General features: G+C 68.9%; 50 protein-coding genes and 4 pseudogenes (2 of these 54 running past the window's edge). 24 read left to right on the top strand and 30 right to left on the bottom strand.

What is annotated here, in order from left to right; translation table 11 throughout:
• Positions 1–555, bottom strand: the 5' portion of a protein-coding gene (locus ABGB10_RS22315; RefSeq protein ID WP_347662835.1) for a maleylpyruvate isomerase family mycothiol-dependent enzyme. It extends 135 nt beyond the left edge of the window; only the first 555 of its 690 coding nucleotides appear in the window; it begins with the start codon at positions 553–555; its stop codon lies beyond the left edge, outside the window.
• 81 nt (positions 556–636) lie between these two features.
• On the opposite strand from ABGB10_RS22315, the gene ABGB10_RS22310 reads away from it, so the two are divergent.
• The 3 genes from ABGB10_RS22310 to ABGB10_RS22300 all read left to right on the top strand — a co-directional run bounded on the left by ABGB10_RS22310 (position 637) and on the right by ABGB10_RS22300 (position 2,535).
• Complete coding sequence (locus tag ABGB10_RS22310) at positions 637–1,296, top strand: TetR/AcrR family transcriptional regulator C-terminal domain-containing protein (RefSeq protein WP_347662834.1); 660 nt, start codon at positions 637–639, stop codon at positions 1,294–1,296.
• A gap of 25 nt (positions 1,297–1,321) precedes the next feature.
• Positions 1,322–1,510, top strand: coding sequence for a hypothetical protein (locus ABGB10_RS22305; RefSeq protein WP_347662833.1), 189 nt, complete (start codon positions 1,322–1,324; stop codon positions 1,508–1,510).
• 71 nt (positions 1,511–1,581) lie between these two features.
• On the top strand, positions 1,582–2,535 hold the full coding sequence (locus tag ABGB10_RS22300; protein WP_347662832.1) for an aminoglycoside phosphotransferase family protein: 954 nt from the start codon (positions 1,582–1,584) through the stop codon (positions 2,533–2,535).
• A 137-nt stretch (positions 2,536–2,672) separates the two neighbouring features.
• Here the strand turns inward: ABGB10_RS22300 and ABGB10_RS22295 are convergent, their stop codons facing one another.
• Positions 2,673–3,986 (bottom strand): aspartate aminotransferase family protein, encoded by a 1,314-nt coding sequence (locus tag ABGB10_RS22295; protein WP_347662831.1) that lies wholly within the window; start codon positions 3,984–3,986, stop codon positions 2,673–2,675.
• Between the two features lie 84 nt (positions 3,987–4,070).
• Here ABGB10_RS22295 and ABGB10_RS22290 point away from each other — a divergent pair, with 84 nt between their 5' ends.
• The 9 genes from ABGB10_RS22290 (at position 4,071) to ptsP (ending at position 12,035) form a co-directional block, all read left to right on the top strand.
• Positions 4,071–4,958 (top strand): LysR family transcriptional regulator, encoded by an 888-nt coding sequence (locus ABGB10_RS22290; RefSeq protein ID WP_347662830.1) that lies wholly within the window; start codon positions 4,071–4,073, stop codon positions 4,956–4,958.
• Positions 4,959–5,415: 457 nt separating this feature from the next.
• The gene (locus ABGB10_RS22285) at positions 5,416–6,177 is read left to right on the top strand and encodes a DeoR/GlpR family DNA-binding transcription regulator (protein ID WP_347662829.1); all 762 of its coding nucleotides are present in this window, start codon (positions 5,416–5,418) and stop codon (positions 6,175–6,177) included.
• Positions 6,174–7,082, top strand: coding sequence for a 1-phosphofructokinase (pfkB, locus tag ABGB10_RS22280; protein WP_347662828.1), 909 nt, complete (start codon positions 6,174–6,176; stop codon positions 7,080–7,082). Before ABGB10_RS22285 ends, pfkB begins: the two co-directional genes overlap by 4 nt.
• 60 nt (positions 7,083–7,142) lie before the next feature.
• Positions 7,143–8,303, top strand: coding sequence for a PTS mannitol transporter subunit IICB (locus ABGB10_RS22275; RefSeq protein WP_347662827.1), 1,161 nt, complete (start codon positions 7,143–7,145; stop codon positions 8,301–8,303).
• Positions 8,304–8,308: 5 nt separating this feature from the next.
• A complete protein-coding gene (locus tag ABGB10_RS22270; protein ID WP_347662826.1) occupies positions 8,309–8,617 on the top strand; it encodes a PTS lactose transporter subunit IIB in 309 nt (102 codons plus the stop codon).
• Positions 8,610–9,044 (top strand): PTS sugar transporter subunit IIA, encoded by a 435-nt coding sequence (locus tag ABGB10_RS22265; protein WP_347662825.1) that lies wholly within the window; start codon positions 8,610–8,612, stop codon positions 9,042–9,044. Before ABGB10_RS22270 ends, ABGB10_RS22265 begins: the two co-directional genes overlap by 8 nt.
• On the top strand, positions 9,041–10,081 hold the full coding sequence (locus tag ABGB10_RS22260) for a zinc-dependent dehydrogenase (RefSeq protein WP_347662824.1): 1,041 nt from the start codon (positions 9,041–9,043) through the stop codon (positions 10,079–10,081). The genes ABGB10_RS22265 and ABGB10_RS22260 overlap by 4 nt, the downstream gene beginning before the upstream one ends.
• 9 nt (positions 10,082–10,090) lie before the next feature.
• Positions 10,091–10,366, top strand: a complete 276-nt coding sequence (locus tag ABGB10_RS22255) for an HPr family phosphocarrier protein (RefSeq protein WP_347662823.1) — start codon at positions 10,091–10,093, stop codon at positions 10,364–10,366.
• Positions 10,359–12,035, top strand: coding sequence for a phosphoenolpyruvate--protein phosphotransferase (gene ptsP, locus ABGB10_RS22250; protein WP_347662822.1), 1,677 nt, complete (start codon positions 10,359–10,361; stop codon positions 12,033–12,035). The genes ABGB10_RS22255 and ptsP overlap by 8 nt, the downstream gene beginning before the upstream one ends.
• A gap of 451 nt (positions 12,036–12,486) precedes the next feature.
• Here ptsP and ABGB10_RS22245 read toward each other — a convergent pair.
• The 3 genes and pseudogenes from ABGB10_RS22245 to ABGB10_RS22235 form a co-directional block, all read right to left on the bottom strand.
• Positions 12,487–12,600, bottom strand: a pseudogene (locus ABGB10_RS22245) (IS5/IS1182 family transposase); the annotation flags it as partial.
• A gap of 95 nt (positions 12,601–12,695) precedes the next feature.
• On the bottom strand, positions 12,696–13,019 hold the full coding sequence (locus tag ABGB10_RS22240; protein ID WP_347662821.1) for a nuclear transport factor 2 family protein: 324 nt from the start codon (positions 13,017–13,019) through the stop codon (positions 12,696–12,698).
• Between the two features lie 237 nt (positions 13,020–13,256).
• A complete protein-coding gene (locus ABGB10_RS22235; protein WP_347662820.1) occupies positions 13,257–14,087 on the bottom strand; it encodes an SDR family NAD(P)-dependent oxidoreductase in 831 nt (276 codons plus the stop codon).
• 58 nt (positions 14,088–14,145) lie between these two features.
• On the opposite strand from ABGB10_RS22235, the gene ABGB10_RS22230 reads away from it, so the two are divergent.
• Together ABGB10_RS22230 and ABGB10_RS22225 are read left to right on the top strand one after the other, a co-directional pair.
• Complete coding sequence (locus tag ABGB10_RS22230; protein ID WP_347662819.1) at positions 14,146–14,802, top strand: TetR/AcrR family transcriptional regulator; 657 nt, start codon at positions 14,146–14,148, stop codon at positions 14,800–14,802.
• Positions 14,803–14,810: 8 nt separating this feature from the next.
• Positions 14,811–15,002 (top strand): annotated as a pseudogene (locus ABGB10_RS22225) (GNAT family N-acetyltransferase); the annotation flags it as partial.
• A 157-nt stretch (positions 15,003–15,159) separates the two neighbouring features.
• On the opposite strand, the gene ABGB10_RS22220 reads toward ABGB10_RS22225, so the two are convergent.
• From ABGB10_RS22220 to ABGB10_RS22210, 3 genes are all read right to left on the bottom strand, one after another.
• On the bottom strand, positions 15,160–18,129 hold the full coding sequence (locus ABGB10_RS22220) for an immunoglobulin-like domain-containing protein (RefSeq protein WP_347662818.1): 2,970 nt from the start codon (positions 18,127–18,129) through the stop codon (positions 15,160–15,162).
• Between the two features lie 606 nt (positions 18,130–18,735).
• Positions 18,736–21,414 (bottom strand): formate dehydrogenase subunit alpha, encoded by a 2,679-nt coding sequence (gene fdhF / locus ABGB10_RS22215; protein WP_347662817.1) that lies wholly within the window; start codon positions 21,412–21,414, stop codon positions 18,736–18,738.
• Complete coding sequence (locus ABGB10_RS22210) at positions 21,415–23,151, bottom strand: NAD(P)H-dependent oxidoreductase subunit E (protein ID WP_347662816.1); 1,737 nt, start codon at positions 23,149–23,151, stop codon at positions 21,415–21,417.
• Positions 23,152–23,695: 544 nt separating this feature from the next.
• On the opposite strand from ABGB10_RS22210, the gene ABGB10_RS22205 reads away from it, so the two are divergent.
• The 4 genes and pseudogenes from ABGB10_RS22205 to ABGB10_RS22190 all read left to right on the top strand — a co-directional run.
• On the top strand, positions 23,696–24,844 hold the full coding sequence (locus ABGB10_RS22205) for a hypothetical protein (protein ID WP_347662815.1): 1,149 nt from the start codon (positions 23,696–23,698) through the stop codon (positions 24,842–24,844).
• A gap of 242 nt (positions 24,845–25,086) precedes the next feature.
• Positions 25,087–25,956, top strand: coding sequence for an NAD(P)H-binding protein (locus tag ABGB10_RS22200; protein WP_347662814.1), 870 nt, complete (start codon positions 25,087–25,089; stop codon positions 25,954–25,956).
• Between the two features lie 539 nt (positions 25,957–26,495).
• Positions 26,496–27,167: a nucleotidyltransferase domain-containing protein gene (locus ABGB10_RS22195; RefSeq protein WP_347662813.1), complete on the top strand. Its 672-nt coding sequence runs from the start codon at positions 26,496–26,498 to the stop codon at positions 27,165–27,167.
• Positions 27,167–27,907, top strand: a pseudogene (locus ABGB10_RS22190) (nucleotidyltransferase domain-containing protein); the annotation flags it as partial. The gene ABGB10_RS22195 and the pseudogene ABGB10_RS22190, both read left to right, overlap by 1 nt.
• Positions 27,908–28,111: 204 nt before the next feature.
• Here ABGB10_RS22190 and ABGB10_RS22185 read toward each other — a convergent pair.
• From ABGB10_RS22185 to ABGB10_RS22155, 7 genes are all read right to left on the bottom strand, one after another.
• Positions 28,112–30,388, bottom strand: coding sequence for a glycoside hydrolase family 44 protein (locus ABGB10_RS22185; RefSeq protein WP_347662812.1), 2,277 nt, complete (start codon positions 30,386–30,388; stop codon positions 28,112–28,114).
• Between the two features lie 161 nt (positions 30,389–30,549).
• Positions 30,550–31,494 carry an NADP-dependent oxidoreductase gene (locus tag ABGB10_RS22180; RefSeq protein WP_347662811.1) on the bottom strand — a complete coding sequence of 315 codons (945 nt, stop codon included), beginning with the start codon at positions 31,492–31,494 and terminating at the stop codon, positions 30,550–30,552.
• Between the two features lie 243 nt (positions 31,495–31,737).
• On the bottom strand, positions 31,738–32,205 hold the full coding sequence (locus ABGB10_RS22175; RefSeq protein WP_347662810.1) for a GNAT family N-acetyltransferase: 468 nt from the start codon (positions 32,203–32,205) through the stop codon (positions 31,738–31,740).
• Positions 32,206–32,240: 35 nt separating this feature from the next.
• A complete protein-coding gene (locus tag ABGB10_RS22170) occupies positions 32,241–32,684 on the bottom strand; it encodes a GNAT family N-acetyltransferase (protein ID WP_347662809.1) in 444 nt (147 codons plus the stop codon).
• A gap of 49 nt (positions 32,685–32,733) precedes the next feature.
• On the bottom strand, positions 32,734–33,606 hold the full coding sequence (locus tag ABGB10_RS22165) for an NADP-dependent oxidoreductase (protein ID WP_347662808.1): 873 nt from the start codon (positions 33,604–33,606) through the stop codon (positions 32,734–32,736).
• A gap of 250 nt (positions 33,607–33,856) precedes the next feature.
• Positions 33,857–35,749 (bottom strand): Na+/H+ antiporter NhaA, encoded by a 1,893-nt coding sequence (locus ABGB10_RS22160; protein WP_347662807.1) that lies wholly within the window; start codon positions 35,747–35,749, stop codon positions 33,857–33,859.
• A gap of 421 nt (positions 35,750–36,170) precedes the next feature.
• Positions 36,171–36,599, bottom strand: a complete 429-nt coding sequence (locus ABGB10_RS22155) for an OsmC family protein (protein ID WP_347662806.1) — start codon at positions 36,597–36,599, stop codon at positions 36,171–36,173.
• Between the two features lie 395 nt (positions 36,600–36,994).
• Here ABGB10_RS22155 and ABGB10_RS22150 point away from each other — a divergent pair, with 395 nt between their 5' ends.
• Positions 36,995–37,273 carry an Ada metal-binding domain-containing protein gene (locus ABGB10_RS22150; RefSeq protein WP_347662805.1) on the top strand — a complete coding sequence of 93 codons (279 nt, stop codon included), beginning with the start codon at positions 36,995–36,997 and terminating at the stop codon, positions 37,271–37,273.
• Here the strand turns inward: ABGB10_RS22150 and ABGB10_RS22145 are convergent.
• The 7 genes from ABGB10_RS22145 to ABGB10_RS22115 all read right to left on the bottom strand — a co-directional run bounded on the left by ABGB10_RS22145 (position 37,230) and on the right by ABGB10_RS22115 (position 42,823).
• Positions 37,230–37,886, bottom strand: a complete 657-nt coding sequence (locus ABGB10_RS22145; RefSeq protein ID WP_347662804.1) for a TetR/AcrR family transcriptional regulator — start codon at positions 37,884–37,886, stop codon at positions 37,230–37,232. The two genes, ABGB10_RS22150 and ABGB10_RS22145, sit on opposite strands and share 44 nt — an antisense overlap.
• Before the next feature lie 371 nt (positions 37,887–38,257).
• Positions 38,258–38,764, bottom strand: a complete 507-nt coding sequence (gene msrA / locus ABGB10_RS22140) for a peptide-methionine (S)-S-oxide reductase MsrA (protein ID WP_347662803.1) — start codon at positions 38,762–38,764, stop codon at positions 38,258–38,260.
• On the bottom strand, positions 38,761–39,255 hold the full coding sequence (gene msrB, locus ABGB10_RS22135; RefSeq protein WP_347662849.1) for a peptide-methionine (R)-S-oxide reductase MsrB: 495 nt from the start codon (positions 39,253–39,255) through the stop codon (positions 38,761–38,763). The genes msrA and msrB overlap by 4 nt, the downstream gene beginning before the upstream one ends.
• Before the next feature lie 605 nt (positions 39,256–39,860).
• Positions 39,861–40,160, bottom strand: coding sequence for a DUF6510 family protein (locus ABGB10_RS22130; RefSeq protein WP_347662802.1), 300 nt, complete (start codon positions 40,158–40,160; stop codon positions 39,861–39,863).
• The gene (locus tag ABGB10_RS22125) at positions 40,157–40,897 is read right to left on the bottom strand and encodes an FAD-binding oxidoreductase (protein ID WP_347662801.1); all 741 of its coding nucleotides are present in this window, start codon (positions 40,895–40,897) and stop codon (positions 40,157–40,159) included. Before ABGB10_RS22125 ends, ABGB10_RS22130 begins: the two co-directional genes overlap by 4 nt.
• On the bottom strand, positions 40,867–41,463 hold the full coding sequence (locus ABGB10_RS22120; RefSeq protein ID WP_347662800.1) for a sulfite oxidase-like oxidoreductase: 597 nt from the start codon (positions 41,461–41,463) through the stop codon (positions 40,867–40,869). The genes ABGB10_RS22125 and ABGB10_RS22120 overlap by 31 nt, the downstream gene beginning before the upstream one ends.
• Before the next feature lie 1,036 nt (positions 41,464–42,499).
• On the bottom strand, positions 42,500–42,823 hold the full coding sequence (locus ABGB10_RS22115; protein WP_347662799.1) for a hypothetical protein: 324 nt from the start codon (positions 42,821–42,823) through the stop codon (positions 42,500–42,502).
• 35 nt (positions 42,824–42,858) lie between these two features.
• Between ABGB10_RS22115 and ABGB10_RS22110 the strand changes: the two are divergent.
• A pseudogene (locus ABGB10_RS22110) lies at positions 42,859–43,078 on the top strand (IS5/IS1182 family transposase); the annotation flags it as partial.
• A 232-nt stretch (positions 43,079–43,310) separates the two neighbouring features.
• Here ABGB10_RS22110 and zwf read toward each other — a convergent pair.
• The 6 genes from zwf to ABGB10_RS22080 form a co-directional block, all read right to left on the bottom strand.
• Complete coding sequence (zwf, locus tag ABGB10_RS22105; protein WP_347662798.1) at positions 43,311–44,804, bottom strand: glucose-6-phosphate dehydrogenase; 1,494 nt, start codon at positions 44,802–44,804, stop codon at positions 43,311–43,313.
• 333 nt (positions 44,805–45,137) lie between these two features.
• Positions 45,138–45,872, bottom strand: a complete 735-nt coding sequence (locus ABGB10_RS22100) for a hypothetical protein (protein WP_347662797.1) — start codon at positions 45,870–45,872, stop codon at positions 45,138–45,140.
• Positions 45,873–46,334: 462 nt separating this feature from the next.
• Positions 46,335–48,806 carry an FtsX-like permease family protein gene (locus ABGB10_RS22095; protein ID WP_347662796.1) on the bottom strand — a complete coding sequence of 824 codons (2,472 nt, stop codon included), beginning with the start codon at positions 48,804–48,806 and terminating at the stop codon, positions 46,335–46,337.
• On the bottom strand, positions 48,803–49,564 hold the full coding sequence (locus ABGB10_RS22090) for an ABC transporter ATP-binding protein (protein WP_347662848.1): 762 nt from the start codon (positions 49,562–49,564) through the stop codon (positions 48,803–48,805). Before ABGB10_RS22090 ends, ABGB10_RS22095 begins: the two co-directional genes overlap by 4 nt.
• Before the next feature lie 110 nt (positions 49,565–49,674).
• Entirely contained in the window at positions 49,675–50,331 is a 657-nt protein-coding gene (locus ABGB10_RS22085; protein ID WP_347662795.1) for a response regulator transcription factor, read from the bottom strand.
• Positions 50,319–51,545, bottom strand: coding sequence for a sensor domain-containing protein (locus ABGB10_RS22080; protein WP_347662794.1), 1,227 nt, complete (start codon positions 51,543–51,545; stop codon positions 50,319–50,321). Before ABGB10_RS22080 ends, ABGB10_RS22085 begins: the two co-directional genes overlap by 13 nt.
• Before the next feature lie 170 nt (positions 51,546–51,715).
• Here ABGB10_RS22080 and ABGB10_RS22075 point away from each other — a divergent pair, with 170 nt between their 5' ends.
• Positions 51,716–51,946 (top strand): hypothetical protein, encoded by a 231-nt coding sequence (locus tag ABGB10_RS22075; protein WP_347662793.1) that lies wholly within the window; start codon positions 51,716–51,718, stop codon positions 51,944–51,946.
• A 251-nt stretch (positions 51,947–52,197) separates the two neighbouring features.
• Entirely contained in the window at positions 52,198–52,707 is a 510-nt protein-coding gene (locus tag ABGB10_RS22070) for a GNAT family N-acetyltransferase (protein WP_347662792.1), read from the top strand.
• Positions 52,708–52,922: 215 nt separating this feature from the next.
• Here ABGB10_RS22070 and ABGB10_RS22065 read toward each other — a convergent pair whose 3' ends face one another.
• Both ABGB10_RS22065 and ABGB10_RS22060 read right to left on the bottom strand, forming a co-directional pair.
• A complete protein-coding gene (locus ABGB10_RS22065; protein WP_347662791.1) occupies positions 52,923–54,056 on the bottom strand; it encodes a substrate-binding domain-containing protein in 1,134 nt (377 codons plus the stop codon).
• Positions 54,053–54,469: a hypothetical protein gene (locus tag ABGB10_RS22060; RefSeq protein ID WP_347662790.1), complete on the bottom strand. Its 417-nt coding sequence runs from the start codon at positions 54,467–54,469 to the stop codon at positions 54,053–54,055. The genes ABGB10_RS22065 and ABGB10_RS22060 overlap by 4 nt, the downstream gene beginning before the upstream one ends.
• Before the next feature lie 241 nt (positions 54,470–54,710).
• On the opposite strand from ABGB10_RS22060, the gene ABGB10_RS22055 reads away from it, so the two are divergent.
• A complete protein-coding gene (locus ABGB10_RS22055) occupies positions 54,711–56,714 on the top strand; it encodes a DUF2264 domain-containing protein (protein ID WP_347662789.1) in 2,004 nt (667 codons plus the stop codon).
• 42 nt (positions 56,715–56,756) lie between these two features.
• Positions 56,757–56,763: the start of an extracellular solute-binding protein gene (locus ABGB10_RS22050; protein WP_347662788.1), read on the top strand. It continues 1,298 nt past the right edge of the window; only the first 7 of its 1,305 coding nucleotides appear in the window; it begins with the start codon at positions 56,757–56,759; its stop codon lies beyond the right edge, outside the window.

Genomic DNA, 56,763 nt, shown 5'->3' with positions numbered 1-56,763 from the left:
GTTCGTATCGGTGGTGCGGAACGCGATGCCCCGGGCTCGCGCCGCCGCCGGGATGAACGGGTTGGGCACGCGCGTCTCGACGGCGAGGACCGCGTCGGTCACCTGCGGCGACAGGACGCCGGACCGGCCGAGCGCGAGCGCGATATCGAGGTGGTGGACGGCGTGGTCACCGAGCATCAGCGGCGCCGGCAGTAGGCGTCCGATACCTCTCGGGCGCGCCCGGGCGCGGTCGAACGCGTCAATCAACTTCCGGGCGCTGATCCCGCTGGCGTACTCGCGGCTGAGGATGTCGTTGGCGGCGTCGAACGACCAGCGCCGTTGCGCCATCGCCAGCACCAGCCGGGACGGCGGTAGGCGCAGGCCGAGCACGAGGTGGGCGAGCACATCCTTGTTGGTCCAGCCCGCACAGAGGCTGGGTCGATCCCACTCTTCGTCGGTCAGGGTCCGAGCGAAAGCGACGAACGCGTCGTCCTGGTGTCGAACAAGGTCGCGGAAGTCGGTTCCGCCCCTGCGGCCGGATGGGGGCGGCAGGCCCCTCGCTTTCGTGATGGTCACCGAACTCCTCCTCGTCTTACGTACGTTGTACGTATAGTAGCCTGAGATACGTACGTCGTACCTAAGCCGGGAGTCGCCAGCATGAGAGCCCGTTTCACCCTCGTGGACATCCAGCAACACGCGCTGGCGATCGTTGACCGGGACGGTCTGGCCGGGCTCACCATGCGCTCTCTCGCGGCGTCCCTGCAGACGGGCGCAATGACCCTGTACAACTACGTAGACAGTCGTGAAGCCCTCGAGGAACTCGTGGTCGACGCCGTCTCCGCCCTCGTCGAGATACCAGAGCCGACGGACGACTGGGTGGCCGACACACGGGCGGTGGCCACGGCCCTGTGGCGAACGTTCCGCGCGCATCCCGCGGTGATCCCGCTCGTACTCACCCGCCGCACCTCATCCCGCGCCAGCCTCGCCCCAGCCGAGGCACTCGCGGCAGCGTTGGCACGCGGAGGCATGGACGGCGTCGACCTGTTCGTCGCATTCCGCACCGTCTCGGCCTTCGTCATGGGTATCGCGCAGAACGAGCTAGCCGGCCGGCTGTCGCGCGAGAAGGATGCCGGCTCCGCCGCCCAACGTGTCGCAGCGCTCGCACCCGACGCACTCCCGACCCTCTCGAAACTGGCCCCGGTCGGCGCTGCGTTCACCGGCCAGGAATTCGAGCGAGGATTGACGGTTGTGCTCAACGGCCTCGTGCACACACCCCGTCCGTTCGATTCCAGCGACCAGACGTCTGGTCTTTCGTGATTGGGACCTGCGCCACCGTCAGCAAGTGCCGGGCGAGCAGGAACGGCTCGACCCGGCGGCGGCGGCGGCGGTGGTGGCCAGGCCGGCGACGATCCGGGTACGGGTAGAACTGGTTCTCCTCCGCAACGGGTTGAACGGGTGCGCCGGGTGGCGCCTGCCGACCCTGCTCCGCGCGGCGCTCCATCATCCGAACCGGAAGGAGCGACCCGGTTAATTGATCATGATGGGGTTGCCGGTGCGCTAAATCGGTTGGCCGTCCGCGGCCCGTGTCGTGCAATGGGCGGCGTGACTCACCAAGATCTGGACGATCGGCCGGCGGCGGACGACGTACCCTCGGCGCCGATGCACGAGGACCAGCTCCGCATCGACGCCGCGACGGTGCGCAAGCTGGTGGACGAGCAGTTCCCGACGTGGCGGGACTTGCCGCTGCAGCGCGTCGGCGCATACAGCACGGTCTGCGCCGTCTTCCGGATCGGTGACCGGTTCGCCGCGCGGTTCCCGTTGCAGGGGCAGGACGTGGCGGCGGTGCGGCGCTGGCTGGAGGCGGAGGCGGACGCCGCCCGGAAGCTGCTGGGCCGGACCCGGTTCCCCACCCCGGAGCCGGTCGCCGTCGGGGAGCCCGGCGCGGGCTACCCCCTGCCGTGGTCCGTGCAGACGTGGATCACCGGTGCCGTCGCCACCGAGGAGGACCCGGGGGACTCCGTCCCCTTCGCGCACGATCTGGCCGAGTTCATCGACGGCGTCCGCGCGATCGACACCGAGGGACGCACCTTCGCGGGCCAGGGCCGCGGGGGTGAGCTGCCCGCACACGACGAGTGGATGCACACCTGCTTCCGGGAGAGCGAGGGGCTGCTGGACGTCCCGCTCCTACGCGGGTTCTGGGCGCGGATGAGGGAGCTGCCCCGAGGTGGGACACCGGACCGCATGACCCACGGTGACCTCATCCCGGGAAACGTCCTCGTCCGGGACGGGCGGCTGGCGGGAGTACTCGACGTGGGTGGGGCGGGGCCCGCCGACCCGGCCCTGGACCTCCTCAGCGCCTGGCAACTGCTCGAGGGGGGACCCCGCCAGGTCTTGCGGCAGCGGCTCGGCTGCGACGACCTGGAGTGGGCACGCGGCCGGGCGTGGGCCTTCGCGCAGGCGATGGGCCTGGTCTGGTACTACCGGCGAACCAACCCGGTCATGTGTGCGGTGGGCCGACGCACGATCGCGCGGATCGTCGCCGACCCACCGGCATGAGCCGTGGACCGGGCCGGGTCAGAAGCCGGCGAGCAGGTCGCGGGTCCCCTCCGCCGGCCATCACCGATGAGGTCCTGCTCGACGGCGGCGCGAAGTGGTCGTTCATCCAACCGGGATCGCGATCCCCGGCTGGTGTATCAGGGTATGAACTGCGGCACCACGTCGGCGAGTGCTTGGTCGAGGATTTCCAGGCCCAGGTCCAGCTCGGCGTGGGTGGAGGTGAGTGCCGGCGCGATGCGGAAGACGCCGCCCATGCCGGGCAGCTGCACCACGTTCATGTGCAGCCCCAGCTCCAGGCACCGCCCGGTCACGGCGGTGCCCAGCGCGTCGGCCGGTCGTTTCGACTTCCGGTCGCTGACCAGCTCAAGCCCGACCAGTAGCCCGCGGCCGCGCACGTCGCCGACCACCGGGTGCCGTTGACTGATCTCCTGAAGACCCTTGCGGAGGTACGCGCCCAGGTGTGCCGCCTGTTCGTCGAGCCGGTCGGCCTCCAGCACGTCCAGGACCGTGTTGCCGACTGCGGCCACCAGCGGGTCCGAGACGTGCGTGGTGAAGAAGAGGAAGCCGCGCTCGTGTGCCGTCTGTTCGATCTCCGGGCTGGTCACCACAGCGGCCAGCGGCAGGCCGGCGCCGAGCGTCTTGGACAGGGTCAGGATGTCGGGTACGACGCCGTCACGCTGGAACGCGTACCACTCTCCGGTGCGGCACAGCCCGGTCTGCGCTTCGTCGAGGATCAACAGCCCGCCCCGCTCGTGCACCTTGTCGCGCAGCGCCACGAGGTATCCCGGCGGCAGGTCGATCACCCCGCCGGAGCTGAGGATCGGCTCGACGATGCACGCCGCCAGGCTGCCCACCGACTGGGCGTCGAACAGCTCGAACGCGAACTCCAGCTGATGCCGCCAGTCCAGGTCGCCGCTGGGAAAGGTGAAGTCGGGCCGGTACGCGTTCGGCGTGGGGATCGCGAAGTTGCCGGGCGCCGCGGGCCCGTACCCCTTGCGCCCCGAGCTGTAGGTGGCGCTCGCCGCAGCCTGCGTCATCCCGTGCCAGGACCGGGCGAACGAGATGATTTCATGCCCGCCGGTGACCAGCTTCGCCATCCGGATCGCCGCCTCGTTGGACTCCGCGCCGGTGGTGAGCAGCAGGACCTTGTCCAGCGGCGCGGGCAGCGAGCCGGCGAGGCGGCGTGCCAGCTCGACCACGGGCCGGCTCAGCATGCCACTGAACAGGTGGTCGAGAGTGGACGCCTGCCGTTGGATCGTGGCGACGACGGCCGGGTGGGAGTGGCCGAGGATCGCGCTCATCTGCCCTGACGTGAAGTCGAGCAGGCGGCGGCCGTCGGCGGTGAAGACGAAACTGCCCTCGGCGCGGTCGATGATCTCGCGTACGAAGCTGCCCGCGCCGATGTAGCGGACCAGGTGACGATCGGCGTCGTGCCAGAACGAATCAGCCATGGACCGACGCTAGGCAGCCCGGACAGGCACGTCCATCGCACATTTCCGCTGTCGCTGTTAAGTAAAGCCGTACAGTCGGCGGTCATGACGCTGAATCCGTGGCGGCTGCGCCTGCTCGCCGACCTGGCGACCTACGGCACTGTCCGGGCCGTTGCGCAGCGCGGCAACCTGAGCCCGTCGGCGGTGTCGCAGCAGCTGACCACGCTGGAACGGGAGACCCGGACCGCGCTGCTGGAACGCACCGGGCGGCGGGTGCGGCTCACTGCGGCCGGAATGTTGCTCGCCGGCCGGGCTCGGGAGATCCTCGCAGCCATGGACGCGGCCGAGGCGGAGCTGCGCCGCCTCGCCGACGAGCCGGCCGGCACGGTCACGGTGGCCGCGTTCCAGAGTGCGGTGCAAGCCCTCGCCGAACCGGCGCTTGTCCGTCTCGCGGCCCGACACCCGGACGTGAACGTGGTGTTGCTGGAGCTGGAGCCGCACGAGAGCATGCCGGCGCTACGTCGCGGCGACGTCGACCTGATCATCACGACGGCCGACTTCGCCGGCGCCGAACTCTCCCCGGAGATCCACCTGGTGCCGCTCGCCACCGACCCGATCGTGCTCGTGCTGCCCCCGGAGCATCCGCTGACCAGCGCCGAGTCGGTCGCCCTGGAGGCGTGCGCGCAGCAGCGCTGGACGTTCGACGTCGCCGGCTCGTACATGTCCGAGCTGTCCACCCGGCTGTGCCGGGAGGCCGGCTTCGAGCCCGTGGTGATCTGTCGGTTCAACAACTACATGCTGGCGCTCCAGCACGTGGAGAACGGCCGCTCGATCACCATGCTGCCGAAGCTGGCGGTGGACCCGCGATACCGGGTGGTGACCCGACCGCTGAGCCCGCCGCTGACCCGGCGCATCACCGCCGGGGCCCGGCGAGCGGCCGCGTCACGCCCCGAGGTGACGGCCGTGCTCAATGCCCTGAGAGCAGGTGACTGACCTTGGCCGGACCGTCGGTCGGGCCAGCGTCTGCTCCTCGGCCTCGCGCCTGCGGCGTGCCCGATATATCAGCTTGGCCGACGCCCGGCCCGGTCGCGGCGGTACCGCCCGGCGAACGGGGACACGCCGGGCACCTGCCGACACTGAGTTAGCCAGAGCAGGCCGAAAGACAGCCGAAGAGATTGGCCACGACCCGATACTGCCGGCCCTCTGAACGAGATCGGGGCGTTTGGGTGGCAGTGTGCGCGGCGGTGCCGACCGACAGGGCGTCCGCCCGGTCGGGTTTGCGGCCGTCTACCGCACCCGATCACGGACCGAGACCCCTTGCTCCGCCTGCATCGCACACCTCCTGCTCCGGTACCGGCCGGTGTGGCTTTCTGTGGTTCATCTCTTGACTTTCCCTAAAGCCGGGCGTAAACAAAGCACAAGCAAAAGGAAACGGCGGTGAAACAACAAGATGTACGCCGAAGAACGACAGCAGGAGATCCTTCGCATCGCCCGGGATGTGGGACGGGTCGAGGTCGCTGGCCTGGCCGATGGGCTCAACGTGACGTCGGAGACCATCCGCCGTGATCTCACCATCCTGGAGCGGGCCGGGGTGCTGCGTCGGGTCCACGGTGGAGCGATTCCGGTCGAACGGCTCGGGTTCGAGCCCGCGCTGGCGGCGCGGGACGCGGTGCTCATCGAGGAGAAGGAGCGCATCGCCAAGCTCGCCCTGAGCGAGGTGCCGGAGGAGGGTGCGATCATCCTCGACGCCGGCACCACGACCGCCCGGCTGGCCCAGCTGCTGCCGGTGGACCGGGAGCTGACCGTCGTGGTCAACTCGCCGGTCATCGCCACGACCCTCGGCACCTATGCCAACCTCAACGTCCTGCTGTTGGGCGGACGGGTCCGAGGAAAGACCTTGGCGACAGTCGACGACTGGGCGTTGAGGCCGTTGGCGGACCTCTACGTCGACGTCGCGTTCGTCGGGACCAACGGCATCTCGGTCGAGCGTGGATTGACCACCCCGGACCCGTCCGAGGCGGCGGTGAAGCGGGCGATGGTCGGTGCGGCCCGCCGTACCGTGGTGGTCGCCGATCACACCAAGCTCGGCAACGACTATCTGGCCCGGTTCGCTGAGCTGGCCGACGTCGATCTGCTCATCACCGACAGCCGTGCCGACGTCGACCTGGTCGGTGACCTGGAGTCCGCAGGTGTCCGGGTGGTACGCGCATGATCGTCACCGTCACCCTCAACCCCAGCCTCGACCGGGCCGTGGAGGTCGACTCCCTCACCCGGGGCGAGGTCATCCGGGCTGCCACCGCTCACCTTGACCCCGGCGGCAAGGGCGTCAACGTCTCCCGTGCCCTGCTGGCCAACGGGGTGCCTTCGGTAGCGGTGTTGCCGTCCGGCGGTGACGAGGGCAACCAGCTCATCCGCCTACTCGAGGCCGAGGGTGTGGAGGTCCTCGCCGTGTCGATCTCCGGACGGACCCGTTCCAACATCACCCTGGCCGAGCCCGACGGCACGGTCACCAAGATCAATGAACCTGGCCCGGCCCTGTGCCGCGCCGAGTTCGACGAGGTGATCGACCGTGTGCTGGCCCGCGCCACCGGTGCCGACTGGGTCGTGCTGTGCGGCAGCGTCCCACCCGGCCTGCCCGCCGACGCGTACGCCCAGTTGTGCCGGAAGCTGCGCGCTGCCGGCGTCAGAGTCGCCGTCGACACCAGCGGTCCTGCGCTGCGCGAGGCCGCCCTGGCCGGGGCGACCCTGCTCAAACCCAACCGCGACGAACTGGCCGACGTGGTCGGCACCCCGCTGAAGGACCTCGACGATGTGGTCGATGCCGCCCACACCCTGCGGGCCTGGGGAGCCGGCACCGTCGTGGCCAGCCTCGGCGCTGACGGCGCTGTCCTGGTCGACGCCGAAGGGGTCCGCACCGGCACCTGTCCGGTCGCCCGACCCCGGAGCACCGTCGGTGCCGGCGACGCGCTGCTCGCCGGGTTCCTCGCTGCGGGGGCGCAGGGTGCCGCCGCCCTCGCCGAGGGCCTGGCCTGGGGCGCCGCCGCGGTGAGCCTGCCCGGCAGCCGGATGCCCGGGCCGGCGGATCTGTTCCGCCACGACGTCACCATCCACACCTAGCCGGACGACCTTCTTCCCCCTGCGGCTGTCTGGACCGCCCCTCATGAAGGAGATACCCCCGTGACCTCCTCTTCCTACACACCAGAAGTGAAGGGCCAGGGCCCCAAAGCCACCGTGCAACGCCTCGGCGGCTACCTGGCCGCGATGGTCATGCCCAACATCGGCGCGTTCATCGCCTGGGGCCTGATCACCGCACTGTTCATTCCGACCGGCTGGCTGCCCAACAAGACCCTGGCGGAACTGGTCGGCCCGATCATCAGCATCCTGCTACCGGTGCTCATCGGCTACACCGGCGGCCGGCTGGTCCACGGCCAGCGCGGTGCCGTCGTGGGCGCGGTGGCGACCATGGGCCTCGTCGTCGGTGCGGACGTGCCGATGATCCTCGGCGCGATGATCATCGGGCCGCTCACGGCCTATCTCCTCAAGCTGTTCGACAGCCTGATGGAGAACAAGATCCGTCCCGGCTTCGAGATGCTTGTCGACAACTTCAGCGCCGGCATCATCGGCGCCGCGATGGCCATCGGCGGCGTCTACGGCATCGGCCCGGTGGTCGAATGGCTCACCAAACAGGCCGGCGCGGGCGTCGACTGGCTCGTCGGCAAGGACCTGCTGCCGCTGACCTCGGTGCTCGTCGAACCCGCCAAGGTGCTCTTCCTCAACAACGCCATCAACCACGGCGTATTCGGCCCGCTGGGCATCGCCGAGGCCGCCGACAAGGGCAAGTCGATCCTGTTCATGATCGAGTCGAACCCCGGCCCCGGCCTCGGTCTGCTGCTCGCCTTCATGGTCTTCGGCCCCCGCGCGCTGCGCCCCAGTGCCCCGGCCGCGATCATCGTGCAGTTCCTCGGCGGCATCCACGAGATCTACTTCCCGTACGTGCTGATGAAGCCGAAACTGATCCTCGCCATGATCGCCGGGGGTGCGGCCGGCGTCGGCACCTTCGTCATCACCGGTGCGGGTCTGGTCGCCACCCCCTCGCCGGGCAGCATCTTCGCCTACCTCGCGGTCACTCCCAAGGGTGGCCACTTCGGGGTCATTCTCGGCGTCGTGATCGCCGCCGCCGTCACCTTCGCGGTCGCCTCGGCCCTGCTCGGCTTCGGTCGCGGCGAGCCCGCAGCGGACACTGTCGGCCCGGACGAGGAGACGGCTGTCGGCCCAGCTGAGGAAAGGGTCGTCGACCCCGATGGGACCCTCGACAAGTCGGCGAAGCAGGAGGTCTGAGCCAGATGCCCACCATCAACGGCACCGAGATCAAGAAGGTGGTCGTCGCCTGCGACGCCGGCATGGGCAGCAGCGTGATGCTGGCCAGCCAACTTCGACGGCAACTGGCGAAGAGCGCGGTGACAGTCGAGCACACCCCGGTCAACTCGATCCCGGCGGACGCCGACGTGGTCATCTGCCACCAGGGGCTCGCCTCGCGAGCCAGGGTCAGCGCGCCCGACAAGGTGATCGTGCCGATCCAGGTGTTCATCGGCGACCCGGCCGTCACCAGGGTCGTGAACGCGGTGCAGCGTGGCGGTGAGCTGAGTGGCTGAACTGCTGGCCCGTGACGCGATCCGGCTCGGCGAGCGGGCCGGATCGCGGGACGAGGCGATCAGCCGCTGCGGCGCGGTACTCGTCGAGGTCGGCGCGGTCGCCCCGGCGTACGTGGACGCGATGCTCGCCCGCGAGCGGAGCGTCTCCACGTACATCGGGGAGGGCGTCGCCATCCCGCACGGCACGCTGAACAGCAAGGAGTCGGTCCAGCGCGACGCCCTCGCCGTGCTGCGCTTCCCGGACGGCGTCGACTGGGACGGCTTCGACGTGCGGGTCTGCGTCGCCATCGCCGCGGCCGGCGACGGGCACGTGGACATCCTGGCCCAACTCGCCTCGGTGCTGATGGACCCGGCGCAGGCGCAGCGGCTACGAGAGTCGACGAGCGCCGATGACGTGATCGCTATCCTCGAAGGGAACCCCTCGTGAAGGTTGTCCGATTCCACGCACCCGGTGACGTCCGCATCGAGGACGCGCCCGAGCCCACGCCGGGCCCCGCCGACGTGAAGATCCGCGTCCGCGCATGCTCCACCTGCGGCACCGACGTGAAGATCTTCCGCTTCGGCCACCACCACATCGCCCCGCCGCGCGTCATGGGCCACGAGATCGCCGGCGAGATCACCGAAGTCGGTGACGACGTCACGGGCTGGCGGCCGGGGGACCGGGTCCAGGTCATCGCCGCCATTCCCTGCGGTCGGTGTGCCGAGTGCCGGCGCGGCCGGATGACCGTCTGCCCCAACCAGGTGTCGATGGGATACCACTTCGACGGTGGGTTCGCCGAGTACCTGGTCGTGCCGCACAACGTCCTCGCCGTTGACGGGCTCAACCGGATCCCCGAGGGACTCAGCTTCGCCGAGGCGTCCGTCGCCGAACCCCTCGCCTGCGTTCTCAACGGCCAGAACCTCGCCGGTGTGGGGGAGGGCGACGACGTGGTCGTCGCGGGTGCCGGGCCGATCGGCTGCCTGCATGTCCGCCTGGCCCGCTCGCGCGGCGCGGCCCGGGTGTTCCTCGTCGACCTCAACCGCGAACGCCTCGATCTGGCCGCCGACCTGGTCCAGCCGGACGCGGCGATCTGCGGCGCCGAGACCGACGTCGTCGACGCGGTGCTCAAGCTCACCGAGGGGCGCGGTGCCGACGTCGTCATCACCGCCACGGCTGCCGGCGCCGCCCAGGAGCAGGCGGTGCAGATGTCCGCGCGGCAGGGCCGGATCAGCTTCTTCGGCGGCCTGCCGAAGGACAAGCCGGTCATCTCCCTGGACTCCAACCTCGTGCACTACCGCGAACTGACCATCGTCGGTGCCAACGGCTCCAGCCCCGAGCACAACAAGGAAGCGCTGCGACTCATCGCCGACGGCTCCGTCCCGGTCGCCGATCTCATCACCCACCGCCTGCCGCTCGACCGCGCCCTCGACGCCTTCGGCATCGTGGCGCGCGGCGAAGCGATCAAGGTGACGATCGAACCGTAGGAGGATCCGTTGCCCACCCGAACAGTCCTCGTCGGCTCCGCCAGCGGGCTGCACGCCCGCCCGGCGGCGCTGTTCGTCGCCGAAGCGGCGAAGCAGCCGATGCTGGTCACCATCCGGACCGGCGACAAGAAACCCGTGCCGGCCCGCAGCATGCTCGCCGTACTGTCGCTCGGCGCCAAGAAAGGCACCGAGGTCACCCTGGAGGCCGACGGCGACGGCGCGCAGGACGCCATCGACACCCTGGCTGACCTCCTCGAACGTGATCTGGACGCCGCCGATGCGTGAACTTCGGGGGATCGGGGCCAGCCCCGGTGGTGCGGCGGGGCCGGTATACCGGCTGGCCCCGCCTCCGGCCCTGCCGCCGTTGGCGCAGACCCTTGATCCCGAGGCCGAGAAGGCGGCCGTGCGGGCCGCCGTCCTCGCCGTCGCCGCCGACCTGGCCCGTCGCGCCGACACCGCCCTGGACGCGACCGCCGCCGAGGTCCTGCGCGCTCAGGTCATGATGGCGCAGGACGAGACGCTCATCGACGCGGCCGACATTGCCATCGACGGCGGTGCGGACGCGCCGCACGCGATCACCGACGTGCTCGCCGTGCATCGGGCCGCCTTCGAAGCCGCGGGCGGGTACCTCGCCGAGCGGGTCACCGACCTCGACGACCTGCGGGACCGCCTTGTCGCCGCGTGCCTGGGGCTGTCGATGCCGGGCGTGCCGAACCCTGGCCACCCGTACCTGCTCATCGCCCGTGACCTGGCGCCCGCCGACACCGCCGGCCTCGAACCGGCCCTGGTGCTGGGTCTGGTCACGGCCGAGGGCGGCCCGACCAGCCACACCGCGATCCTGGCCCGGACGCTCGGCATCCCGGCCGTGGTCCGCTGCGCGGGCATCCTGGATGTGACCGACGGCGCGCTGGCCACTCTCGACGGCGCGAGCGGCGTCGTGGTGGCCGGCGTCTCCGCCGAGACGGTGACCACTGTCAACGCGGACCGACTCGCGGAGATCGAACGCCGCGCCCGCTCCCAAGGCCCGGGGCGGACCGCAGACGGCCATCCCATCGCGCTCCTGGCCAACATCGGCTCCGCCCGCGACCTCACCGGCGAGGTGGAAGGCGTCGGCCTGTTCCGCACCGAGCTGCTCTACCTCGACCGCAGCGACCCGCCGTCGCACGAAGAGCAGGTTGCCGCGTATCGCGACGTCTTCACCGCGCTGCCCGGCCGCAAGATCGTCGTGCGCACCCTCGACGCCGGCGCCGACAAGCCGCTGCCGTTCCTGCGTCTGGCCGATGAACCCAACCCTGCGCTGGGCATCCGCGGTCTGCGGGTCGCGCGGCAGACACCTTCCGTACTCACCACGCAGCTGGCCGCGATCGCGACGGCGGCTGCGGCGACGGACGCCGACGTGTGGGTGATGGCGCCGATGGTCGCCACGGCGGCGGAGGCGGCCGCGTTCACCGAATCCTGCCGCGAGCACGGCCTGCCAACCGCCGGCGTGATGATCGAGGTGCCGGCCGCGGCCCTGCGTGCCAGCCAGGTGCTGCGCCACGCGGACTTCCTCAGCATCGGCACCAACGACCTCAGCCAGTACACGTTCGCCGCTGACCGCATGTGCGGCGACCTCGCCGACCTCCTCGACCCGTGGCAGCCCGCGCTGATCGCGCTCCTCGCCTCATGCGCGGCAGCCGGCGTCGAGGCGGGCAAGCCAGTTGGTGTGTGTGGAGAGTCCGCCGCGGATCCCGATTTCGCCCTGGTATTGGCAGGCCTGGGCATCACCAGCCTGTCCATGGCACCCCGCAGCATCCCGGCGGTGCGCGAGTCCCTGGCCCAGCACACCCTGGAGGAGTGCCGCCAGATCGCCGAGGCCGCCCTCGCTGCCCCCAGCCCGGAGGCAGCCCGGGCGGCGGCAACCGGTGCTTCGCGCCAACTCCCGCTGGTCGGCGGCACCGGATCGCCTTGGTGATTGGGCTTGCCGACGCGAGACCGGCGTGACGCGTCCGTTTCGGAGCGCCGGCCATCGGCCATCTGCAGTGCAGGGCCGACGCGTGTCGTCGTAGGAAGATCTTCCCGCTCAGCGGATCGACCGGGGGTGGAATTCACGTCGCTCACCGCGGCCGGGCTCGTTCCCGGCCGCGTGGCGCGGGTCGATCTGGGCCGCAGTCGACCTCGGCGACACGGGCATGGCCGCGCTTGCCGCGCTTTGCTGCCGCACAGCACCGCGGTCGCGCGGACAGCGCCGGGGCGGGCTCGGACAGGCAGGCGCTCGCCGTCACGTCGACGCCGTACTGATCGTTGCCTCGCTCGCCGCGAAACCGGATCTCGGCGGCATCGAGCGTTTCCTGGCCCTGGCCTGGGCGAGCGTGCGGGGTAGCCATCATTTCGACCACCAGCCCAGAACACCTGTGTCGAAGTCGTAGCCATTCGTTGATCACGGCGATGGTGACGGTTGCTTCGTAGCGAACGGCGAGTTTGTCGAACCTGGTCGCGACTGCACGGTGGCGTTTGAGCCGGTTCATGCCGTGCTCCACTGTCGCGTCGATCAGTTCGTTGATGGTGCCCATGGCTGCCGCGTTGCCTGTTCTCCGGCCGGAGCAGCCCTCGGGCAGCCCCGGCCGGTGACGAATCAGACGGGCTCGATCGCGAGGCTGGTGACCTGGTCGTCCTTGATGCCGAACACGAATGCGAAGGACAGAGGCCCGCCGGGGAAATCACCGTCCCCGGAGGCCACCAGCCGGTCGTCTGCGAACGAGGTCGGCGTAAGCACGACCTTGGGGTCGATCAGGTGCCCCTGGATCCACTCGCGGATCTCGGCCTCGCCGGCCCAGGTTTTCCCGTCATCGCTCACGGTGGCCCCGTCGCCGAAGACCGCGGCCAGCGCGTTCGCGTCGTGCGCGTTGGTGGCCGCGATGAAGTGGTCGACGGCCTTGGGTAGAGTGATGTCGTTCATTTCTGCTCTCCGGTTTTCTCGGGTGCCAGGACGCGGGCGCGTGCTGGTATATCTCTCTGACACCTCAGGTGCACCATGACGATGCGTCGGCGACCCGTCACGGGCCATGCGGCGCGGTGGTTAGTTCGAGGTGCTGACCAGGGTCAAGTCGGCATAGACATGCGCTGGGCGCATCCTGATGAAGGCTTCGCGGCAAGGTCGACTTCCGCGTTACCGACAAAACTTCTGGAATCAGGCTCAGAAGTCCGCACTGCGTGAAAGCTTCTCGTTCGCGCGCAGTTCCGCGAGTGCGTTCTCGTGCATCGCAACAACGACGTCGTAGCCGGAGTTGCCGAGCACGATTCGTTTCGGTGGAACGGGTGCGTTCATCGCGCTGATCACGGCCTGCACTCCACGAACAGGGTCACCTGCTTGCTTGCCGTTATGGTCCACGAACGCCGCCTTGACGGCTTCGACCATCGGCACGTAGGCGTCGACGGTCTCGTTCACGGGCTCGTTCTGGAAGTAGGAGAAGGCACTGGTGCGGAACGCTCCCGGCTCAACGACGAGCACCCGCACACCGAACGGCTCGACTTCCTGGCGCAGTGTCTCCGACAGTCCTTCGATCGCGAACTTCGCCGCCGCGTAGTAGCCGAACCCCTGTGCGCCGACGAGGCCTGCCACCGATGACATGTTCACGATCCAGCCATCGCCGCGTGCCCGCATACCCGGCAGGACCGCGCGCACCACCTCGACGACGGCGAACAGGTTGAGGTCGAACGTGCGGCGGATCGTCTCGTCCGGGGCTCCCTCGATCGAGCCGTACCAGCCACGGCCCGCGTTGTTGACGAGCACATCGATCCCGCCGAACCGCTCCTCGGCCGTCTTGACCGCCGCACGCACCTGGTCGGCATCGGTGACGTCGAGCTGCAAAACCAGGACACGGTCGCCGTGCGGTTCAGCCCATTTCTGCAGTTCAGAGGGCCGACGCGCGGTCACCACCACCTGATCGCCCTGCTCCAAGGCGGCCTCGGCATAGAACAGGCCGAACCCCCCGGGAGTCCCACCCGTGATGAACCAAGTCCTCATGGACTTCTCCCCTCGCTATAGGGCGCAATGTAGCGCTACATGAGCTACTATAGCAACCATGCAGAACGCACGGGATCGACTCCTGCTCGCCGCGGCAGAGTTGCTGCAGGTCGGCGGCACGGTGTCCACGAGGGCGGTGTGCGACCGCGCCGGGGTGCAGGCCCCGACGCTGTACCACCACTTCGGCAGCAAGCAGGGCCTGATCGACGCCGTGGCGAACCACGGCTTCACCCAGTACACGGCGGTCGAGAGCTCTGGCGACCCGCTGGACGACCTGCGCAAGGGCTGGGACAGGCACGTGCAGTTCGGGCTGGAGCACCCGTCGTTCTACGGGCTGCTTTATGGCCGGGCCGAGCCGGGAAAGCCCTGCGCCGTCACCGCTCCCGCGCACGCCGCGCTGCGTGAGCGGTTCACCGCCGCAGCGACCCGGGGCCTGCTCAAGGTGCCGGCGGCCGACGCTGCCGAACAGGTGTTTGCCGCCAACGTCGGCATTACGCTCACCTTGATCAGCCAGCCGAAGCCGGATTTCGGGCTGTCCGGACGCGTCCGCGAGGCCGCACTGGCCGGAGTCCTGCGCACGCCCTCCGCCGACGCCCCCGCGACCCGTGCGAGCGCCGCACTGACGCTGCGTGCCCTGGTCGACAAGGATCAGGGCGACCTCACCCCTGGCGAACACGCGCTGCTCGGCGAGCTGCTGGACCGCCTGGCCCGCTAGGCAGCAGTGTGCTGTGGGGGATCAACGCGTTCAACCAGTACGCCCACCTCGGCATCTCACTGTTGCCCGAGGCGCGCGGCCAGGGGTACGGGATCGAGGTGATCCGGTTGCTCTGCCGGTACGGCTTCCGCAACCGCAACCTGCGCCGTCTGGAGTTGGAGACGCTGGTCAGTAACACGGCCATGCGGCGGACCGCGGAGGCGTGCGGCTTCACGCACGAGGGCACCCAGGACTGGTCGTCGCGATGGGCAGGATCACTCCATGGTCAGGTTCCTGGGCCCTGCAGTAGCGAGCGGGCGAGATCATTAGATCTCGCCCGCTCCTTCTTGCGGCGCATCTCAGCACGCCTCGGGGTGCCTATGCTGCCTTCCGTACCGTCAGCTTCTGGTAGTTGGCGGCGTGGGGCTGGTAGGTCGGGTTGCCGGAGTAGGCAACGTGGACCTGGTAGGCCCCGGGCTGCAGGTCGGCGGTCTGCAGTTCGACGACGGCCTTACCGTGCGCCAGTGGCACGACGTGCACGGTGCCGCCGAAGGTGACGGTGACCTCGCCGGTCGGGGTCGGAGCGTGCGGTTTCGGCCCGCCCGCCGGCCCAACCGTCACGTTCAATCTGAAGGTGTCCCCGCGGACAACCGACGCCGGCTTGGCCTTCGCCTGGACCTTGACGGCGGCCAGGCCCGAGGGCACCTCGAACGACGCCGTACCTTCCGACGCCTTCAGGTAGTCGAAGCCAAGGTACTCGGCCTTCACCGTCCGGGCACCCGCGGGCAGACCCTTCGGCAACGTGACGGTGGCCCTGCCGTCGCTCAGCTGGGCGAGCTTCGACCACGAGCCGATGCTGAACCGCACCTGACCGCCGGTCTCGAAACCGTCGGCCGCCGTGACTGTCACGGTGGCCCTGGTCGTCTGGGCCCCGCTCGCGTACGGCTCGACAGCCACCTCGGTGGTGGTCGTGACGTCGCTGTTCGGGATCCCGCGGATGTCGTTCCACTCGCGGACGGTCAGCGGGATCACGGTGCCGTGACGCGGACGGACGACACCCGCATTGGTCATCGTGATCGCCTTGGCGTTCCAAGTCGGAGCCTCGATGTTCTCGTGGCACGCGGCCTGGTATCCCCCACCGTTCGTGTACCGGTCGCCCCAGAGGTAGAACTGGCCGGGGCAGGAGGTGTCACCGGGGTTGGCCTTGAAGATGACCGGTCCCTCGTACCCCTGGTTGGCGACCCAAGTCGTGCGCCCCAGAGCCGGCGCGACCATCGTCCAGTTGCTGATGTTGCTGTCCAGGAAGTCGGTGTGCTTCTCCGAGAAGATGTCCGAGCCCTGGTTGCCGGCCTCGTTCTTGGTCACCCGGTAGTAGTAGTCACCGACCCGGATCGCGGTCGTGTCGATCCGCGACAGCGGGGCCGGGTTCTGCCAGACCTGGGGAGCGGAGAACGTCTGGAAGTCTCGAGTTGTGGCGTACCACATCTGCGCGTTCCCCTGACCGGTGCGGTTCACGGGGTCGTTCCACAGCGACTGGGCCCAGAACACGACGTAGGCGCCGAGCTCCTCGTCCCACAGCGACTCTGGCGCGAAGGCGTTGCCCGCGTTGTCGGGCGCGACCTTCACGTGCCGCTGAGGGGTCCAGTTCACAAGATCGTGTGATTCGAACACCTCGATGTACTGGGTGTCGTTGATGGCGTATCCACCCTGGTCGTACCAGTTCAGGTCGGTGGCGATCATGTAGAACGTGTCGCCGTTGGGTGAGCGGACGATGTGCGGGTCACGAAGCCCCTGGTCGCCCAGTTGGGAGATGAGCGACGGTCGACCTCCGGTCAGACCGGTCCAGTCCAGAGCGGTGTTTCCGTTGGATGTGGCGAACATGATCTGCTCGCCGTCGGCAATCCCCTCGCCCTTGAAGTACCCCATGAAGTACCGCTCGTACTCCTCGGAACGTGGCATGGCGGTGATGGTCACCGGGAACGACTTCTTCCGCGAAGCCGTACCCTTCGTGATGGTCGCCGTCAGGGTGGCGGCAACATCCTTGTGGCCGAAGGCCGGGCGGGTTACCTCACCCGTCGGGGTGACGAGGCCGGTGGTCGACCTCCAGGTGATCGTGGATCCGAACTCGCCCTTGGCGGCGAGGTCGAGGTTCCCGCGTACGTCGTCGGTAGCGTTCAGGGTCAGGTCGAAGGCGTCACGGTCGGCCGCCTGCGCATCGTCGAACTCCGCCTTCACCACGACGGGGATCTCGCGTGTGGTGACCTCCTCGGCACCCTTGCGGACAGTCGCCGTGAGCATGACTGTCGCGTCGGGCTGCCCCTGGGCGGGCCGGGTTATCCTGCCGGTCACCGCAACCTTGCGTGCGCTGGGGAGGGCTGGCGGGGTGTAGACCTCGACCACCGACGGGTCCGAACTACTCCAGGTGATGGCCGAGCCCGCCACGGAACCCACCTTGGGCAGAGCGACATCCCGTACGACCGCACTGGTCAGGCCGAGGTCGATGGCCGCGGCGTCGGCGCGGACGCCATCGGAGACGGTTTTCGCTGCCAGGACAGCTGTCTCGTCGAGACTCACTGCCCGGTTGTACACGCGGAAGTCCCGGATTGTTCCGCGGAACGAGTAGTGGCCCGACGTCTGCGAGCGACCGAGGAAGTTGCAGTTGGTCCCCGCAGCGTTCACCGACGGCGCCGTGGTCAGGTTCGGCGAGGTCGCGTGCAGCACGCCGTCGAGGTAGAGGCTGCCGGTCCAGCTCGTTCCGTTTGAGTTCAGTGACTGGGTGTAGGTGACATGAGTCCACGCTCCCTCGAGCATGCGGACGCGGTTCTGTTGGAGGTTCGCCGGACCCACCGCGACGCGGAACCGTTGGGTGTTCGACGCGAAGATGGAGCCCTCGGCGCCGGTGTCGACGTCGCACGAGCCGGACTTGCGGCCAAGACTCCACATCTGGTGCTCGCCGACGTTCGCCGGGTCGACCCACACGTCATAGTCAACGGTGAGGTTGGACATGCCGGCGGTGATGTCGTTCGGCAGCGCCACGTATGCGCCGTCGAGGGCGCCCTCGTAGGAGTCGGGGTTGAACCTGACCCCTTCGCCGGTCAAGGCCGCCTTCTCGGGATTCACGAGCGTGGCGTTCGCCGCCGCGCCCGCGCTACCCGAGTTGACCAACGTCGTCCCACTGGTCTCGTCGAGGGCGAAGTGGTGCACCAGACCATCGTTGAGCTGATCCTCGTCAGCGTGCGCGGGCGTCGCCGCGAAGGAGACCGAAAGAAGAGCACCCAGTGCCAGGACCGCGACACCTCTAACCTGCCGAGTCAACCCGAGACGTGGCCTTCGCTGTCGCAGTCTCAATTGATCCTCCTTGACATGGCGGGGATGTTTCTAAAGTGGACCGGACTTGTTAACGCTAACTACAGGGTGCTGCCGGGTCAACGCAGCGCGTTGCAACCGGAGGCCACTGAGCGCGTGGTTGATTGCCTCACGCGAAACAGGACGCCGCACCGACCTTGACCTGCGGCCATGTGGAGCTGCAGGCAGGCTGGGTGCAGTTGAGCGCCGATCGGCACCGCCAGCAGTACAACCGCTGCTGTCCCCGTCCCCACACCGCGCTGATTCGGCAATGGCAAGCCAACGGACTGCCCGAGGTGGTCCGTCGGCTCACGCTGGCGGGGCGGTCTCCCGTACCCGCGCTTGTGTCGTTCGTCCTCCACGTGCCGGACCGACGCCCGGCCGGCTGCATCAAGCCAACGTCGCCAGCTCGTGCGGGTTGGAGCTGCTCGGGGTGCGTGGCGACGTAGAGCACGAACTGCGCTCGTAGCCGGACCAGGGGTTCGTCGGCGGACGTCGTCATAGACATGCCCAGCACTGTGCGCCGCCGGCAGGCAGTTGTGATGCACCTGGCGGTAGAAGCGGTCCTGGCGTTCGTCGAGCGTGCGGGCGTTCGGTCTGGCTGTCGGATCAGACGGGACGCAGCGACACTGCGGTGATCTTGTATTCGGGGCATCCGGTCACCGTGTCCGTGACGTCCGACGTGAGTGCGTTGGTGGGGGTGTCGGGGAAGTTGAAGGAGCTGAACAAATGGCCAGGGCTGACCGTGTCGGTCAGGTTGACGGGGAAGGTGACGGTTGCCCGGCGGCTGGTCACCGCGACGAGGTCGCCGTCGGCCAACTGAAGTCGGGCGGCGTCGTGCGGGTGGAGGTCGAGCACCTCGTGCGGCCGGATCTGACCATTGGGGGTACGGCGGCTCATCGAGCCGCTGTTGTAGTGCACCAACCGGCGACCAGTGATCAACACGTACGGGAAGGCGACGTCGGGTTGTTCGCCGGGCGGCAGGTACGGTCGCGCGGCCAGCGCGGCACGGCCGTCTGGGGTGGCGAAGGACTCGAGGTAGAGGCGTCCCTCCCCGGGCTGGTCGGTGCCCCGGCAGGGCCAGTGCAGTGGCCCTTCGCGGTCGAGCCGGGCGTGGGAGATGCCGGCGAATGTCGGGGTCAGCGTGGCGCACTCGGCCATGGCGTCGGCCGGGGTCGGGCAGCCGAGGTCGGCGTTCATGGAACGGGCAAGGAGTCGCAGGATGTCGAAGTCGGGTTTGGCCTGTCCGGGTGGGCGCAGCGCCGGGCGGACCCGCTGGACGCGCCGGTCGAAGTTGACGAACGTTCCGTCCTTCTCGAGGAAGGACGCGGCGGGAAACACCACGTCGGCCAGCTCGGCGGTGCGGGAGAGGAACAGGTCGTGGCTGACCACGAGGTCGCAGGCGGCCAACGCCCTGCGCACATTGCCGCTGTCGGGGTCGGTCTGGGCGATGTCTTCGCCGATGACGTACATCGCTCGCACTTGGCCGGCAATGGCTGCCGCGAACATCTCCAGGATTCGTAACCCGGGCCGGGCGGGTGGGCTCACCGCCCAGGAACGGGCGAATCGGGCTCGGACCTGGGCGTCGGTGACGTGTTGGTATCCGGGCAGCAGGTCTGGCAACGCGCCCATGTCCGAGGCCCCCTGGACGTTGTTCTGCCCCCGCATCGAGAGCACCCCGCAGCAGCCAGGGGTGCCCACCGCACCCTTCAGGATGGCCAGATTCGCCAGGGCGCGTACTCCGTCGGTGCCATGGGCGTGTTCGGTGATGCCGAGTCCATAGACGATCGCCGGACGCCGGGCGTTGCCGAACAGCCGGGCGGCCGAGGCAAGCGTCTCGGGCTGGACCCCGGCCAGCGACGCCGTGCGGTCCAGCGGATAGTCGCGCAACAACGCGATCAGTTCGGCCAGCCCGCTGGCCCGGGTATGGAGAAACTCCTCGTGGGCGTACCCCCCGTCGAGCAGCAGCCGGGCCATGCCGTTGAAGACGGCGACGTTCGATCCGGGCCGGGCCTGCACGTGCACGTCGGCGACGTCGGCAAGGTCGACGCGACGTGGGTCGATGACGATGAGCCGAGCGCCGCGTAGCACCAGTTGCTTGATCCGGGCCCCGATGACGGGGTGGGCCTCGGTCGGGTTCGCCCCGGCGATGAGGATGCAGTCGCTGTCGTCGAGATCGTCCACGGAGTTGGTGCCGCCGGCGTAGCCGAACGAGGCGGTCAGCCCGACCGCCGAGGGGGCGTGGCAGAGCCGGGAGCAGTTGTCGACGTTGTTGGTGCCGAGGACTGCGCGGGCGAACTTCTGAGCGAGATAGTTCTCCTCATTGGTTGCCCGGGCGGAGGAGATGAGTCCGATCGCATCCGGCCCGTGTAGGTCTCGGATCGCGGTCAGCCGGAGCGCCACGGCGGTGAGTGCCTCCTCCCACGTGGCCGGTTCCAGCGGCGAGTTCCGACCGGCGCGGCGCATCAGCGGGGTGGTCAGCCGGTCACTGGACCGGGTGAAGGCGTGTGCGAAACGACCCTTGACACAGGCGTGGCCCCGGTTGACGGGAGCACCGTGAACGGGAGTGATCGCGGCGATCCGCTCGTCGCGGACGTGTACCCGTAGGCCGCAGCCCACGCCGCAGTACCCGCAGGTGGTGTCGGTCGTCCGGGTGATCGGGCGTAGGTCGAGCATCCCTGGCTCGGACAGTGCCCCGCTCGGGCAGGTGTCGACACAGCCGCCGCAGGCCACGCAGGGAGATGACGCCCACTCACCGCCCGTGCCCGCCGCGACGACGGTGTCGAATCCGCGTCCGGCGAGGGAGAGCGCGAACGTGCCCTGCACCTCTGCGCACATCCGTACGCACCGGTTGCAGGCGATGCACAGGTCCCGGTCGAGTTTCACGTACGGGTGGGAATGGTCGACGCCCTGCGATCGGATGGCACCAACGAACCGGCTCTGCGTGACGCCGAGGTGCTGACAGGCGCGGACCAGTTCGCTGCGCTCGGCGGGAACGTCGAGCGCGCGGGTGGGCAGTTGGGACACGAGCAGTTCGAGTGCGAGCTGTGCCGAAGTGCGGGCGGTCGGGTCGTCGGTGCGTACGACCATGCCCTCGGCGGCCGGTGTCGTGCAGGCCGGCATCGCCCGTCCTTTCACACCGACCAGGCACACGCGACACGACCCCTGAGGGGTGAGCCGCTCGTCGTAGCAGAGGGTCGGCACCACCACCCCGGCCGCCCGTACGGCGTCCAGCACGGTGGCCGTGTCGGCGACCTCGACAGCGATGTCGTCGACGGACAGGCGCATCTACTCGCCCTCCCGGCGCAGCTCGTCGGAGTAGATCCGCAGCAGGCTGCGTACCGCGCTGGAGATTCCGGACCCGAAGGCGCACAGACTCGCCACGTTCAGCACCTCGAGCAGGGGTTCGTGGTCGGCGAGCGCCGCCCTCGCCTGCGCCGGGTCGCGGATCCGGTCGACAAGTTCGAGGCCGCGGCGGGTGCCGACCCGGCACGGGGTGCAGGCTCCGCAGCTCTCTGCGGCCCCGAACGCCCACGCGTGCTGCAGGATCGCGGCGGCAGGCATCGCCGAGTCGACCGCGACGAGGCTGCCATGTCCCAGAGCGACGCCAGCCTCCGCGAGGGGCCGGGACAGCAGCGGTAGGTCCAACTGGTCGGGGGAGAGGAAGCCACCGAGCGGGCCACCGACCTGCACCGCCCGCAGCCTGTGCGGCTCGCGCAGACCCCCGCCGAGGTCCTCGACCAGATGCCGCAGCGGCACGCCGTACTCGACCTCGTACACCCCGGGGTGGCGGAAGAGTTGGCTCAGGCAGACGAGCTTGGTACCGGGCTCGTCCGGATGCCCGAGGCGGGCGTAGGCAGCCCCGCCGTGCCGGACGATCCACGGCACCGCCGCAAGTGTCTCCACGTTGTTCACCGCGGTCGGCTGCCCGAGGTAGCCGCGGCTGGTGGGGTAAGGAGGCCGGGCCCGCACTGTGGCCCGCAGGCCAGCCAGGGCCTGCAGCAACGCCGTTTCCTCCCCAGCGACGTACGAACCGGCACCCCGCACGATCTCCACATCGAAGTCGAAGTCCGAACCGTGCACCCGCCTGCCCAGGTGCCCCATCTTCCGGGCGTGGGCTACGGCTGTCCGCATTCGGGCAAGGGCCGTCGGATACTCCGACCGGACGAGGATGAGCCCATGCTGCGCCCCCACCGCGAAGGCGGCCAGTGCCAGGCCCTCCAGAATCCGGTGCGGATCGCTCTCCATCAGCAGCCGATCGCAGAACGAGCCGGGATCTCCCTCGTCCCCGTTGGCCACCACACATCGTGGTGCGGATTCGTGGGCGGCCGCGGACCACTTCTTCGCCACCGGGAAGCCGGCCCCGCCCCGCCCTCGCAGACCAGACCTGGCAAGTTCAGCCATGACCTGTGCGGGCTGACCGGCAGCCACAACGTCCGGCCACACCTCCCAGGCGCCCTCGTCGCCGGCCAATCCGGCGAGCACCACCGCACGGTCCACCGTGCTCGCGTGCGGTATCTGCGTGGCCGCCATCTTCAGCGGCTCCGCCCAGTCGGGCTTCGTGCGCCGCTCGGCGGCGTGTGGATCGCCGAACAGTCCGCCGAGCAGCTCACCACTGCCCGGTTGCTCGTCGTCGAGAAGTGCAGGCGAGTCGTAGCAGTACCCGAGACACCGGACGCCCTGCAACGACACCGACCCGTCCGCGGCGCATTCGCCCAGACGAACGCCGAGTATCTGCTCAAGGCGTCTGATGTGCTGGCCCTGTGTGCTCACGAAACACGAGGTCCCTTCGCAGACCCGGACATGCCGCTGACCGCGGCGCCCCTCAGCGAAGTCCGCGTAGTAGGACGCCGAGCCTGCCACGGCCGCCACCGGCCATCCGAACTCGCCGGCAATCCGCTCCAGGTCCTGGGCGTCGATACGGCCGTCCTGCGCCTGCGCCCGCCGAAGCGCATCGAGCACGAGAGTCCCCGGCCTGTTCAGCCGCTTCTGCAACTCGACGAACGCTTCGCGCGGCTCGCCCACCGCATCTACCCCCCCTGCACCGCCGACGTCTGCCCGGCAGCAACCCTACGGCCGCCTGGTCCGCTTTGTGACTAATTGTGCTGCGTCCGGTGCAGTCGCTGAGACTCTTTGGGCGGATCGCTTGAGTGGGTTTCGTGGTCATCACCCCGCTCCTGTCCCAATGCTGTGGCGCAACTCCAGCCGGAATGTTCGCTCGACCCTCTCGCGTCCGACCACGGACGACGAGTCGCCGAGCGAGGAAACACGGCCAACGATGCATGTTGCCGTCAGCACGGGGTAACGGTCAGGGCTAAGGCGTGCCCGAAACGGCCTGCGAAGGAGGTGGAGCCATGGACCGAGCAGGATGGGCTATTTCGATCATTGCCATCCTCATCGTCGGGGCAATCGCGTTCCGCATCGAACGTCGTAGCAGGAGACGGTGACTGTTAGGCACGTTGTCGCCGGCGGCGGCCGAATCCGTGGCGTTCAACGGCCCACGAGCCGGCCCGCCCTTCCCGTTCCGGCCGGCCGGCCGGCCGGCGACCGTCCCTCAAGGGAGGGTCTCATGAAGCACTCCGCAGCAACCGCGAACGTGCTGGAGTTCCAGCCGACCGAAATCACTCCGTCGACTCTGACCTACACGCTGGAGGACCACTCGGAGACCTTCGCGAAGTCGGTCGCGGACCTCAACGGCAAAATCCCCAACGTGCATTTGGCTGACGTCATCCGCGACGTGAACCACAGTGCGAAGGTCTCGTGCGGCAAGCCGCCGACGCCCGACTCGGTGCAGTTCTGCTGGAACGACGAGGACAACGAAGGCACCACCTGGATCCCCCAGGGGCTTACCGCCTCCTGGGACGCCGACGATGACGGCCGGTTCGGCGAGCACCGCGTCATCGCGGCGACCTGGTACGACGCCAAAGGCCTCGATGGCACCAACCGGGGCAGCCGGATCACGTTCCTCAACTACGACGCCCCGGACAAGCCCGAGTACCGGCATGTCCTGCTCGTCGTTCCCGACCGCAAGGGCAGTTTCCACGCCGCGGTGTCACACGCTGGTGGTGTCGCCTGGGTCGGCTACCGGCTCTACGTCGCCGACACCGATGCGATCCGCGTGTTCGACCTGCACAACATCTGGCGCACGATTCCCGACCGTTCGCACAAGCGGATCGGGATGGTCGGCGGGAATGCGTACGCGGCAGACTACCGCTATGCGATCCCGCAGGTCGGCTACTACACGCCGCGGCCGGACCCGACGCGGTTGCCGCTGCGCATATCGTCGATCAGTCTCGACCGCAGCAGCTCGCCGAACTCGCTCGTCACCGCGGAGTACAAGGAGGACCGCGACGGGGTCCATTCGCCGAAGCCCGCCGACGCGCGGATCGTCCGGTGGAACCTCGACCGCAACGGCAAACTCGCGGCGTCCGATGGCTTGGTCCGCTCCGATGCGGTGTACGTGACGTCACGGGCGAACGTCAACGGCGCGATCACACACGGAGACGATTTCGTGCTGACCAGCAGCGAGTTCGACCGCAAGCCCGCCTGGATCCATCGCGCCACCGTCGGCACCTCGCGGCAGTACACCAGCGTCCGGGCGGGAGGCCCCGAGGACCTGACCTACCAGCCGCAGGGCAAGCGGATGTGGACGCTCACCGAGTACGACAGGCGGCGCACCGTGTTCGGCATCCCACTGTCGTCGATCGGTGGCGCCTGACCGCCCAGACCAGTGAGCGCCGGACTCGCGCGGGCAAGCCGCCGCCCGCGCGAGTCGGTGCGGTCGCTCCCTCCGGAGTCAACCACCTCGCCGAGGCCGTTAAGCACCGACTGCGGACCATCCAACGTCGGCCCGACCTGACCGCCGGCTTCATCACCCAGACCGGAATGACAATCGACCCGGAACCGCAATGATCAACCTTTGTAGCGTGGTCAGCGGTTACCGACGCTGAGGAGGACCCTGTGCGCATCGCCGTCGCCACTCCGAACGGCAACGTCGGACGCCATGTGGTTGCCATGCTGATCCGAGCCGGCGTGCGGCCTCTGGTGCTCGCCCGCCACCCGGACCGGCTGCCGCCACCAGTTCGAGCCGAGGCCGACGTGGCGGTAGTCGACCTGTACGACGCTGACGGCGTGGTCGCCGCAACTCGGAACGCGGACGCCCTCTACTGGGTCGACCCGACCACAGCCAGCGAGGACCCGCTCGGCGACTATGCCCGGGCCACCACCGCCGTGGTTCGCGCGGTCACCGAGAATCAGATCCGCCGGACCGTGTTCCAGAGCAGCGTCGGTGCCGAGCGCCGGCACGGGGCCGGAGAGATAGACGGCCTCGCCGCGACCGAGGTCGCTCTCGACGCCACCGGTACCACCGTCGCACACCTACGCTGCGGATTCTTCTTCACAAACCTCCTGCTTCAACTCGACGCGATCCGCAGTGGACGAATCCCGATCATCCTGCCCCTCGATCAGCCAATGGCCTGGGTAGCTCCACGCGACATCGCCGAGGTCGCTGTCACCCGACTGCTGTCGCCGGCATGGTCCGGCCGCGTCGTGCAGGCCGTGCACGGACCCACGGATCTCACTTGGGCACAAGCGGCCGAGATCGTCACCGTGGCCACCGGCCAACCGTGCACCGTCGAGCGGATCGCCGACGAAACCATGCGCGAGAACCTGCGTGCCAGCGGGATGACGGCAGGGCTCACCGACGCAGTGATCGGCATGTCCACCGGTCTTCGCGAGGATTTCGTCCCCGAACAACCGCGCACCATACGAACCACGACACCCACCACACTCGCCGCCTGGGCATACGACGTCCTGCGAACCCAGCTGTGATCGGAAAACCTTAGTCGCCGCTCAGCAACGGCTCAGGCGAGATCGAATCCGAGCTGATTCCCTCAGACACCAAATTTGGTGGATATCCACGCGAGATCTGAGGGGGAGGTGCTCACCGATGCTGGACAGAGCGGCGGGTGTTGACCTGCGGTGATGCGGACGATCGGTCCGGCGGAGCCCTTCAGGTGCCATCGAAGCGAAGTCTGCGGTCTCGACGTGCAGCTCTGGTCGCCCGTGGTGCTGTCCGTACGGATCCCGGAAGATGAGACTCAGCTCCCACCAGCAACCTTCTGTCCAGGGCTTCTTACTGGGAGACCTCTCCGGCCGACCCGAAGGCGTCAGCGCTGGCGGTCCCGGTTGTCACTCCGGTGACGTCCGCCCATGACGAGGTCCGTGCTCTACGGCGACTAGCACGGGCCTGTGTCGCAGTCTGACCGGACCACCATGAACATTTCTTCGTCGAAGAGCCGAACCTTACGGACACGGAGTGGTCGAAAACGGTGGCGCGTGCGGGGCGGTGATTGGGTAGCGTCCCGGGCGTGATCGATCTTGTCGAGCGGCATACGGTTCTCGCCGTTGTGGTCGGGTCGCGGGCGTACGGGCTAGATGACCTGGCCTCCGACTACGACCGGCGTGGTGTGTACGTAGCGCCCACACGGGCGTTCTGGCACCTCGACAAGCCGCCCACCCACCTCGACGGCCCAGCCGCGGAGCAGTTCTCCTGGGAGTTCGAACGCTTCTGCGTCCTGGCCCTGCAGGGCAACCCGACAGTCCTGGAGGTCCTCTGGTCCCCGCTGGTCGAGACGATCACCGTCGACGGGGAGTGGTTGCTGGCGGCACGGCAGGCGTTTCTGTCGAGGCGAGTGGCTGAGACCTACGGCAACTACGCCCGGGATCAGCTCAACCGAGTGGCGGCCCGCCGCGAGCGCACCGGCGAGACGAATCACAAGCAGGCCATGCACATGATCCGGCTCCTGGTCGCCGGGGCGCACGTGCTGCGTACCGGGGAGGTGCTGGTCGACGTTCGTCACCTGCGTGACCGGCTGCTCGCGGTGCGGCGCGGCGAGTTGTCCTGGGATGAGGTCGCCGCCTGGGCGGCGGACCTACTTGTTGAGCTCGCCGACGCAGCCGCCACCACCACGCTGCCCGATCAGCCCGACCGGGCTGACGTGGATCGGCTGCTCACGGCCGTACGGGAAAGGAACCTGTAGTGACCACCGAGGTGCCGCCATGGGCAGCCGAGGCAGCCGGCGTCCTGCCTCGTCCGCTGCTGTTCGCCACCGTCAGCGGTGCGCATCTGTACGGATTCGCGTCCATCGACTCCGATCTGGATCTGCGGGCCGTGCACCTGCTCTCGCCCGAGGAGGTCGTCGGGTTGCGCACCGGACCGCAGACGTTGCAGCACATGAGCGTGCGCGGCGGTGTCGAGTTGGACGTGGTCAGTCACGATCTGCTGAAGTTCGTCAAACTGTTGAACAGCCGCAACGGGTACGTTCTGGAGCAGCTGCTGTCGCCGCTGGTGGTCGTGACCTCTGCGGTGCACGCCCAACTCATCTCCCTGGCCCCGCGACTGGTCACCCGTCACCATGCGCACCACTACCTCGGATTCGCGGCCACGCAGGAGAAGTTGTACGCCAGAACCGGGCAGCTCAAGCCTGCCCTGTACACGCTGCGGGTCCTGCTCACCGGGATCCACCTGATGCGGACCGGCCGCGTAGAGACGAACCTCGCCGTGCTCGGAACGAGGATGGCGTACGTACCGGATCTCATTGCCGCCAAACGGGAGGCCGAGCATGGCCCGCTCCCCGCGGGCGCTGCGGGGCGGCTCGCCACCGATGTGTCGCGGCTGCGCGCCGAGTTGGAGACGGCCCGGGACACCACGACGCTACCCGAGCGCGCAGACCCGGCAGCCGTGGACGCCCTGCACGACCTGGTGGTGCGTACCCGACTGCATGAGCTCCTCAACCACGAACACGTCGCCCTGTCCAGTCAAGACCGGGGGAGCAGATCGGGAGCAACCGGCTACACGGCAAAAGCGTTGAACAGCGCGACAACGCTCTAGCCGCTGCTCGAGAGCGAGGGGCCGGGGCGCCGCTGCGCCCCGGACCCCTCCGGCCTGCTCCGCCGGTGTGGCACGGAGTAGGGGTCTCTTGGGTTACCCGCAGCGTTGACCGTTGAGGTCGAAGGCGGTTGGCGCCGGATTGGTGCCGCTCCACGTGCCGTTGAAGCCAATGCTGGTGGACGCGCCGGGGGCGAGTTTGCCGTTCCAACTCATGCTGTCCGCGGTGACGCTCGCTCCGTTCTGTCTCCAGGTGGCAGACCAACCCTGGCCGACCTTCTGGCCGGTGGTGGGGAAGTCGAAGGCGAGTTTCCAGCCGTCGATCGCGGTGGTGCCGGTGTTCTTGATCGTCACGGTCGCGGTGAAGCCGCCCGGCCAACTGTTCGCCGTGTAGCCGACCGTGCAGCCGCCGGTCGGGGCGGTGGGCGCGGTCCGCACGGTCAGGCCGGGCGAGGCCGCCGAGACGTTGCCCGCCGCGTCACGGGCGGTCACCACGAAGGTGTACGGGGTGTCGGGCGTCAGCCCGGTGACGGTGTACGCGGTGCCGGTGGCGCTGCCCGCCTTCACGGTGCCGGTGGTGTCGACCCGGTGCACGTCGTAGCCGGTGACGGCGGTGTCGTCGGTGGACGGCGTCCAGGCCAGCGCGACACTGTCGCCGGTGATCGTGCCGGCGGTCGGCTTGCCGGGGGCGGTCGGCGCCTGGGTGTCGCCGGGCGTGGTGCCACGTGGTACCACCAGGTGGGTGATCGAGTTGGCCGGGAAGGTGGCCGTGAGGCCACCGGCGGTCACCGGCTGGTCGGTCTCCCGGACGACGCCAGCGAGGTCCGCCCCGCTGTACCGGTAGACCTGGGCGGTGCTGGCCGAGGCGCCGGTGAGGGCGACTGAGCTGGTCAGGTCGTCGCCGGTCTTGTTGACAACGACCACTGTGAGCGCCTTGTCGGCGCTGCGCTCGGCCGCGTACACGGCCAGTTTGCCCTGGTCGGCGCTTGTCGCCCGGACGGAGGTCTCGCCGAACGCGCCGCCCTCGCCGTCGTAGTTGCGGTAGATACGGAAGGCGTTGGCCACCGGCTGGTCGGCCTCGGGCGCGGTCCAGAGGGTGGCCAGGTCGAGCCCTTCGCGGCCGAAGATGCCGAGCACGTCAGCCTGGGCGAGCGCGCCGTTGAGTGACCCGTGGGCACCCCAGTTGTACTCGGTTATCGCGGTCTTCGTGCCCGGGTAGTGCTGGTCCACCAGCTCGCGCAGGCGCGGGATGAACCGGACCGGGCTGTTGATCCAGCTCTCGTCCACGTAGGTCGGGTCCCAGAGCTGGCGGGTCGAGCGCAGCCGCAGCGCCTGGGTGGCGGCGTCGCCGGCCGCGTCGCCGAACACGCCGGACTGCTGCGGGTAGAGGTGGACGTCGAAGTAGTCCAGGATGCGGGTGCCGTGCTGCTGCTCGTACTCGCGCATCCGGTCCAGGTACCACGGACCGAGGTCCTGGCCGCCGTGCGCGGCCTTGTCGGGCGGGTTCGACCAGCAGCCGGTGCGCGAGCAGGTGTCCTGGTCGAGGCCCGAGTAGATGATCGAGTTCAGGCCCCAGCCGACGGGTCCGAGCGTCTTCGCGCCGGGGTCGGCGGCCTTGATCGCGGCGGCGTACTCGTAGGTGCGGTCGCGTAGCTCGTCGTAGCCCAGCCCGGTCGGGCGGACATCGCGGTGCGTGGAGTGCCACAGGTCCGGCTCGTTGTCCAGGTTGTAGAACTGGACTCCGCCGTCGGCGGCGGCGCCGAACTGCCCCTTGAGGTGGTTGACGAAGTCGGTGGCGTACTCCGGACCCGTGGCGACGCTGGTGTCCTCCGGATCGTTGCCAGTGACCGGTGACCCGTCCGGCTTCATGCCGTTGCCGCAGTCCGGTGCCCACTGGTCGGTGGACTGCTGCGGGCCGTACTTGGCGACGCTGAAGCCACACGCCCGCGACCGGTCCTTGGCGATCCAGCCGAGCATCGGCATCGTCATGACGGTCGCGGCGCCGGTGGCCTTGTTCTGCTGCACGAACCGGTCGCTCTCCGAGCCCTCCGGGAGGTCTTCCGGACTCGGGTTGTCGTTGGGGATGTTCTCGAAGTACCAGTCCGATGCGCGGTTGGTGGTGTCGGCACGGAAGTTGTAGCGGGTGGTGGCGTTGCCGCCGTAGCGGTGCACCGGCAGCCGCAGGTCGCGCGCGAGGGCCTCGTCGGCGAAGTTCATGCCGTAGATGTACGGGCTGATCTGGTGCCGGGCGGCGGTGGTGTCCACGGCCAGTGCCGGGCCGGCCGCTGCCAGTGCGGGCTCCGGCAGGGCCAGACCGCCGAGGGCCGTGGCGAGCACGACCGGGAGTAGAGCTGTGGTGGGTCGCACGAGCATTCCTTCCGAATAGGAGCTCGTCGATGGGAGCGCTTCGACAGCGTTGCGCTTCCCTGGCTCCGAGTCAACGTCGAGATGCCGGCGTTGGCGAACCCGTCCTCGGCCCCGTAGATGTTGAACAGGGGGATCGGCGCGATCGACGCTTTGCTGCCTCGGAGTCCTTATGGGCGAACGCGGATGATCGTCTTTCCCTTGGGCCGCTCGGTCGGGTTGAGAGCGGCGACGGCGTCATCGAGGGCCGCGACGTTGCCGATGTTCGTCCGCACGCGTCCGTCCCGGACCCGCCGGGCGATCTCACCCAGCTGGGCGCGGTCGGATACGACAACGAAGTCGATCGCCAGGCCGTCAGCGGGCCGCGCCTCGGGCGGCCCGGTGACGGTCACCAGCGTTCCTCCGGCTCGCACCAGACCCGCGGAACGCTTCTGGATGTCGCCGCCGATGACATCGAAGACCAGATCGACTCCGCCGACGTCCTCCAGGGTGTCGTTGTCGAGGTCGACGAACTCGTGCGCGCCGAAGTCGACCGCGGTCTGCCGGGCGCTGGCACGTCCGGTGCCGATGACGTAGGCGCCGGCCTGACGGGCGAGCTGCGTCGCCATCGAACCGACTGCGCCGGCCGCGCCGTGCACCAGGACGCTCTGCCCCTCAAGGAGGTGACCGTGATCGAACAGTCCCTGCCACGCGGTCAGGCCCGCCATCGCGACGCCAGCGCCCACCGTGAAGTCAACGTCGCCCGGCAGCGGCGCAACGTTGCGCGCCTCGACGACGACATGCTCCGCCAGCGTGCCGTCGCGAGTCCAGTCCGTAAGCCCGAACACCCGCTGTCCCACCGACAACCCCGTTGCTCCATAGCTGAGAGCGGCGACTACCCCGGCCACCTCGTGGCCGGGGATTGACGGCGTCCGGTCACGGCCGAGGCGATCGATCCAGGTCGAGGGCCACTCCAGCTCATTCCCGGTGAACCCCGACGCATGAACTTCAACGACGACATCGCCGTAGTTCGCGCCCTCAAGACTGGCGAGCCTCGCCGCGTCCGGCGCTGGCCGGTCCACCAGCGTCATCCCCGCCGTTCCCGCGGCCCGGTCCGTCACCACGATCGCTTTCATCTGACTACCTCTCTCAGTAACAGTCCTCGTCTATCCCGCCATGACGTAACGGGGGTCTCCGTTGTCTCCGCGTTCTTACGGACGAACCCGGATGACCTTCTTGCCCTTAGGCCTTCCGGTCAGGTTGAAGGCGGCCAACGACATCGTCGTGGGTCGCGACGACATTGCCGATGTCCGTCCGCAATCGCCCATCCCGGACCCCGCTGGACGGCTCGAGCCCTGTCCGAACGCCGGACGTCTACGTCATGTCGTGCTCGAACGCAATGAGCTGCTCGTTGTCCTGGGCCCCCGCGGGTTCGTGCTCGGGTAGGCGCCGGCGCCGGGATGGACCTTGTCGATGAGATCGAGGTATTCCGGGTTGCGGGCAATGAACGTGCCTACGACCGGGCAGATGACGGTGATCTTCTTCCCGCTCTCGCGGATCTCGTCCAGCACGCGAGCGACGAGCTCCGTGGCCACCCGATTGTGTCGGTAGGCGGGGTCGACCCAGGTCGTTAGCAGCACGACACGGCCGCCCACGAACCGGTACGAGAGCTCGGCGATCGCTTCGGCGCCGAGGGCTGCGATCCAGCGACCGCGCTCCGCGTCGTTGACGACATCGAGCTCCCAGCTGGATCCCACCTCGCTGAGACTTGTCTGGTTCAAAGCAGCGATGAGCGCCGCGTTGTTCTCTTCCCGGGTGGCCGCCTCGGCCTCGAGGTTGATCGTCATTGTCACGCTTTCTGCCAGGGAGCTAATCGTGGTGGTCAGGGCAAATGGGTGTGATCGTGGGTTGCTCCCGGGTGCTCGGGGTCGATGAGGTCGGCGTACTCGGGGTTGTGCTCGATGAAGGTGCGCACGATCGGACACATGATGGTGAGCGTCTTGCCTTGCACGCGCACGTCGTCCAGGACGCGTCGGATCAGTTCGGTGGCGATGCCCCGATTGCGGAACTCAGGGAAGACCGAGGTGGCCAGCAGCACGAGTCGGTCGTCTCCGGCGACCTTGTAGGTCAGCCCGGCCACCTCTCGGTCCCCGACGATGGCGTCGTAGATGCCGAGTTTCTCGTCGTTGACGACGCGGAAGTCGAACGCGGGAGCGTGGGGATCGTCGATTACCTCCTCGATGAGGAAGGCCTGGTCCTGGCCGAGGCTGCTTCTCTCGCCGGGGTACTCGACGGGGTAGCGGATCGGCTCGGTTGGGTCGGTCATTGGGGATGCGCCTTCGTTGATGGGGCCGTTCTCATGCTGGGGTGTGCCCTCACGAGCGAACGCGGATGATCGTCTTTCCCTTGATCCGCTCAGTCGGGTTGAAGGCGACGACGGCGTCGTCGAGGGTCGCGACGTTGCCGATGTTCGTCCGAAGCCGACCATCCCTGATCCGCTGGACGATCTCACCCAGTTGGGCGCGATCGGCCTCGACAACAAAATCAACCGCCAGGCCGTCTGCCGGCTGTGCTTCGGGCGGGCCGGCAATGGTCACCAGCATTCCTCCGGCGCGGACCAGACCCGCAGAACGCTTCTGGATGTCGCCACCGATCACGTCGAAAACCAGATCGACGCCGGCGACGTCTTCCAGGGTGTCTCTGCCGAGGTCGACGAACTCCTGCGCGCCGAAGTCGAGCGTGGGTTGGCGGTCGGCGGCACGTCCAGTGCCGATGACGTAGGCGCCGGCCTCTGTGGCGAGCTGGGTCACCATCGAGCCGACTCCACCGGCCGCACCATGTACGAGGACGCTCTGCCCCGCCTGGAAACGGCCATGCACGAACAGTCCCTGCCACGCGGTCAGGCCCGAGATCGGCAGGCTCGCCCCTACCGTAAAATCGACATCGGCCGGCAGCGGCGCAAGGTTTCGCGCCTCGATGGCCACGTACTCGGCCAGCGTGCCGTCGCGACTCCAGTCGGCGAGGCCGAACACCCGCTGTCCCACCGACAGACCCCTCGTGCCATAGCCGAGCGCGCTGACCACGCCAGCCACCTCATGCCCAGGGATCGACGGCGTGCGGTCCCGCCCGAGTCGATCGGTCCAGGTCCCGGGCCACGTCAGCTCGCCCGGGGTGAATCCCGACCCATGTACCTCAACGAGGACGTCGTTTGCCGTTGCCTCCGGCTTCGGTCGCTCCGCCAGCGTCATCCCAGCCGTTCCCGCCGCTTGGTCCGTCACAACAATCGCTTTCATATGACACCTCTCTGTATCAGTCGTTCGCCGAAACGGCATTTCACGTCCCCCATCTAGTGAGGCCAGACGCCGGTGTCCTGCCCAGCTGACCGGGAAGATCTGTGACGCGGAGTGCGGCCCCGGTGCACTTTGTTCGAGGCCACTCGTCGGTCGTGTCCCTGGATCTGACGGCCGACTGGCCTGCTGTCGAGTCAACGGAATGCGCCTATTCACGGGTCGCTGGCGCCTCGCCACCGAGGCGGGCTCGGGCTCGGGCCGTTCGAATGGCGGCGGTCAATGTGGTGATGTCGTAGGCGCCGTAGTGGCGGCGGCCGTTGATGAAGAACGTCGGGGTTCCGGACACTCCGCTGTTGTCGGCCGAGTCGATGTCGTTGTCGACGCGGCCGGCGTGGGCCTGGCTTATCAGATCGTCGTGGAAGCGTTTCTGGTCCAGACCGAGGTCGCCTGCGTATTTGATCAGATTGGTGATGTCCAGCTTGTCATGGTGGTCGAGCAGCAGGTCGTGCATCTGCCAGAACTTGCCCTGGGCGGCCGCTGCTTCGGCGGCCTCGGCTGCTAGCCGGGCTTGCGGGTGCACGTCTGACAGAGGCAGGTGACGCCACACGAAACGCAGGTCCGCGTGGCCCAGCAACTGCCGGATGGCTGGCTCGGCCTTCCCGCAGTACGGGCACTGGAAGTCGCCGTACTGCACCAGCGTTACCGATGCACCAGCTGGGCCGCGGACGTGGTCGTGCTTGTCGTCGACGTCTGGGATGAGGTCGATCAGCTCCGTCATGTCGCCGAAGAGCGCCCGGGTCCGCTTGTCCTTGGGCAACATGTTGGTGACGCGGAACGCGGTCCAGGTCAGCGCTGAGGATACGACCGCGGCGCTGAGTACCCCGACTTTGGCCTCGGCCAGTTGGTCGCCGGTGAAGGCCAGGCTGGCGATCAGCAGCGACACCGTGAAGCTGACACCGGCGATCGTGCCACTGCCGAGCACGCCCGCCCAGCCCACGGCCGGACGGATGCGGCCGTGGGAGATCCAGGTGAGCGCGGCCGAGGTGCCGATCACGGCGAGCGGCTTGCCGACGACATACCCGAGCAGCACGCCCCAGGTGATAGGCGACGCGAACGCCTGGGCCAGGAACGGACCGTCGATGCTGATGCCAGCGTTGGCCAGGCCGAAAAGCGGCACGATGAGGTAGCTGGACCATGGGTGGTAGATGCGCTGAAGGCGATCATTGGGCGATAGCGTGTTCGTGAGGCCGATCGAAGCCGTACGCGCGAGCTTGGGCGTCGGCTGCTCACGGAACGACCGGAACAGCCCGCTGACCTGCTCGAGCTCAGCTCGGCCGGGAGAGTAGGCGAACGCGGTCAACCCGATGGCCAGTCCGGTCACCACCGGGTCGACTCCGCTGACCAGCAGCGCGCCCCACATCACGATGGCGACCGGCACGTACGCCGAGCCACGTCGGACGCCGGCTGCATGGATGGCCAGCATGGCGGCGAACGCCGCTACGGCTACCACGATGGGCATCATCTTGATGTCGTCGCTGTAGACCAGGGCGATGACGAGAAGTGCGATCAAGTCGTCGACTACGAACACGGTGAGCAGGAAGATCCGGACCCGGTTGGGTACGCCCCGGCCGAGCAGTGCCAGCAGGCCTAACGCGAGGGCCGTGTCGGTTGACATGGCCACGCCCCAGCCGTGCGCGCCCGATCCGCCGTGGTTGATGACCAGGAAGATCAGCACCGGGATCAGCATGCCGATCGCGCCAGCCACGCTGGGCAGCACGAAACGTCGCCGGTCGCGGAGGTCGCCGAGGTCGAACTCGCGCCGCGCCTCAAGGCCGACGACCAGAAAGAACAGCGTCATCAAGCCGCTGTTGATCCAGGTGTGCAGGTCGCGGGACAGATCGAGGTGCCCGAGGCGCAGGGACAGTTGGGTGCGCCAGACGGTTTCGTAGGAGCCGAGGTCGATGTTGGCCCAGAGCAGTGCGGCGACGATGGCGGCCACGAGCACGCCGGCGCTGCCGGACTCAGTTCGCACAAAGGCTCGCAGCGGTGCCGCTAGATTCCGCGTCGAGATCGTTCGGTCGCTCGTCTTGGTTTCGGTCACACGTCACCTTCTGACGCGCTGGCCGGGCCAGCAGTGGATAGCTAGATCACGTGCCGCAATGCGGGCCCGCGACCCTTCGGTTCAGTACTGGTCGCGCTGCGCCAGTTGTGGCCGGCTGCGGAGAGAGCGACGAGGCCTGCCGATGCCTTGCAGGATGCGGCGACGATCAGTGAGCTCATGATCGGGACGACGGCGCACATGATCGAGGCGATGGAGAACCCGGCGATACCCAGGAGGAGGACTCGCCCGCGGCCGTAGCGGTCGCCGAGCGCACCGGCCAGCCGTCAGGACCAGGACCTGCGCCCGTTTGCAAGGCGTCGCGTCGCGTTCGCGCTGTCGCGGTCGACGGAAACCCTGTCGCCGACTGTGGAACGACAACCGCTCGCTGCTCGACCGTGATCGCCGAGCGACCGGCCTGATGTCAGCGCGGCCCGACGAACTCGGTCCTCACGCTCCACGCGAACTGAATCAGCAGGGTCACCGGGGACTTCTCGGCAATGTCATGCATCACCTTCAAGTCGTCGGGGTCAGGATCTTCGCTCAGCGTGATCGTGCGCTGCAGGTAACGCTCTGCGCCTTCGTGCTCGGGTTCGTGGTAGTCGATCTCGACGGTGATGTCACCGGCGGTGTCGTACTTGTAGTCGACGTACTGCCGCAGCGTCTGCGCCGTGCACGACGCGAGCGCCATCAACAGGTACTCCGTCGGCGTCGGGCCTTCGCCGAGTGCGCCGTTGTGCGGTTCATCGGCGACGAACGTGAAGCCGCAGGTGGTCATGTCCGTGCGCCGGCGCTCGGTGGCCGGAAGGACAGCTCGGGCGGATGCGACGACACGATCCCGATCGGTTTCCATCAGCCGTGCCTTCCTGTAGATCCTGGCAGTGACGGTCCAGATACGCGGATCCAGCAGCAGCCGAGCCGCAGTTTGAGCGGGGGCTGCGGTCGGGCGTATCACCTCATGACCGAGTACCTCCGCAGGCTAGCCTCCACGGACTAGATAGTCCAGTTGACCATTCGTCGCCAGAACTGCTCGACCCTCGCGAAACATCACATCGGGTGTTCCAGGCTGCACTGAGAGGCGATGTGGGCCGAGGCGCCCCCAGCTGAACTCGCTCAATGCCACACCCAGACTTGGACTTATCAGTCCGTTGAGGCTAGGCTTGCTGTCGCTCACGCATCGGGGCGGCGAATCGCCGTCGCCTTCCGCGGCTCGGGCGGGCTCACGTCTGGACAACATGAGGAACGTCGATGCTCAGTGAACCGCAGCCGCAGCACGAGGCGATCCCACGAGGGGAGGAACAGCTCGATGGCAGCCTTCTCAGCGCAGTGAAAACGACCGGCGCCTACTGTCGGCCATCGTGTCGCGCCAAGACCCGTCGCACGGGAAACGTCGACTTCCAGGACAGCGGCCAGCGCCCAGCTCACTGGATACCGAGCCTGCAAGCGTTGCTCGCCCGACGCAGCGACCTCGGCCCGGCCTCGATTAACGGGTCGGCTCACCGGACGGCTGCGAGAGGAACGATTTGATGTGTGCCAGCGCCATGTCCAGAGCAACTTCCATGGGCGCGACGTTGTGCGCGGCGTTCGCCAGCAGGTAGCCGCCTTGCAAAGCCGCCATCAGTCCCGTGGCCAACTTCTCCGGGTCGGCGTCCTGGCGCAGGGCACCGCTGTCCCGCATCCGGTGCAGTCCATCACTGATCAGCTTTTCCCATGCCGCGAACGTCTCCGACAGCATCGATCGAGCCTGCTCATCTTGGTCAGACAGCTCGACAGCCATCGACCCGAGGCCGCACCCGTATTTGCCGTTGTTCAGCGAGTTGGCCTGGACCAGCGCGTTACGCCACCGGACCAGTCCTGAGAACGAGCGCAGTCGTTCGAGCCGTCCGCCCTCGCGTTGAAGCACAAGCGCGCCTCGATATTTGACCAACGCGCGTACGAGATCCTGCTTGTCGGCGAAGTGGTGGTAAAGCTGAGACTTGCTCGTCTGGCTTGCCTCGCGGACGTCGTCAAGGGTGGTCGCGTTCACTCCGCGCACGAACATCAACTGGTTGGCCGCATCGAGGATCCGCTCTCGCGTGGCGATGCCCCGTTGACTGATCCTCCGCTGCTTCGTCGGCGCAGCCCCCTGCTCGTCGCCCATCGGTCAAGTGTATCCAGCGCACGCCAGATAAAGTCCATGGCGGATGGGACCTTGGAGTCCCTCCGACGATATGTCGCATTCGCGTGATGGAGGATGAACGCCTGCGTCGCATCTTGATCGAACGCGTGCTATGTCCGCGAGATCGTCGATAGGCGACTTTTCTGGACGATTTAGTCCTCGCCGTGGCCCCGATGCGTTTCCTCGGTCAGTGCGGCCGGAGCCGCAGGATAAGCCGCATGCGCACATCTTCTTCGCTCTCGAAGATGCACGATCGCTGATCCGATCGTCCCCATCGGCACCGCTCGGGCCACCCTTACTGGCACCGCCATGGGGACGCCCAAGACCTGCCCCGCGGCTCGGCGCCGGGGGTGTCAGGCCGTCGCCCGCTTCGGGAGCTTCCACCCGGGGCGGGGGAAGTGGCAGGTGTAACCGTTGGGGTAGGTCTGCAGGTAGTTCTGGTGCTCAGGCTCGGCCTCCCAGAAGTCGCCTGCCGCGGTGACCTCGGTGACGACCTTGCCGGGCCACAGGCCCGAGGCGTCGACGTCGGCGATCGTGTCCTCGGAGACTCGCTTCTGCTCGTCGGTGGTGTAGAAGATCGCCGAGCGGTAGCTGGTGCCGATGTCGTTGCCCTGGCGGTTCTTCGTCGAAGGGTCGTGGATCTGGAAGAAGAACTCGAGCAGCGCGCGGAAGTCGGTCTTGTCGGGGTCGTAGACGACCTCGATGGACTCCGCGTGGGTGCCGTGGTTGCGGTAGGTGGCGTTCGGGACGTCGCCACCGCTGTAGCCGACACGCGTGGTCACGACGCCGGGCTGGCGGCGGAACAACTCCTCCATGCCCCAGAAGCAGCCGCCGGCGAGGATCGCCTTTTCGGTGGTCACGTCGTCTCCTTGCTTGTCGTCGGTGTGTCAGTGTTGGTGTCACTCGTGAACAGGGTGCGGTATTCGCCGTAGCCTGCGTTCTCCAGGTCGTCGAGGTGGATGAACCGCAACGACGCGGAGTTGATGCAGTAGCGCAGTCCGCCCTTGTCGGGGGGACCGTCGTTGAAGACGTGGCCGAGGTGGCTGTCCCCGTGCAGCGAGCGGGCCTCAGTCCGGATCATCCCGTGGCTGGAGTCTTCGTGCTCGACGACGTTCGTCCTGGCGATCGGCTTGGTGAAGCTCGGCCAGCCGGAGTTGCTGTCGTACTTGTCGACCGATGCGAACAGCGGCTCGCCGGAGACGACGTCGACGTAGATGCCGGGCTCATGGTTATCCCAGTAGGCGTTGGCGAACGGGCGCTCGGTGCCGTCCTGCTGGGTCACGCGGTACTGCTCCGGGTCGAGCCGCGAAACGGTCTCCGGGTTCTTGCGGTACGGGGTCTGCTGGGGCACAGCTCTCCCTTCACGGCCTTGCGGCACATGGCTGCGGAGCCAGGTGGAGCTCACCTGGACACGCAAGTACAGACACTCTCCGGGTTGGCTATATTCCCACAGCCTCCGCATTACGTGGACCTCTGAGTCCAGAACGCAAGCGTAGTCGATGCCAGGAAGCAGCCTTGCTGATCTGGCACTTCCCGTGCAGGCGCAGCAGCAGCTATGCGCCGCAACAACGGACTTGGCAGACCAGTCTTACCGTAGCTGGGTTCGGGATGTCCGACGGGGTGCTTCCGGTAGCGCCGAGGTGCCCGACTCGGCCCGTCGGCGTCGGGTTCGACAACCGTCCCCGCCGCTCTCGGCGACATCCTCGCGTCCCAACCGTAACCGATCAGCGTGGTGGCACAGCGCCGAGGCTTGGCGCCGTCAATGCTGCGAAACGGAAATCTGCTCCCCGTGCCACTGCGGACGAGGGCTGGATGCAGCGAGGCTTGCGCGTCTTGGCCAATTGGCGCTGTGCAAGCGTGGCGCCGATGAGCTTGCCGAGCGCATCGCGGCGTCGCCGGCGCCCACCTGGCCTTCACGCGATGTATCCCGCCGCTGCGGAAGCCTGAACCTTACGCTCAGGCAGTCCGCACCGGGAGGCTGACGACAAGCGATCCACGCAGGTCGACCAGGACCCGGCCGGCCATGCGCACCACGCGCATGACGACGTCCCCGCAGCCGGGACATCGGGCGACGAGGCCGGGCGCTCGGTCGAACACGCGCATCGCGGCCAGTGGACGAGTCGTCCGGCAACCGGCGCAGGTGAGCTCGGCAACGGTGAGGTCGGTCCCCATGATCTCGCCAAGCGGTCCAGCGAGGGCGTTACCGTCGACCCAGGGTGCGTCGTCTGCTCCGACATGGGTGGTCGACATGGTCATCCTCCGGTAGGTCCGAAACGTTCGGTGCGGATGTTCGTGGGAAGGTGGCCGATCTCGACGAGGAGGTCGGCCACGGTCTCGACGAATCCGGTAGGCCCGCAGACGAACGTCACAGCGTCGGCCTCGCGGGGCCAGGCGACGCGGGCAAGGGCATCCGCGTCCAGTCGTCGGGGTGGGGCCGGCCAGCCAGGGGGCGCGGCTCTCGTGTAGGCGTATGCGACTGCGAAGCGACCATCGCCTGCGGCTTCTGCAGTTGCGAGATCCGCAGAGAACAGCGCATCGGCCGGGGATCGGGTCGAGTAGAGCAGCCTGGTGGGATTCGTCGCCGCGCGCACCATCGACATCAGGGGCGTCACGCCGGACCCGCCGCCGATCAGCAACGCCGGGCGCGGGTCGGCGGATCGACGTATGAACCAGCCGCCGAGCGGCCCACGGATCTCAAGTTGGTCACCTGGCTCTGCAACGTCGACGAGGTACGGCGAGACCTCACCGTCGGTCACCGCCTGGACGGTCACCTCCAGCCGGTCAGGCCCCGGCGCGGACGAGATCGAGTAGCTGCGGTGCGCCGTGTAGCCGTCGGGAGCCGTCAACCGGACGTCGACGTGCTGGCCCGGCACGTGACCTGTCCAGCCGTCAACGTCGAGGACCAGGGTCCGCGCCGTCGCAGACTCCGCCCGGGTCGCGGCGACGGTCGCCGGCTGCCAGCTCAGTCTGCCTGGTACCGCTGCTCGCGCCATGGGTCACCGTCGTTGTGGTAGCCGGCTGTCTCCCAGAACCCGGGCTCGTCGTCGAGACGCAGTTCCAGAGCGCGCAGCCATTTCGCGCTCTTCCAGAAGTACAGGTGAGGTACGAGGAGACGAGCTGGCCCGCCGTGCACCGGAGCCAGCGGCTCGCCGTCAAACTCGTACGCCACCCAGGCCCGGCCGTCGAGAAGCTCCTCGAGAGGGAGGTTCGTGGTGTAGCCGCCGTAGGAGTGGGCGACGACGTACTCGGCCGAAGTCTCGACGTCGGCCAGCAACGTGTCCACGGAGACGCCTCGCCAGCTCGTGCCGAACTTCGACCAGCGCGTGACGCAATGGATGTCCACGGTCGGCTCGTCGGCAGGAAGGGCGGTGAACTCCGCCCATGACCACGTGCTCCGCTCGCCGGTCTCGGTGACGACGGCGAGCTCCCACTCGTCGAGGCCGATGCGCGGTGTCGGTCCCGCCGACAGTACCGGGAAATCGTCCGTGCGGTACTGGCCAGGCGGGAGGTCGGCGTCGTCGCGTCTGCGGCCGCCGAAGCCGCGTGTGATCACTGCCATGCGTTCCTCCCCAGGTGGCCGGGTAGCCGCGATCCCTCTGCGACCCGTGCTTCCACTCGGCCGAGGGATGTCGATGTGGCACCCGCCCGCGACGTCAACATCAGCGAGTGCCCCGGTGATGAGATTCTCCGCAGTGAGGACGTGGTCGCCCGCAATCCCGCGTAAATTAACTGGACCATCTCGTCCAGCCTATACTGACGTGGTGTCGGCCGGCAAGCTCTCCCGCTGGCCGTCAATGGATCTGAAGCAGCAGTGCGCCTGACGGTCGCTGCAGTGCGTCCTGGTCTGGCCGGATGTCGCCGTAGCGGGACTATGATGGACTATAGCGTCCATGGAGAGTGCGGCTCAGGGTTGTTCCGAGTTGATCACTCGCTATGTCGTCGCCGCCGCGAGATGTCGGCGGCCAGTGTCTTCCCAGTGTCAGGAGCGTTCGATGGGCCCTATTCCCTCCGGTGGGGACGTTGTCGATGGTCAGCCGGTCGATGCGGTGGACATGATTGCCGCCCTGACCGCCGCACAGCTTGTGTTCCAAGACGGTGCAACTCAATCGTTCGCGGCGGATGGTCGAACGACCTACGTCGACGGAGGCCTGCCGTCAGTTGGCGAGTGGTCTGTCACGGGTGACGGGACCTTCGCTTCATTCTGGCCGCCGACTTATCGGGCGGCGTACACGGTTCGGTGGATCGTCGAGGACGGAGTGCCGGTGGGCGTCAGCTTCACGGATACCCGGAGCCGAGTCCGCTACGACGGCCGGTACCGATGACTGGACCTCATCGCCTTCGACCGCGCTCTCGGGTGGAGGCGCGGGGGACGTTGCCCGTGCCGGGGCCCCCGGCTCCGACTCTTCGAGGACCATGGTCTGGCGTGTGTCGGCGTACGGGCGAGCTTGGTCAGGCAGGTGCGGACAGACGGGGCCGGCTGCCGCGGAGGCTCGCGGCGACACGCCGGCGCTGTCGATGCAGGCGCGCGCCGGCGGCGGGGCAGCGGTGGGTGGGGGCAGGCTCCCACCCACCGCTGCCGACGCGGGGTGGCGTCATTATGTGTCGCAGGGGCCCCGGTTGATGTTCAGGACCAGTACGCAGGGGTCGAGGTCGATATCGACGTCCGGCGTGGTCGGGGTGCCGGACATGGGCGTGTCCGGCGCCTTCTGGATCACGTAGTAGCCGTTGAACGTCCACGCGCGGATCTGCCCGCCTGGATCCTCGACGAGGTAGTCGGCCCTGCGGTCGCCGTTGAGGTCGGCGAACCGGACCCCGGGAACCGGAGACGCCGACGCCCGACGCGACCAGGCCGTCGAACCTCCAGCCGAAGCGTGAGTCGCGGTACGCGTTGAGCCAGACGTAGACCCGTCCTGCGTCATCGATGACGAGGTAGCCGTCCTTGCCGTCGCCGTTCATGTTGGCGAAGCGCAGCCCGGCCCGCCTGACCGAGCTGATCCGAGACCGACGCCACGCACTCGGTGGACGCGGCGCCGGCCGCCCGCGCAACAGCAGGCGCTGACGGCCCTGGCCCACCTGCCAACGGCGACACGCTCAGCCGCCCCGCGGCCGGCCCCGCAGTGGCGGTGACCACCGTGTGGCGCTACCTGTACGAGGCCGTCGGCCCGCTTGCCGCCTGGACATCACGCGTGGTCTGCCGGCTCAGCGCCTTGGCGGCCCCAGCGCTGGCCTCGCGGCGGAGCGCACAGACGTCGACAGGTGACCGGCTCCGGTTCCAGAGTCACTGCCCCGCCCAGGACCGCCGGCCATCGCCTTCGATGACCGGCTCACTGAGAGGGCCGCGCTGCGCGTCGATGGTAAGACCAATCGATCGGGCTCGGCAGCGCGGTCACACTCGTTGTGGCGGGGTCACGCGGAGTTGCGCCACTTGCGGCCGTGCCGGCCGATGAGCCGGTCGGCGTCGGTCGGGCCCCAGGAGGCGGCCTCGTAGGTGGGGATCGGCGAATTGTCCTTCTCCCAGTTGTCGATGATCGGGTCGACGATCCGCCAGCACTGCTGCACCTCGTCGCTGCGGATGAACAGCGACGCGTCACCGATCAGCGCGTCCAGGAGCAGACGCTCGTACGCCTCCGGGGACTCCTCGGCGAACGTCTGGTCGTAGGAGAACTCCATCGTGGCGGTGCGGACGCGGAAGGAGTGGCCCGGCACTTTGGCACCGAAGCGCAGCGATATGCCCTCGTTCGGCTGGATCCGCAGGATCAGTGCGTCAGCATCGAGGCCGGTGAGCTGGTCGGTCGGGATCGGTAGGTGCGGCGGCCGCTGGAACTGCAGTGCCACCTCGGTGAGCCGGGCCGGCAGGCGCTTGCCGGTGCGTACGTAGAACGGCACCCCGGCCCAGCGCCAGTTGTCCACGTTGAGCCGCATGGCGGCGTAGGTCTCGGTCCGCGACAGGGGGTCGACGCCGGCCTCCTCGCGGTAGCCGGCCATCAGTTCCTCGCGGGTGCCGCCCCGGGTGTACTGTCCCCGGACCGCGGCCTCGGCGATGTCCCGGTCGGTGGGGAGCCGGATCGCCTGCAGCAGCTTCACCTTCTCGTTGCGCAGGCCCTCAGCCTCGAATGAGGCCGGTGGCTCCATCAGTGCCAGCGCGAGGACCTGGAGCACGTGGTTCTGCACGATGTCCCGCATCGCGCCGGCGTCCTCGTAGAAGCCGCCGCGGCTGCCGACGCCGAGGGTCTCGGCGACGGTGATCTGCACGTGGTCGACCCAGGAGCGATCCCAGATGGGCTGGAAGATCGAGTTCGCGAAGCGCAGCGCCAGCACGTTCTGGACGGTGTCCTTGCCCAGATAGTGATCGATACGAAAGACCTGGTGCTCGTCGAACGCGCTGTGCACGACGCCGTCGAGCTCGCGGGCCGTGACCAGGTCGCGCCCGTACGGCTTCTCGATGACCAGGCGGGAGAAGGAGCCTTCGCGTGGCTGGTTGAGCCCGACACCGGCCAGTCCGTTGATCACCGGCTCGAAGGCCCCGGCCGGGGTGGACAGGTAGAAGAGCCGGTTGCCGGACGTGCCCCGCTGTGCGTCCAACTCGTCGAGGGTCTCCACAAGCCGCTTGTAGGTCTCCGGGTCGTCGTAGCCGCCGGCCACGTACCGCACGCCGCCCTGGAGTTGGCGCTTGCTGGCGAGGGTGCGGTCGCCGAGGGCGCTCTCGGCGAACTGCTCGTCGGTCATCGACGTGCGCGCGACGCCGACCAGCGCGAACTGGTCCGGGAGCCGCTCGTGCCGAGCCAGGCTCTCGACTGCGGGCAGCAGCTTACGCCGGGTCAGGTCACCGGAGGCACCGAAGATCACCAGCGTGGCCGGTGGGGCACTCCGCTCCTGGATGAGCTGAGATGCGTGGTCCATGGTCTGCGTTCCTCCGGGCACAAGGGATGTGGGATTGGGGGATGCCGTGCTGTCATGCCGGGATTGTGCGGGTATGGCGGTAGTGGCCGGGGGCCACGCGGCGTGGCCCGTTGGTCGCGGACCTTGAGCGTCGCACGCCGGGCCGGCGGGTGGGCTACTCGGTGGCGGTTCGGTGCAATCTCATTGATGCGGTTATTCGTATCCGCCCGTGACCCCAGGCCCAGCGCCGTGAGGAACCATGCTGCGTCGACCTCGACGAAGATCTCGTCATCGTCCAGGTCGTTATGCCGTCCGTGGTTCGGGTTGCGGCCGGGAAGGTGTCGTTTGCGTTCGTCAGAGGCGGTGGAGGCCTTTTCTCAGCTGGTGGATGACTTGCCACTGTGCTTGGTCTCCGGTGGGCCGGGGGAAGCCACCGTGCCGGAAGGTCCAGTTCAGGTAGGCCACCAGGGGCATGCGGGCCTCGCCTACGAAGTACGCGTCGGCGGATGCGTCGGGGAGGATGATGCCGTAGGGGCCACCGCCGCTCACGTTGTCCTTGTGGAAGTGGTCGGGCGCGACGGGCAGGAGGAACAGCTCGTCCTGGTCTTCCTGCCATGCCTCGATTTCGTCCGCAAAGTACTCGCGGATGTCGCTGTCCGGGTAGCGGGAACCCGCCAACTCCAGCACGAGCGGGTCCGCAGCTGCCGAGCTGGGCCACCGCGGGTGCGTTCCGACCAGCCACACGTCGCCCACGATGCGGATCCACGACGACAGCACCATCGGGAGTGGGCCGAGACGCTGTTCCAGCCAGTGAAGGAACTCTTCCGCCTTCGGGCCGGGTGGCGTGTATGGCTCCGTCGGGGTCTGGTCGTCGTCGTTCTGGTGGAATCGGTAGCCCTGCTCGCGCAGGCGCGCGACCAGTGTTTCGATGTTGCTCCGGGCTCGGCGGGCCATCTCGTCGCATACCGCCTGCGCCTCTGGGGCGAAGCCTGGTTCACGCACGCGGTTGCCAAGCTGCCGCATCTCATGCCATACCCGATCTTGCTGCCCGGCGACGTAGCGGTTTACCCAGTCCAGGTGCTTAGTCATCGCGATCATGGTGCCGCAGGTGATCTCTTGAAGCAACGGTCCGTGCGCACCGCGCGCCCAATCTCGCGGGACCCCCGTCTGGTCCGCCGATCGACGCTTGGTGGAACCGCCGATGGTCGCGCAAGGGGAGGGGCTCGTTCGAGACTGCCTGGCATGGAAGCGCTTGACGATCCGCGGTAACGAGCCGGCGATCAGGACGAGGCTGGCCCCGTGAAGTCTTCCGACCTAGAGACGCGTCCGCAGGCGAGCGACGGCCTGGCGGAGCGTGAGGTCGATGACGACCAACCTGCCGTTCTGCTCCCACACTGTGAGGGTGTCAGCGTGGCGTCGAATGCCGATCGGTGCCAGCCAAGGCCGCCGCCACGACTTTGCCACGGCCCTGGGTCTACCCGTAGCGGGGACCGTGCCGCCTCAGCGATCTACGCGGAGGCGGCACGGTCGCCGATGTTCGAGCCGCGAGGCCTACTCCTTCACCCCGATGTTGTCGATCGGAGGTGCGCTGAGCAGCCGTCGGACGGGCCACACAGTGGTTGCCAACGCCAGCAGTGTCGTGCCGCCGAGCACCGCCGCCCAGCCGAGCGGCGGGACGTACGGGATCGGGCTGCCGGTCAGTCCGTTGACGATCGCGCTCAGGGTCAGCGCCGCGATGGTCGCGCCGATCAGCACCGCGGTGCCGAGCAGCCCGGCCTGTTCGGCCTGGACCATCCGCCGAATCTGACGGCGGGTGACCCCGACCAGTTGTAGCAACGCCAACTCGCGGCGGCGGGCCAGCGCGGCCAGCACCATCGTGGTCGCCGCCGCCAGCGCCGCGTACCCCACCATCACGCCGATCAGCAGCCGGTTCAGCCACGCGCCGAACGCCAGATCGGTGCTGAGCAGGCGGGTCCGGGTGGCGGCGTCGAGAACCTGGGTGCCCGGATGCCCGGCCGACCAGGTGGCCAACGCGGTGTCGGCCTCCGGGCCGGCGCTGACCAGGACCTCGTCGTCGGTATCCCCGGCGGTGTGCCCGGCGACGGTCTCGGCGGCCAGCGTGACGTCGCCGAAGCCGAGGCCACGGCCGTAGATCGCGATGACGTCCAACGTGACCGGGGTGCCGTCGCCCAGCCAGAGTTCCGCCTGGTCGCCGACGTCCCAGCCGGACGAGGACGCCTGCATCGCAGACAGGGCGACCGTGCCAGCGCGCAGGTCGGCCAGGTTGCCCTCGCGCACGGCGAGGTCCATCGTCGACGTGATGCCAGCCGGGTCGACCGACTGCGCGCTGACCGGCTCGATTCCGCCGAACGCCCGCACCACCACCTGCGTCCGGCGCACACCGGTGGCCGCCTGCACCCCGGCCAACGCGCGGATCTCCCGCGCCGCGTCCGCCGGCAGCCCACCCGGAGCGACAAGCACCCGCTCGGCGAGGGTTCCCGCGCTGCTCTGCGTGGTGGTCTGCCGTTCCAGGTTGGTCTGCAGGAACCAGACCGAGCCGCCGAACCCCACGGACAGCACGAGGGCGGTCAGGACGGTCGCCATGCCCTGCGCGTTGGCCCGCAGATTTGCCGCGGCCAGGTAGCCGCTGATCCGCCACATCCGCGGCAACAACGGTGTGAGCAGGCGTGCCGCGTACGCGTTGATCCTCGGTGCGAGCAACGCCACCGCGATGACGAACAGGTACAGCATGCCGACCGCGCCGGCCAGTGCCCCGGTCGACCCGGTGGCACCGAGCGTGAAGGCCCCGGAGGTGCCGGCCGCCGCCAGCGTCAGAACGCCGGCGATCAGCCGCACCCGGCCGCTACGCCGAGGCTCGACAGCGATCTCGCCGAGCGCCTCGATCGGCTTGATCCCGGTGATCCGGCGTGCGGCGACCACCGCGGCGAGCACCGCCACGAGGACCGCCGTGCCGACCGCGGCCGGCACCGCGAGCAGGCCGTCGGCCATCGGGAAGCTGGCCGGCACGAACCCCCGCCCGACCAACTCGCCGTGCACCCAGCGGGCCGCCAGCAGGCCGGCCGGGCCGCCGATCGCGGAGCCGATCAGCGCGAGTAGCGCGGCCTCGGCGACCAGCATCCGACGCACCTGCCCCGGCGTGGCCGCGACCGCGCGTAGTAACGCCAGGTCACGTCGACGGTGCCGGACGGACAGCCCGATGGTGCCGGCCACCACGAAGACGATCAGCAGGACGACGTACCCCCCGAAAACCGATCCGACCTCGATCAGCAACGTCTGGGCGGCCTGGTCCTCCGACTGCTCGACGTTCCCACGGTCTTTCCCGGCGTACGTCGTGGCGCCGGCCGCCGACGCGATCTCGCGTACCGCGCCGAGGTCGGCGCCGGGGACCATCCGTACGCCGATTGCATCCACCCGGCCCGGGTGGGCGGACAACCGGGCGGCCTGGGCGTCGGTGAAGAACACCGCCGCCGAACCGGTCTCGGCGGTTCCGCTCACCCGGTACGACCGGCTGACCCCGCCGACGACCAGGTCGATGCGGTCGCCCGGCGCCACGCCGAGACGGGTGTCGACAAGCACCTCGTCGTCGGCCCGTGGCGCGGCGCCCGCGGCGATGGGACGACCGGTGAAGGCGTACGTGTCCCAGCCGTGTCCCACCGCAGCGGGGGAGCCGATCAGCACCCCTTCGTCGCCGGTGACGGCCGCGACGCCCGGTACCTGGCGGATCCGGTCCACCAGGGCCGCGTCCACCGTGCCGCCCTCGGGCAGCGTGACGGTGCTCGTGGTGGTGTCGCCGCCGAACTCTTTGAACGTGTGGCTGACCGTGCGGTTGGCGACGACCGCGTCGGCCGTGGCCCAGAGCCGTGGCTCCGTGCGGAAACGCAACCCGGACTCGACGAGGGTGCCCATCGCCACCAGGATCAGCACGCCGGCGATCAGGGCCAGCAGGGTCGCGGCGGCCGGGCCGGCACGGTGCCGCAGCAGGCGGGCGGCGAGGCCGATCATCGGAGGACCCGCCGATCCAGCGACGCCAGGTGCTCGGCGATACCGGCGGCTCCGAGCTGCGGAAGGTCGGCGACGATCGCACCGTCGGCCAACACGAGCACGCGGTCGGCGTACGACGCGGCGATCGGATCGTGGGTCACCATCACCACGGTCAGCCCGTGTTCGTCCACGACCGCGCGAAGCAGCGTCAGCACCTCCGCCGCGGTCCGCGAGTCGAGGGCGCCGGTGGGCTCGTCTGAGAAGATCACCTCGGGGCGGGTGGCCAGCGCCCGGGCGATCGCCACCCGCTGCTGCTGGCCGCCGGAGAGCGCGGCCGGCCGGTGGTGCAGTCGGTCGGTGAGGCCGACCCGCTCGACCACCTGGGTCAGCCAGGCCCGGTCCGGCCGGACGCCGGCCAGGCGCAGGGGCAGCACGATGTTCTCCTCGACGGTGAGCGCGCCGATCAGGTTGAAAGCCTGGAAGACAAACCCGATCCGGGTACGACGCAACTCGGTCAGGCGGGTCTCGGACAGCCCTGACAGCTCGGTGCCGCCGATGACCACCCGACCGGAGGTGGGCCGGTCGAGCCCGGCCGCGGTCTGCAGCAGCGTGCTCTTGCCGGAGCCCGACGGCCCCATCACCGCGGTGAAGGTGCCCCGGTCGAAGCCGACATCGACGCCGGCAAGCGCAGTCACCTGGTTACGGCCGGCGCCGTACACGCGGGTGAGTTGTTCGACGCGTACCGCCGGTTCGATGGTCTGTCCCGGATAGTCCGGCATTCTGGTGGCCTCTCTCCGTGTCATCGGCAAGACTGCGCGCACCAGAAACGCTATTGACGTGCGAGAACGGCGGCCATCCCGCGGGCTGCCAGGTCCGGGTACAGCAGGCGCTACCGCCGATCGCCGTTCAGGTAGCGCAGCACTGCGGTGACCCGGCGGTCGGCATGGTCGTCCGGTGGAAGCTGAAGTTTCGAGAAGATGCTGCGGATGTGCTTGTGCACCGCACCGTCGGTGACGAACAGCCGCCCGGCGATCGCGCTGTTGCCGAGCCCTTCGGCCATCAACCCCAGCACCTCACGCTCACGCGGCGACAGCTCGCTCAGCGCCGTGTCCGTCCGACGGTTGCGGGCGAGCAGCTGCGCCACCACCTCCGGGTCGATCACGCTGCCGCCGTCCGCGACGCGGTGCAGCGCGGCGAGAAACTCCTCGACCCGGCCCACCCGCTCCTTCAACAGATAACCGAGCCCGACGGCGCCGACCGAGAACAGGTCGGTGGCGAACGCCTGCTCCACGTACGCCGACAGGACCAGCACCGCGAGGCCGGGGCGGCGCCGCCGGGCCTCCACTGCGGCCACGATGCCCTCGTCGGTGTGGGTCGGCGGCATCCGTACGTCCACGATCGCGACGTCCGGCGCATGCTCGTCGACGGCGACCAGGAACTCGCCCGGAGTACCGGCCGTGGCGACCACGTCCAGATCCTCCGCCCGCAGCAGCAGAGCCAGCCCCTCACGCAGCAGCGGGTCGTCCTCGGCGATCACGATCCGCATGGCAGCTCCACGTCCATTCTCGTCGGCCCGCCCGGTGGGCTCGTCAGTGTCATCCGGCCGTCGTACGCCTCGACCCGCCGGCGGATACCGGCGAGCCCTGAGCCACGTGTCTCGTCCGCGTCGCCGTGCCCGTCGTCCTCAATGCTCACCAGCAGCCGGCCGCGCTCGCGGCGCACGTCCACGTCCACCTGGCTCGCACCGCTGTGCCGGACGACGTTGGTCAGTGCCTCGGCCACCACGAAGTACGCGGTGGCCTCGACCGAGGCCGCGCACCGCACCGCCACGTCCACCTCAAGTCGGCAGGGCACCACGCAGCTGCCGGCCAGGCCCGCCAGCGCGCCGGCGAGACCGCGGTCGTCCAGCACGGGGGGCAGGATCCCGCGCACCACCGTACGGAGCTCGCCGAGTGCCTGTTCCGCAGCGTCCTGCGCCCGCCCGAGGATCTTGTCGGCGCGGTCCGGATTGCGGCGCGCGGCCCGCCGCGCGGCACCCAGCAACACGTTGACCGCGACCAATCGGTTCTGGGTGCCGTCGTGCAACGACCGCTCGATCCGGCGCAGCTCGACCGCGTGGGCGTCCAGCGCCGCAGCGCGGGTGGCGGTCAGCTCGGCCACCCGCAGCGACAGGTCGACACCCGGCGGCGGAGACAGCAGCAACCGGCCCGGCCATGCCTGGAGACGGGCCAGGACCGGGCTGAACCAGATCGCGGCGGCGAGCCAGCCCACCCCGAACAACCCGACCGCGAGTGCCTCGGACAAACCACCGATGTGCCACCAGACGATCCCCGGCCCGCCGGCGTCGGCAGGGAGCAGCCCGTACCACAGCGGGAACGTGACGTACTGCACGGCAGAGAGTGGCAGCGCGAGGCCGACCAGCCCGGTCACCAGGCCGACGAGCGAGTACAGCCCGACCCAGCCGAGCTCCCGGCGTACGAAGGGATCACGCGTCGCCGTCCGCAACCCGGCCGGCACCGGCCCCGGCGTGGGGATCGGCTCACCCCAGCGGGACAACCGGGCCCGCTCGCGGTCGGCCACCGAGCGCACCGCCCGCAACGCACCGGGCGCCGCCAGCAGCCCCACCCCGCCCACGCAGGCCGCCGCCACGATCGCCGCCCAGAGCAGCGCGCCCAGCGCCAGCGCGGCGGTGCCCAGCCCTCCGGCGAGGTGCTCCAGGGCGTCGATCGAGGCGCGAACCCGGGCCCGCACGTACGTCATCGACCCACCTCCCCCGCCAACATAGGCCACCGCGGAACCCGCCCGGCAACGCCCGGCGCGGAAGGTACAGCCTGCTGCACCACGGTCGTCGAGCTGGCGGGATCGGCCCCGCCGCACCGCCCACCTAGCGTTGACGGCGTCGAGGAACCTTCACCGAAGGAGGCAGTGTCATGACCGATCCGTACCGCATCACCGAGGCCCCGGTAGCCGCACCGAAGAAGCCGGACGGCGTGCTACGCCCGCTGCTGTGGCTGGTGCTCTTCGTCAGCGCGGCGGCCAACGTGGTGCTGTCGACCGCGGCCGGCAACCAGTGGATCAGCTCGGCGTTCGGCCTGGTGGCCGTGCTCTGCGCGGTCGCGCTGATCGTCCACCACCGCCGTAACCGCGCGCGACAGTCGTAGGGACACGACCTCACCCCTCGTCGCGCTCGATCACCCTCGCCACTCCGCTCAGGTCGTCGTTCAACTGGTGGTCACGACCCGGGCAGCAGCCGTAGCTCTGCCTGCGGTATGACGCTGGCGGGCGGGTGCCGCCGGTGAGCGGACCTCAGCCGGGGTCGATGCATCCCGGTCGCAGGTTTGAAGATCAAGCTAGGCCGTGTTGTAGAAGTGCTCGTGTGGGGTCTACTCGGAACGATGGGTAGCCTGCCTGCATGGCAAAGGTCGTCACCTACCTGGAGATGAGCAACGCCAAGGACCTGCGACCTGGGAAGGTGGTGCCGGAACTCTCCCTACGGCGCGTTGCCGGTGACCTGCCGCTCGTGCATGCCACCAATGCTCAGGTCGGAGCCCCCTATGGGTGGCGGAGTGCGTCTCGCACCGACGAAGAGTGGCAGGAGCTGATGCGGTGTCGTCCGCTGCGCCAGTACTGGTTCATCACCCTGAAGGACGAGACCGTGGGGGTTGCGAATTTGGAACCCCAGCCTGACGGAGATGTGGAGATCACCGCCTTTGGGCTGTTACCCGAACATGTCGGGAGGGGTCTCGGTGGCCACGCGCTGACGCTGGCCATCCGGCAAGCCTGGGACAGTGCGGCCGTGGAGTCTGCGGCTGTACGCAGGGTTTGGCTGCACACATGCTCGTTGGACCATCCGAATGCACTACGCAACTATCAGCGACGCGGCTTTACTGCCTATCGCACCGAGGTCGAAGCCGAGCAATAGTCGGCCCAGGGCGAATCAGGCCGGCGAGGACGCGCGTGCCGGGTGCCCGAGGTATTGCGAGGCTGTCCGCCGCGTCCACAGTGTCGCCAACCCTGGCACCGGCGTGCCGGCCAGCTCTGACACCCCGATTCCAGCAGTGTCGCGCCCGGCCACCGGTGGCGCAGGACACTGCCGTCGTGCCAGTCCGCCGCCGGTGGCCGAGGACGGAAGGGCGCCTACGCGGGTGGCGGCGCGGTCGATCCCCGGATCCGCAGTGACGGGCTGATGACGATCCGGTGGGTGGGGCGGTCGGGGTCGACGAGCCGGTCGGCGACGAGACGCACAGCGGCCCGTCCGATCGAGCGTCGCGGCGGTCGGACCGCGGTCAGCGGCGGGCTGAAGAGCCCGGCGACCTCATCGTCGTACGCCACGATGGAGAGGTCGCCGGGAACGGAGAGGTGCCGCTCCTCGCAGTGCTGCACCAGCGCGATGGCCTCGGCGTCGGCGTGCACCAGCAGCGCCGTCGTCCCGGTTGCCTGGCACCGGTCGAGGACGTCGTTGAGTACGGTGTCCCGCTCCGGTGACCGTGCGTCGGGCACCACGGCCACCACTGTCGCGTCCGAGTCGAGGCCGCACTCGGTCGTGGCGTCGAGCCAGCCGCGCCGTACGTGCTGGCTGGTGGGGCTGTTGGCGTCGAGCACCAGGCCGACCTTGCGGTGTCCGAGCGAGGTGAGGTGGCGTACCGCCATGGCCGCACCGAGCGCGTGGTCGGTGACCACCGACTCCATGACGGCGTGGTGGCTGCCTACCGTCGCGGTACGTTCCAGCAGGACGACCGGGACGCCGACCTGGTCGAGCCACTCGATGGTGCGCTCGGCGCTCGGTACGTCCATGCTCGGCGCGATGATGAGCGCGTCGACGCCCATCCGCTCCACGAGCCGGGCCAGTTGCGGCTGGTCGTCCTCGGTGTCGTAGGAGGAGCCGCGCAGAACCACGCGCATGTCGAGCTCGCGGGCTGCCCCCTCGACGCCGCGAGCCACGTCCGGCCAGTAGTAGTCCAGCGAGGGCACGAGCATGCCGAGGGCACGCCCGAACAGCGGGTCCAGGTCGGCTGCCTCGTCTGCTGCCGGGGCGTCGTCGGGCAGGATCAGGGCGACCCCACCGTGGACGCGGCGAACCAACCCCTCGGCGGCCAGCTCCGCGATGTCGCGCCGGATGGTGACCGGCGCGGCACCCAGCACGTGGGACAGGTCGGAGATGCGCATCGAGCCGTCCCGTTGCAGGGCTGCCAACAGTTGCCGGCGGCGGGCGACCTGAAGCGGCCCTCGGGAGCCCTCCGCCGTGGCGGCGGCGGGACTGTCCTTGGTCATGGGGGACCTCCGGGGAACGCTTCGTGTGGCGAGAGCTCTGGCAGGGTGCGGACGAGCTCGCCGGTCGGGTCGAACGCGGTGACGTCGATCGCGAGCCGGATCAGCTGATCTCCCCATCCGTCGAAGAGCATAGGAGTCGTGCTCCGCCGGGGCGCCGCGGCGCACGGCGCCGAAGCTGGCTGCCGGCCGAGGCCGAGCCGGCTGACGCCGTCCAGCGCGGTGGCCTCGGCGCGACCGTCGCCGAGCCGTGCCTGGCCGGCGACGAGCAGGTGGATGTGGGGTGGCGAGGTCGCCCGGTCCGGGTCGAGGTCCCGGGCGTCGTCCGGCGAGGCGAGCACCCGTGCCGGCGATTCCGTCCGGTGACCGCACCGTGCCGCAGCCAGCGGGTCTGCGGAGTGGTCTGCGGCGGTCATGACTCCTCGGCCGGTAGAGCGACTATGAACGGTTGTGATCGTATCAGAGCACTTGGTGCGTCAAGGCAGTCTTGTGCGCTTACTCGATCAGTTGTGTCCACATTGGTTTGAGAACAGCATTGACTTGCTCTGTTGTGAGCGTTTTACTTCGGAAACCCGGCGGATGTCTGTACGTCACATTCATGGGCAACGCCCCGCTCCTCACATTCCACGGAGGCGGCTCGATGCGACAGGACCTCGGATGACGTTCGGGACGGCCGGCCGGCTGGCACCGGGGACGAACCCGGACGCCTCCGCCGCCGCGACCTGGCACCGGGACAACTGGTTGGCCCTCGCCGACCGGATGCTCGCCGCCGCCCGGCCGTTCGCGTCGCCCGGCCACGCCCTCGTCACCTTTCCCGGGCCGGAGGGCGGTTACGGGCGGGCCGTCGACGGCCTGGAGGGGTTTGCTCGCACCTTCCTGCTGGCCGGCTTCCGCATCGCGGGTGCCAGGGGAGTGGGCGTGGACGAGCTCGTGGACCGGTACGCGACCGGCATCGCCGCCGGCACCGACCCGAGTTCTGCGGACCGTTGGGTGCGCTTGGACGAGCACCCCCAGGCGAAGGTGGAGGCCGCCTCCATAGCGCTGGTCCTGGACCTGACCCGCCCGTGGATCTGGGACCGGTTGCCGTCCGCGGTGCGGGAGCGGGTAGTGGACTATCTGCGCCCGGCGGTCGGCGACGACACGTATCCACGGATCAACTGGGTCTGGTTCCGGCTGGTCGTGCAGACGTTCCTGCGTTCGGTTGGCGGGCCGCACTCGCTCGACGAGATGAACGAGGACCTGACCACGCACGACGGCTTCGCCCGCGGGGACGGCTGGATGGCCGATGGGCCGAACCGCGCCTACGACCACTACGTGGGCTGGGCCCTGCACCTCTACCCGACGCTGTGGGCCCGGATGGCCGGCGCCGCTGACCTGGCCGAGCAGCGCCGCGAACGGGACCTGGCCGGCCTCGACCGCTTCCTGAGCGACGCGGTCGCGCTCGTGGGCGCCGACGGATCACCGTTGATCCAGGGGCGAAGCCTGACCTACCGCTTCGCCGCGGCGGCGCCGTTCTGGGTCGGGGCCGTCGCCGGCGTGCCCTCGGTCGGCCTCGGCCGGTTGCGCGGGGCGGCCACCCGCATCGTGCGTCACTTCGTCGCCAACGGCGCCCTGGACGAACGGGGCCTGCTCACCCTCGGCTGGCACGGGCCGTGGCCGCGACTGGCGCAGTCGTACTCCGGGCCGGGCTCGCCGTACTGGGCCAGCAAGGGCCTGCTCGGCATCGCGCTGCCCGCCGACCATCCGGTGTGGACGGCTCCGGAGGAGCCGCTGCCGGTGGAGGAGCGAGACACGGTGCGGGCGATACACGCGCCAGGCTGGCTGGTCTCCGGCACCCGTGCCGACGGGATCGTCCGGGTCTTCAACCACGGCACCGACCACGCCGTCGAGGGTGCCGCCGTCTCAGATTCCCCGCTCTACGCCCGACTGGGCTACTCCACCGCCACCACCCCGGTCCTCGACGACAGCGGTTGGGTCAGTCCACTCGACCAGTCCGTCACCCTCGTCGACGACGCGGGCCGGGTCACCCACCGCGCCGGCATGCGCCTGCTGACCGTGCACGTCGACATCGACGGCGTGGGCGTGGCCGGTTCACGTGCCCTCGCCCACTGGGTCGACCCGGATCCGGGTCAGCGCGATCACGGCGGCGGTCGCGTGGGCCGGTCCCGACCGGCCGGGCACCTCACGGTGTATTCGCTGGTCCGCGGCCCCTGGGAGCTACGTCTGACCCGCGTCGACGGCCTCGCCGACGGCGTCCAGGCGGCTGCGTTGCGGCTACGGATCGGCGGCTGGGCCATTGCCGGGCACGCGACGGCCACTGCCGGCGGCGGTGTGGCGGTCGTGACCGGGGCAGACCTGACCAGTCGGCTCGAAAGCGTTCACGGCGGTGGAACGGCCGGCGTCACCGCCGTTCCGCACGGCGGGCCCCTGGCGGGCGGGCTGGTCGTGCCATGGCTGGACCACCCCGTCCGGCCGGGTGCATGGACCGCCACCTTCACCGAGCTGTCCAGGGTGCCGGTGGCCATGGCCCGGCAGGCATGCCAGGCCGTGGTCGACGAGGACGGCCGCGGCCTCCACCTGGCGGTCGACTGGCCCGACGGGATCAGCACGTCGACCCGTCTGGACACCGAGCATGCCGGGCCCACCCAGGCGTCCTGGTAGCAGTGCGGGCCCGTCCGGGCCCCTTGACCTAAGGAGAGAGGGATGAAGC

It is taken from the genome of Micromonospora sp. B9E7 (assembly GCF_039871815.1).
In the GTDB taxonomy this organism is placed as follows: Bacteria; Actinomycetota; Actinomycetes; order Mycobacteriales; family Micromonosporaceae; genus Micromonospora.
This window is presented reverse-complemented; position numbering and strand designations above follow the sequence as displayed.

Excerpts from the sequence above, each read along its gene's own strand:
- ABGB10_RS22310 (WP_347662834.1), top strand. The coding sequence starts at position 637 with ATGAGAGCCCGTTTCACCCTCGTGGACATCCAGCAACACGCGCTGGCG.
- ABGB10_RS22230 (WP_347662819.1), top strand. The coding sequence starts at position 14,146 with ATGCAGAACGCACGGGATCGACTCCTGCTCGCCGCGGCAGAGTTGCTG.
- ABGB10_RS22175 (WP_347662810.1), bottom strand. The coding sequence starts at position 32,205 with ATGACGATCAACCTCGAGGCCGAGGCGGCCACCCGGGAAGAGAACAAC.
- ABGB10_RS22285 (WP_347662829.1), top strand. The coding sequence starts at position 5,416 with ATGTACGCCGAAGAACGACAGCAGGAGATCCTTCGCATCGCCCGGGAT.
- ABGB10_RS22090 (WP_347662848.1), bottom strand. The coding sequence starts at position 49,564 with ATGCCGGACTATCCGGGACAGACCATCGAACCGGCGGTACGCGTCGAA.
- ptsP (WP_347662822.1), top strand. The coding sequence starts at position 10,359 with ATGCGTGAACTTCGGGGGATCGGGGCCAGCCCCGGTGGTGCGGCGGGG.
- ABGB10_RS22085 (WP_347662795.1), bottom strand. The coding sequence starts at position 50,331 with ATGCGGATCGTGATCGCCGAGGACGACCCGCTGCTGCGTGAGGGGCTG.
- ABGB10_RS22075 (WP_347662793.1), top strand. The coding sequence starts at position 51,716 with ATGACCGATCCGTACCGCATCACCGAGGCCCCGGTAGCCGCACCGAAG.
- ABGB10_RS22270 (WP_347662826.1), top strand. The coding sequence starts at position 8,309 with ATGCCCACCATCAACGGCACCGAGATCAAGAAGGTGGTCGTCGCCTGC.
- ABGB10_RS22060 (WP_347662790.1), bottom strand. The coding sequence starts at position 54,469 with ATGACCGCCGCAGACCACTCCGCAGACCCGCTGGCTGCGGCACGGTGC.
- ABGB10_RS22235 (WP_347662820.1), bottom strand. The coding sequence starts at position 14,087 with ATGAGGACTTGGTTCATCACGGGTGGGACTCCCGGGGGGTTCGGCCTG.
- zwf (WP_347662798.1), bottom strand. The coding sequence starts at position 44,804 with ATGGACCACGCATCTCAGCTCATCCAGGAGCGGAGTGCCCCACCGGCC.
- ABGB10_RS22115 (WP_347662799.1), bottom strand. The coding sequence starts at position 42,823 with ATGACGCAGGACGGGTCTACGTCTGGCTCAACGCGTACCGCGACTCAC.
- ABGB10_RS22055 (WP_347662789.1), top strand. The coding sequence starts at position 54,711 with ATGACGTTCGGGACGGCCGGCCGGCTGGCACCGGGGACGAACCCGGAC.
- ABGB10_RS22145 (WP_347662804.1), bottom strand. The coding sequence starts at position 37,886 with ATGGGCGACGAGCAGGGGGCTGCGCCGACGAAGCAGCGGAGGATCAGT.
- pfkB (WP_347662828.1), top strand. The coding sequence starts at position 6,174 with ATGATCGTCACCGTCACCCTCAACCCCAGCCTCGACCGGGCCGTGGAG.
- ABGB10_RS22125 (WP_347662801.1), bottom strand. The coding sequence starts at position 40,897 with ATGGCGCGAGCAGCGGTACCAGGCAGACTGAGCTGGCAGCCGGCGACC.
- ABGB10_RS22240 (WP_347662821.1), bottom strand. The coding sequence starts at position 13,019 with ATGAACGACATCACTCTACCCAAGGCCGTCGACCACTTCATCGCGGCC.
- ABGB10_RS22070 (WP_347662792.1), top strand. The coding sequence starts at position 52,198 with ATGGCAAAGGTCGTCACCTACCTGGAGATGAGCAACGCCAAGGACCTG.
- ABGB10_RS22155 (WP_347662806.1), bottom strand. The coding sequence starts at position 36,599 with ATGGAAACCGATCGGGATCGTGTCGTCGCATCCGCCCGAGCTGTCCTT.
- ABGB10_RS22100 (WP_347662797.1), bottom strand. The coding sequence starts at position 45,872 with ATGACTAAGCACCTGGACTGGGTAAACCGCTACGTCGCCGGGCAGCAA.
- ABGB10_RS22095 (WP_347662796.1), bottom strand. The coding sequence starts at position 48,806 with ATGATCGGCCTCGCCGCCCGCCTGCTGCGGCACCGTGCCGGCCCGGCC.
- ABGB10_RS22185 (WP_347662812.1), bottom strand. The coding sequence starts at position 30,388 with ATGCTCGTGCGACCCACCACAGCTCTACTCCCGGTCGTGCTCGCCACG.
- ABGB10_RS22165 (WP_347662808.1), bottom strand. The coding sequence starts at position 33,606 with ATGACGCTGGCGGAGCGACCGAAGCCGGAGGCAACGGCAAACGACGTC.
- ABGB10_RS22150 (WP_347662805.1), top strand. The coding sequence starts at position 36,995 with ATGCTCAGTGAACCGCAGCCGCAGCACGAGGCGATCCCACGAGGGGAG.
- fdhF (WP_347662817.1), bottom strand. The coding sequence starts at position 21,414 with ATGCGCCTGTCCGTCGACGACATCGCTGTCGAGGTCGCCGACACGGCC.
- ABGB10_RS22295 (WP_347662831.1), bottom strand. The coding sequence starts at position 3,986 with ATGGCTGATTCGTTCTGGCACGACGCCGATCGTCACCTGGTCCGCTAC.
- ABGB10_RS22130 (WP_347662802.1), bottom strand. The coding sequence starts at position 40,160 with ATGACCATGTCGACCACCCATGTCGGAGCAGACGACGCACCCTGGGTC.
- ABGB10_RS22170 (WP_347662809.1), bottom strand. The coding sequence starts at position 32,684 with ATGACCGACCCAACCGAGCCGATCCGCTACCCCGTCGAGTACCCCGGC.
- ABGB10_RS22205 (WP_347662815.1), top strand. The coding sequence starts at position 23,696 with ATGAAGCACTCCGCAGCAACCGCGAACGTGCTGGAGTTCCAGCCGACC.
- ABGB10_RS22065 (WP_347662791.1), bottom strand. The coding sequence starts at position 54,056 with ATGACCAAGGACAGTCCCGCCGCCGCCACGGCGGAGGGCTCCCGAGGG.
- ABGB10_RS22080 (WP_347662794.1), bottom strand. The coding sequence starts at position 51,545 with ATGACGTACGTGCGGGCCCGGGTTCGCGCCTCGATCGACGCCCTGGAG.
- ABGB10_RS22180 (WP_347662811.1), bottom strand. The coding sequence starts at position 31,494 with ATGAAAGCGATCGTGGTGACGGACCGGGCCGCGGGAACGGCGGGGATG.
- ABGB10_RS22120 (WP_347662800.1), bottom strand. The coding sequence starts at position 41,463 with ATGGCAGTGATCACACGCGGCTTCGGCGGCCGCAGACGCGACGACGCC.
- ABGB10_RS22290 (WP_347662830.1), top strand. The coding sequence starts at position 4,071 with ATGACGCTGAATCCGTGGCGGCTGCGCCTGCTCGCCGACCTGGCGACC.